Here is a 57,024-nt window from a genome sequence, read left to right as displayed (position 1 = left end):
CGCGCAAGACCTCGGGAGACGACAAGATGCTGGCGACCCCAGAACGACAGAAGCCCTCGGTGGAGCCGGGGGCGCCCACCATCCTGGTGGTGGACGATTCCCGGATCAACCTGAAAGGCGTCAGCCGGATGCTGGAGGGGCACTTCAACGTGCTCACCGCCGAATCCGGCCCGGTGGCGCTCGGCATTGCCGCCGCCGATCCGCGCCCCGACCTGATCCTGCTCGACGTGATGATGCCGGAGATGGACGGCTACGAAGTCATCCAGCGCCTGCGCGCCAGCCCGGTGACCCGCGACATCCCGGTGATCTTCGTGACCGCCCGGGTCAATGACGAGGACGAGCAGCACGGCCTGTCGCTGGGCGCCGCCGACTACATCACCAAGCCCCTGCGCGCTGCGATCCTGCTGGCGCGGGTGAAGAGCCACCTCAAGCTCAAGCAGGCCCAGGACGAGCTGCGCACCCAGAACGAGACCCTCGAATCCCGGGTCATGGAGCGCACCGAAACCCTCGGGGCGATCCTCGACAGCGCCGACCAGCTCATCGCGATGATCACCCCCGACGGCGCGCTGATGGCGATCAACCGCATCGGCGCCGAGTTCTTCGGCTCGACGCCCGCCCGGCTGTCGGGGCAGAACCTCTTCGACCTGCTGCCGCCCGAGTTCGGCATCCGCCTGGCCGACCAGATCGCCGAGGTGCTTGCCTCCGGCCGCAGTTCCGAGATCGACGCCGCCAACCGGGGGCGCATCTTCCACGTCACCGTCTATCCGGTGCCGGGCAACCCGCCGCGGGTGGTGGTCTACGCCAACGACGTGACCGACAAGGTGGCCGCCGAGATCGAGCTGCGCCGTGAGCGCGAGCAGCTTGCCCAGTCCCTGGCCCACCAGCGCGAGCTCAACCGCAAGCTCGAAGACGCCCAGAACCAGCTCCTGCAGTCCGAGAAGATGGCCTCGCTGGGCCAGCTCGCCGCCGGTGTCGCCCACGAGCTGAACAACCCGATCGGCTTCGTGCGCTCCAACGTGACCACCCTCGAAGGCTACCTCACGGGCATCTTCGAGATCCTCCGGGCCTACGACGACAAGGCCGCCGCCGCGCTGCCCGCACCCGACGCCGCCGAGCTGGCAGCCCTCAAGAAGCAGAAGGATTTCGACTTCGTGCACGAGGACATCTTCCAGCTCCTCAGCGAATCCAAGGACGGCCTCACCCGGGTGCAGGACATCGTCCAGAACCTCAAGGATTTCTCCCGCGTGGGTGGCGCCGGCTGGGGCTGGGCCGACCTGCACGCCTGCATCGACTCGACCCTCAACATCATCTGGAACGAGATCAAGTACAAGTGCACCGTGGTCAAGAACTACGACCCGGCGCTGCCCCAGGTGTATTGCATCGCGTCACAGCTCAACCAGGTCTTCATGAACCTGCTGGTGAACGCCGCCCACGCCATCCCCGAGAAGGGCGAGATCGTCATCACCACCGAGCACGACGCCACCGGCACCGTGCGCATCCACGTGAGCGACAACGGGGTGGGCATCCCCGAAGAGAACTTCGCCCACCTCTTCGAGCCCTTCTTCACCACCAAGCCCATCGGCAAGGGCACCGGGCTCGGGCTGTCCATCGCCTACGGCATCATCGGCAAGCACCACGGCACCATCGACGTGGCCAGCACGGTGGGCAAGGGGACGACCTTCACCGTCACCCTGCCGGTCGAGAACACCGACGACGCGGCGGCTGCCGCGGACGCCGCTGCCAGCTGAGCGTTCCTGCGCCAGCAACGACAAAGCCGCCCGCGGGCGGCTTTGTCGTTTTCGGATTCCGTAGGCCGGACTTCAGTCCGACTTCACGGGTTGATCTGCCCGCCAGGTGTCGGACTTCAGTCCGACCTACGGGAGAACCCTGGCAGGCCGGCGCCCAGATCGAGTGCCCGCCGCCCCATACAGGTGCATCCCTCAGCGGAAGCGGTGGTCCTCGCCCGGGTGCTCGAAGCCGTAGCCATCCCGTCGGCAGGCCGCCATGCCCATGGTCGAAAGCCGCGCGGAACGGCTCTCCTGGGTCGTATCGGCCAGCCAGGCCAGGATTGCCCGCAGCGCGGTGCCCAGCTGGAAGTGAAAGTGCAGGGTGTTCATGTCGGTGTCTCCGTCCTGTGTTCTGTTCTTTGACATAGCAAAGGCCATGCCGGTGTTACGGTATTACCGAACAGGACTTGAGCGTGTGATGAATTCAACAGGCATGCGCGTTTGCCGGCCGCGCCTACTGGATGATGAAATTCGTGAACAGCGTGGTCTTCACCGGGCCGGTGGCGGGCTGGCGGTGGCCGCGCTTGTCGGTGTAGGCCGGGTTGCCGACGATGCCATTGATCGTGTCGCGGATCTCCTCGGCCAGGTCGCCTCGGGCCTTGGTCGTCTTCAGCTCGGCGCCACTGTGTCCGGCCAGCAGCATCAGGATGTCGTTGCGCACCTGGGGCATGTACGCGTTGATCGCCGCCGCGCCCTTCGGGTCGTCCAGACGCAGGGTGATCGCCAGCTGCACGAAGCGGCTCGAACCGTCGGCGTCCGCAGCCAGGTTGGTGGTGATCGTCTCGAGGGTGACGAGGTCGGCGCCGCCGCCCCCGCCACCGTGATCGTTGGCGAGCAGCGGCTGGGCAAGGCCCAGCCCGGCGATGAGGAGAAGCGGCGCACAGGCGGCGCGAAGGGGCTTGAACATGGCAGGGGCCATCGGATGATTGATCGGGCAGGCCACCCGTCGTGGCAGGACGTGTGCGGGTGACACACGCTCTTCGGCATTTCCTGCCGGAACTTGACTCCCGCGCAGGGGGCCTCAGCCCGGTGCGCGGTAGACCAGCACCTTCAGCGCCCGCTCCGGGGCCACGTCGGCAAAGGCCGGCGGGTTGGCCAGGCGCTCGACGAACTGCATCGCCGGCGCGTTTTCGGCCATCAGCCCGTGGAGGAAATCCGCCCCCAGCTTGGGCGAATTGAGGCACAGCAGGGCCTGCCCGCCGGGCACCAGCAGGTCCGGCAGGCGGCGCACGAGCCGGGCGTAGTCCTTCTCGGCCACGAAGCTGCCCTTCTGGTAGCTGGGCGGGTCGAGGATCACCAGATCGTAGGGCCCGCTGCGCTTGATCTTGCCCCACGAGGCGAAGATGTCGTGGGGCATGAAGCTCGCCCCGGCCCCCAGCCCGTTGAGCTGGTGGTTCTTCTGGCCGATGGAGAGCGCGCCGCCGGCCATGTCCACATTCACCACCTGCCCGGCGCCGCCCTGCAGGGCCACCACCGAGAACGCGCAGCTGTAGGCGAACAGGTTGAGCATCCGCTGCCCCGGCCGCGCCGCCATCTGCGCCCGCACCCAGCGCCGGCCTTCGGCCATGTCGAGGAAGAAGCCGTGGTTGAGCCCGCGCAGCAGATGCACCCGGAAGCGCGCCCCGTCCTCGCCGATCACATGAGGATCGGGCACGCTGCCGGCCATCAGCCGCGTCTCGGCGCGGGCCTCGAAGCGGTACTGATACACCCAGTTGAGCGGCTCGCCCGGCGCGATCTGCGCCCAGCGGGCCTCCAGCGCCGCGCCGATGACAGCCAGCTCGTCATCGCTGGCCGGCTCGAAGCTGGTGAGCAGCAGCACCGGCGGATAGGCGTCCAGCGTCCATTGCTCGCAGCCCGGGTAAAGCCCGCCGCGGCCGTGGAAGATACGCACGGCGTCGGTGGGCGGCGTGAGGGCGGCGATGGCGTCGAGGAGGGGCTGCATGGGCGGGAGAAGGGCTGGCGGGACGGGCCCGGATTGTCCCGGAAAACTGTTGGGCAGGCGAGGCGCCACCCTGCTCAAACCGAGTCACCCTCGAAATAGTCCGAGTCGACCCGCTTGATCTCGAACCGGCTGACGGGGGACACCCCCACGTTGTGGTCGACCATCAAGGCGGCCAGTTGCTCGCCGCCAACAAGGATGATTTTCGAGGGGATGATCCCCGCGTACTCATGGGCCTCTCGCGAGAACCCGGACGTGGTGATGAAGACCCCCTTGTTCGCACGCTGGCCTTGCAGTGCGCCGGCGAACTTCTGGATTTCCGGACGCCCGACGATTCCCTCCCACCGCTTGGCCTGGACGTAGATCACGTCGAGACCCAGCTTGTCCTCCTTGATGATCCCGTCGATGCCGCCATCGCCGCTTCGGCCTACCGCCTTGCCCGCGTCCTGGCGTGAGCCGCCGTAACCCATGGCGACCAGCAGATCGATCACGAGACGCTCGAAGAAAGCCGGCGTGACGGCTTTCACCTGCTCGAGCACCTCGGCTTCCAGGTTGCTCCGCAGCCGCTGATAGGCCTGCGAGAAAAGCTCCTCGGGCGTGGCTTCCGGTCTCTTCGATGACTCATTCTGGGGCTGCGAGGTCATTGGCAGGTCGGGTTGCGGCGTGCTGTTGCCCTCACTTCTGCGTGACCTGAACGCCCGGAACTCCTGGTACTTCTCGAGCGTGGAAGTGTCGATCTGGGCCACACCGGTTCCGAGCAGCTCGGTGCCCCGCGGCGTGATCCGGAAGTAACCCCGTCGGGTGGCATCGATCAGGCCGGCCTGCTTGAGGTAGGTCTTTGCCCAGCCGGCCCTGTTGTCAAACATGGGTGCCGTGCCACTGGGAAGCATCGTGGCCCGCTCTTCGTCGGACAACGCGAACTTGGCCGCCATTTCCTCGACGGCGTCGCGGAATCGATGCTCGTTGCCGTCAGCGGCCAGCCTCAAGAGCGGAAGCATCAAGGTTTGATAGTCGGGGATGGGCATGGTGAGTGTGGGAGACGAAAGAGTGTCGATGGGTCCAACATCGGCTACGCATCCCGAATGGTATCCGAACGTCCGGTCTCGACCACGGGGCTCGTCCGCCAAGGGGTGATCGATGAATAGCCCGCAAGTGCGCGGCTCTGGAGAACGTATGTCGCTCGTGCCACCAGACAGCAAAAGGCCAACCTCGGGAGGTTGGCCTTTTGCTTGCAGATTGCTGATCTGCCGGAATTCTGTGGAGCGGGCGATGGGAACATCATCGTGTTCCCAACTCGTTGATTGATAACGAGTTTTCCGCACTCGGCGAACCGAGATGGACATAATTATGGACTGAAAACCACGCTTGGTCAACGCGCGCTCCGAGCAAGTCCAGTGCGAGCCATGGACAGCCAGCAGTAGCCAATGTACCCGAGCGCTCAACGTCACGAGGCCGGTTCATCTCCCTTTGGCAGGAACTCCTCGCGGGCGCGCTGCAGAAACCGCTTCATGGGCTCAGAGGGTTCGGCGCTGCGGCGCAGCAGGTAGGTGGACAGCATGGGCGGCGTGCCGGCCAAGGGGCGAACGGTTATGTCGGGGCGGTTCAGGGTCTGCACCTGCGAGGCAATGGCGAAACCTAGGCCATAACCGGCACCGACCAGAGTCAGCATCACGCCTAGGCTCGTCACCTGATCTACCAGCTTGAGCGGCTTGGACGCACCTTGAAGCACCGCCTGGATCTGGTGGTGGCAGCCCGATCCCGCGTCCGGATGGCACAGTACCAACGGAAACTTCAAGGCTTCATCCAATGGCACTTCCGCGTGCGCCAACAAGGGGTGGCGCACGGGCACGATCACCGACAGAGGATCGGTCCACACGGGCTCGGCGACAAGGCCTTCGCTCACCGCGTCCGACAGCGCAAAGCCGATGTCCAGCAGATCGTTGTGCAGGTCCTTGAGCTGCTGCGCGAAAGGCAGCTCGAAGACGCGAATCTCCAGTTCGGGCTCTTCCTCGCGGCTGCGCGCCAGCAAGGTGGCAATGTGGGGCTGCGCCAAGCTGTCGCAGATGGCGATGCGCAGATAACCCTGATAGCCCTGCGCCGCCGCCTTTGCGGCACTCACCGCCTGCTCCACGGTGGCCAGCACACGCCGGCACTCACCGAGGAACACTTGACCGGCCCAGGTCAGTCGCGTCTGGTGCGCGCTGCGGTCGAACAACTGCACGCCGAGCGTGGCTTCGAGATTGCGCATTGCGCGCGACACAGGCGATTGTTCTACGCCAAGGCGCTCGGCCGCTCGCGCGAAATGCAGTTCTTCCGCGACCGCAACGAAATAGCGCAGTAGTCTGAGTTCCAATGCGGCCTCCTGTTTGCCTCGTTCCTGGCCTGCGTCCACCTCATGCGGATTGCGCCTCGCTTTCTCCTTCGATGATTGGCAAGAGGTTCCGGCGTTGCATGCTTGCCTATTCGGATAGGCAGATCGCATCCGAAAATTACGGAGGTTGAGGCGGAACGCTACCTGGCCGAAGACCTGAGAACCTCAATCACCGCGACGCTGCACTACCGCCTGATCCACAGGTTCAGTTCAATCAATTCCCGGGTTGCAGCTCCACACGCACCTCGCGCGATTTGCCGGCCCGTTCCACTGACAAGACCACCACATCGCCGACCTTCCTGTCGTCTAGCCGCGCGAGCAGCTTGGCCACATCGTCCGTCGCCTTGCCATCAACATCGATGATGCGGTCGCCCGGCACGATGCCTTGCGGCGTGACTTCGACACCCGCGAGGCCGGCCTTGTGCGCTGCCGAACCAGGGGTAACACGCAACACGAACACGCCCTTGCTTCCGGTCAGTGCAAGCAGGCGCTGATTGAGCTGTTCGTCCACCTCAATGCCCAGCGCCGGACGGATGTACTTACCGGTCTTGATGAGTTGCGGGACTACGCGCATGACGGTGTCCACCGGCACGGCGAAGCCGATCCCAGCCGATGCACCGGAAGGGCTGTAGATCGCTGTGTTGATGCCGATCAGACGGCCGGCGGAATCGAGCAACGGCCCACCCGAGTTGCCGGGGTTGATAGCGGCATCGGTTTGAATCAGGTGTTCGATGGTCACTCCGCCAGATTCTCCGGGCAGCGATCGATCTAGCGCGGACACGATGCCGTTGGTGAGTGTCCAATCCAGGCCGAAGGGGTTGCCGATGGCGAACACCTTTTGTCCCACCTTGAGGTCTGCGCTGGTGCCGACCGGAACGGCGGGCGGGCGCTGGAAGCCGACGCCGATTTTGAGCACCGCGATATCGTGTGCCGGACTCACTCCGACCAGCGCGGCTTGGTAATCGCGGCCGTCGGCCAGTTTGACCGTGGCCTCCGACGCCCCCTGAATCACATGAAAGTTGGTAACGACATGACCGGCGTCATCCCAGATGAAACCCGAACCCGTCCCGCGCGGCACGGAAAAGACGTTGCGCGTCCAGACATCTCGTACCAGTTGGGACGTCGTGATGTAGACCACCGATCCCCGGGATTTCTCGAACAGTTCGATGGTGGCCTGTTCGTCAGCGGCCAGATCGCCACGCGGCGTGACGGTGCGCTCAGCGGCTTGGCGCGGGCTGAACCAGGCCTCGATGGCGGGCAGGAACTGCCAGAACAGCATGAGTGCGGCAACGCACGCAGTGATGAAGAGCCACCGCCGGACGAAATGATCCGGAGCTGGGCGTTGTGGGTAAGGATCGTGGTAAGCCATGGCGGGGGTTCCTTTCGAGTGATTTAGCGCCAAAGGCCGCTCAGGCCCCGGCGTGGCGGGCGCATCGGGGCGAACGACCTTGGCGCGAGATATTCCGTTTGGAACGGCAGGGCCTGCGATGGCTGAGGCGCCAACGCCATCAGGCGCGCGATACGATCCTCTGTCGCCGGATGCGTGCGCAACCAGGACGGTTCGGGATTCCCCCAGCCGGGCAACAACCAGGCTCGCCACGAGCGGCTCACCCGCTCGATCTTCGCCAGCGCCGAGGCGAGCCCGTGCGGATCTCCCGTCAGCTCTACTGCCATCCGGTCGGCATCGAACTCTCGCACACGTGACAGACCCAACTGTGCGAGCAGTGCAAGTTGCGGCGAAGCGGCCAACAACAGTAAGCCAATCCAGTTAATTTCTGCTGCACCGACCAGCAAGGCTGGCATGCTGATCAGGAGCGCGACCTGACCCAACAACGCCAGCAGGTTCGTGAGCCGGCTGATCGAATCGGCCAAGCCCATGACACGAAGATCTTCTTGAGCGATGTGCGCGACTTCATGCGCCAGCACGGCTTGCAGTTCGCGCATACTCAGGCTGCGGAGCAGGCCATCGGTGAGGGCAATGGAGGCAAGGCGCCTGGAGCCGGTGGCAAAGGCATTGACGATGTCGCTGGGCACATAGTACGGAACCGGCGTGTTCGGCAATCCTGCGCGAGCTGCGAGCGCTCGCAGCAACGACCAGATTGCGGGGGCTTCATCAGGGCGCAAGGGACGGGCGCCATACAGACGCAAGGTCATCGCGGAGGCGGCGACAGGTTCGATCAGCAGGGTCAATGCGCATGTTGCCAGTGCCAGCCAAAGGCCAATCTCGCCGAACAGCAGACTGCCAGCGGCAGCTGCGATCCCCACCAGGGTCAAAACCAGCAGCGCGGTTTGAAAGCGATTGAGCCAGCGGTGCCTCGACCTGGCATCGTGTCGGCCGACTAGACCATAGGGGGTCATACCTCCATTACTCGCTCTTGCGGTCATCGCGTTCACGCATGAGCCAATAGGTCAGACCCAAGGCCAGTACCGTCCCCGCCAGCGCGGCCACTTTGGCAGGATCAACGTCGGGTTCTAGGATGATGAACTTGCGGGCCAGTGCCAGGATCGCGATCAGAATGACGGTCTTGACCTGGATGATGCTTTCCTTGCGCAGAGCCACTTTGACGATCGAATGCTTGAATTCCATGGCGATCAGCAGCGTCATGGTGGCACCGAACACCAGCTGGAAAACCTTATGATCCAGTGGATTCAGCGCATCCATGACGAGCAGTGTGAACACCAGCCGAATCAACTGAATCAGCGAAATCACAATTACCAACGCGATGACGCCCGAAAGCGTGATGGCAACGAACTGCTCGAAGCGCTCGTAAACCGTCATCAACCGCCACTGGGAGCGTATCTCGTCAAGGGCCGTGTGGCCAGATTCTTTATTCATAAGCGTTGCGCTCTCTCTTTCAATGAAACGTTAATGGAACGGAGAGTCCGAGAAGACGACTCGATCACACCTGAATCACCGGGGCAATTGCGAAGCCACCCAGCGCATAATGTCCTGCGCGCCCATGGCGCCCGCCTGACGTGCAACCTCATGTCCCCCTCGGAACAAAATCAGGGTTGGAATGCTGCGAATACCGAACTGGGCGGCCAGGTGAGGCTCGGCCTCGGTATTTACCTTGGCCAACCTCACCTTGGGTTCAAGCAGGGAGGCTGCCTGCTCGAACTGCGGCGCCATCATCTTGCACGGTCCGCACCACGGCGCCCAAAAGTCAACCAGCAGCGGCAGGTCACTGCGCTCCAGATGACGGGCGAAGGTCGCTGTGGTCAGATCAATGGGCTCTCCGGTGAACAGCGGGTGCTGGCACCGCCCGCAATTGGGCTTCTCTGCCAACTTGTTGGCTGGCACGCGATTGATGGATTGGCAGTGTGGGCAGACGATATGAATGCTGTCACTCATGAGGTGGCTCCTTGGGACACAGAGGAAGTAATGGCTCCGGCAGTTGGGCCGCTGTGACATGGGGATTCGAGCTGTAGCCCTTGCGTCAGTTGCCGGATGCTGTATTCATCCAGCGTTTCCCGTGCGAGCAGTTCGCGCGCGCACCGCTCCAGCACTTCTCGGTTAATTTCGAGAATTCGGTATGCACGATCAAACACACCCATCACGATGTCACGGATGGCTTGGTCGATGCGTGTCTGAGTCGATTCGGCTACCCGGCAGCCACCCTGTACCAGTTCAGGCGCATCAAGAAAACGCGGCCTCTGTGCCTCAAAAGCAACGTACCCCAAGCCCTCATCCATGCCGAAGCGCGTAATCATGTCGCGGGCGATGTCGGTGGCCCGCGCCAGATCGTCTGAAGCCCCTGTGGACAGCTCGCCAAACACGAGCTTCTCAGCCGCGCGCCCTCCCAGGAGCACGGCGATCTTGTGCTCCAGGTCGGCACGTGTCATCAGAAATCGGTCTTCGGTGGGCCGCTGCAGGGTGTAGCCGAGTGCACCGATGCCACGCGGAACGATTGAAATCTTGTGTACCGGATCGGTGCCGGGCAGCGCCAGCGCCACCAGAGCGTGTCCCATCTCGTGATAGGCGACAGTTTCCCGCTCCTTCGGATTGAGCACACGGTTCTTCCTTTCCAGGCCGGCCACGATGCGCTCGATGGCGGCGGTGAAGTCCTGCAGTTCCACAGCCTGCGCCTTGCGCCGGGTCGCGTTCAGCGCTGCTTCGTTCACGAGATTGGCCAGATCGGCGCCGGAAAAGCCGGTGGTCAGTGCCGCCACCTGTTCCAGATCGACATCGTGGGCCAGGGTGATCTTCTTGACATGGACCTTCAGGATATCCAGGCGACCTTTCTTGTCGGGGCGGTCTACCAGCATCTGACGGTCGAAGCGGCCGGCGCGCAGCAAGGCCTGATCGAGGATCTCCGGCCGGTTGGTGGCTGCGAGGATGATCAGTCCGACCGAGCTGTCGAAGCCGTCCATTTCAGTAAGTAACTGGTTCAGCGTCTGCTCACGCTCGTCGTGTCCACCGTTCGGTCCTCCGACACCGCGTGCACGGCCCAGCGCGTCGAGTTCATCGATGAAGATGATGGCCGGCGCCTGCCCGCGCGCCTGCTCGAACAGGTCGCGCACCCGCGCCGCGCCCACGCCGACAAACATCTCGACGAACTCCGAGCCGGAGATAGAGAAGAACGGTACCCCGGCCTCGCCCGCCACGGCCTTGGCCAGCAGGGTCTTGCCCGTGCCGGGCGGGCCAACCAGCAACACACCTTTCGGGATGCGCGCCCCGAGCCGTCCATACTCCTGCGGATTCTTGAGGAAATCGACGATCTCAACCAACTCCGCCTTGGCTTCATCGACGCCAGCGACATCGGCAAAGGTCACGCCAGTGTTCTTCTCCATGAATACCTTGGCACGGCTCTTGCCGATGCTCAGGAAGCCGCCCATGCCCTGCTTCTCGGCGAAGCGGCGGAACAGGAAGAACCAGACGCCGAAGAAGGCCACCGCCGGCAGAATCCAGGAGAGCACATCACGTAGCCAGGTGCTTTCCACCACCCGCGCGTAAGGCACGTCGTACTTGGACAGCCGCTCGGCCAGGTCGGGTTCGACGCGAGTGGCCACGATGGTGGTCTTGCCCCGGCTGTCCGGCGATTTCAGGCGCCCGGTGACCGTGCGGTCCGACACCATCACTTCGGCGACGCGCCCCTCGGCCAGCGCCTTCTCGAATTCGCTGTAGGGCACGGGCTCGACGGTCTTGGTCGCCTGCCAGTAGTTCTGCAGCGTCAGCAGCAACAGGCCGGCGACGATCCAGTAGCCAATGTTCCATTGATCTTTCTTTTCCATGGGCAATGTTACTCGCAAGTCGTGTCGCTAGAGAATGGGGGTGAACAGACGGGCCACCCCGTCGCGCAAGCGGATGGCCAGCGGGCGGGCGCGCAACGCCTTCGCCGATATCTCGCCCGACGCATCACGAGCGGCATCAAAAAGGGATTCCAGCCGCGTAGACAGCGCGGTGTCGTACACCTCCACATTGAACTCGAAGTTGAGGCGCAGGCTGCGCGCATCCCAATTGGCCGAACCCAGGCAGCACCACTGGCCGTCTATCAGCATCAGCTTGCTGTGGTCGAACGGGCCAGGCCGTTCGAAGATGCGTACACCGTGCTCCAGCACCTGCCAGTAGTGGGCGCGCGCGGCCCATTGCACCGTGGGATGGTCGCCGTTTGCGGGCGTCAGCACCTCGACGCGCACGCCGCGCAACGCGGCCGTGCTCAGCGCCGCGATCATCGGCTGATCGGGCACGAAGTAAGGTGTCCAGATGCGCACCGAATGCTTCGCCGCGCTCAAAGCGCCCATGAAGGTCCAGCGCATCCTGTCCAGGGCCTCATCGGGACCGGCCTCGATGCCGCGCGCCCAAGAGGTTCCTTGCTCATCAGCCGTTGCGGGCGGTTCGCCCCAGAAACCCTTGCTGAGCCGCTCGCCCGTGGTATCGCACCAATCATCGGTGAAGCACCGCATCAGATGCGCAACCACCGGCCCGCGCAGACGAAAGTGCAAATCGTGACAGGCCTGCTCCGGCGCATCGGGCCACCAATACGGGCTGAAGATGTTCATGCCGCCGGTGAAACCCGTCTCGCCATCGATCACCAGCAGCTTGCGGTGATTGCGCAGATGCGCGGCATGCAGGCGCGCGGGAATCAACGTCGGGTTGAACGTCGCCGCCGGAACGCCGGCGCGTTGCAAGGCGCGGTAGGCGCTGCGGGGCCTCCAGCGGGCATAGACGTCGTCGATCAGCACCCGCACTTGCACGTCGCGCTCATGAGCCCGGCGCAGCGCATCGACGAACTGCGCCCCGATGCCTTGGCTGTCGAAGATGTACGAAGCCAGCGCGACGCTGTGCCGCGCCGACTCGATGGCAGCGAGCATGGCCGGGTAGGCCTGCTCGCCATCGACAAGCGGCTCGATGCGGTTGCCGCCGGTCAGCGACTGGCCGGTGGCGCGTCCCACCAGGTGGGCCAGACCGGCAAGCGGCGGCGATACAGCCTGGGGCATCGTAGGCGCGAGGTCCTGCCGAACAGCAGGATCTGCCCCCGGAAACAGCCGCCGCGCCCGCCGCTGGTAACGGTTGATGCCGAACAGCCCATACAGCAGCGAACCGCCCAGCGGCAACAGCGCGATCAGCAGCACCCACAGCGTGGCCGATCGAGGGTCACGCTTGTAGATGACCGCGTGCCCCGCTGTGGGGATAGCGACCGCCAGCGACACGAGGGTGGCTGCCCATGTCAGCCCGTTGGGGTCGGACACGACAGCCTCCCCATGACTCAAGATTCGCCGCCCGCTGACTTCTTCTTGCGCGCAGGCTTGCTCGCGTCGCTCGGCGGCGTCTCGGCCACGTTCGCGGCATCGGGCTTCTCAGGCTCGGCCGGCTTCGCGGGTGGCTCCTGGCGCTCGAAGACCACCCGTTCGGCCTTGTCGTCCCAGCGGGCGCTGGCGTGATCGGCCTTGCCGATACCGCCACCCAGCATCTCGCGCGCCAGTGCCGTCTCCAGCTCGCTGCGGATCAGCCGCTTGAGCTCACGCGCGCCGAACTCGGGCTTGTAGCCTTCCTCCGCGAAGTGATCGATCAAGGTCTGATCGAAGGTCAGCGTCACGCCCTGGCTGGCGGCGTTGCGGGCCACACGATCGAGCTGCAGGCCGACGATATGGCGGATCTCCTCCTTGCCCAGCGCATGGAAGACGATGATCTCGTCGATGCGGTTGAGGAACTCGGGGCGGAAGTGTCCGCGCAGCACGTCCATCACCTCGGACTTGGTCTTCTCGTATTCCTCGCCGGCGGCGCCACGGGCCTTCAGCCGACGCTGGATGATGTCCGAGCCCAAGTTCGAGGTGGCGATGATGATGGTATTGGTGAAATCCACCACCCGGCCCTTGCCGTCGGTGAGCCGCCCGTCGTCGAACACCTGCAGCAGGATGTTGTAGACGTCGGGGTGAGCCTTCTCGATCTCGTCCAGCAGCAACACGCTGTAGGGTTTGCGCCGCACCTTCTCGGTGAGCTGGCCACCCTCGTCGTAGCCGACGTAACCCGGAGGCGCCCCCACCAGGCGTGCCACGGTATGGCGTTCCCCGTACTCGGACATGTCGATGCGCAGCAGCGCACCTTCATCGCCATAGATGGACTCGGCCAGCGCCTTGGCGAGCTCGGTCTTGCCCACGCCGGTCGGCCCGAGGAACAGAAAAGTCGCCACCGGCTTGCTGCCTTCGCGCAGGCCCGCGCGCGACAACCGCACGGCATCGGCCACCGCGCGCACCGCTTCGTCCTGGCCCACGAGGCGCTCGTGCAGCCGCTGCTCCAGATGCAGCAGCTTCTCGCGTTCTTCCACCGTCAGCTCGTTGACCGGAATGCCGGTCAGGCGCGAGACGATCTGCGCGACATGCTCGGCTTTGACTTCGGCACTGCCCGAGGCGCGCTCGCGTTCCCATTCCTCGACAAGCTTCTTGAGTTCGGCCTCTTTGGCCTCGATGTGCTTGCCCAGCTCGGCGGCCTTGTCGTACTGCTTGCGCGAGGCCACATAGTCCTGCTCACGCCGCAGCTGGTGCAGTTCGGACTCCAGCTCTTGCACCGCCACCGGGCGGGCCGTGGCCGACAGCTTCACGCGTGCGGCCGCCTGGTCGAGCAGGTCGATGGCCTTGTCAGGCAAAAAGCGCGCGGTGATGTAGCGGTCCGACAACTCGGCGGCGGCGATGATCGCATCCTCGGTGATGCTGACCTTGTGGTGCGCCTCGAAGGTGTCGCGCAGGCCGCGCAGGATCATCATGGTCTGCGCTATCGTCGGCTCGGGCACCATCACCGGCTGGAAGCGACGCTCCAGCGCGGCGTCCTTCTCGATGTACTTCTGATACTCGTTGAGCGTGGTAGCGCCGATCAGGTTCAGTTCGCCGCGCGCCATCATCGGCTTGAACACGTTGGCCACGTCCAGCCCGCCTTCGCCGCCACCCTGGCCTGCACCGACGATGGTGTGCACCTCGTCGATGAAGAGAATCAGCTCGCCCTGGTGCTCGGTCACTTCCTTGAGAACCTTCTGCACGCGCTCCTCGAACTCGCCGCGGTACTTGGCGCCTGCCACCATGGCGTTGATGTTGAGTTCGACCAGACGCTTGTCGCGCAGCGTCTCGGGCACTTCGCCGGCGACCATCCGCTGCGCCAGCCCTTCGACAATGGCGGTCTTGCCGACGCCGGGCTCACCGATCAACACCGGGTTGTTTTTCTTGCGCCGGGCCAGCACCTCGATGGTGGTCTCGATCTCCTGCGCACGGCCGATGACCGGATCGAGCTTGCCCTCGCGCGCCATCTTGGTGAGGTCGCGCGAGTATTTATCCAGCTCGGGCGTGTTGGTCGGCGTCTCGGCGCGGCCATCCTCGGCCCCTTTGCCGACCACCTTGCTTACCTGCTGGCGCAGCGCTTGCGGCGTGAGACCGTAACGGCGCAGCAGGTTGGCCGCCAAACCTTCGCCTTCCTCGGCGAGCCCGATCAGGAAATGCTCCGGCCCGACATAAGAGTGGCCGAGTTCGTTGGAGGCCACGAAAGCACGGCTGAGCGCGTCCTTGACCCGGGGCGACACGCCGATCTCGCCCTCGAACGGCTTGTCGCCGCGCTTGGCTTCGGATTCGATCTGCCGCTTGAGGTCATCGACCTTGATCTTGAACTGCCCCAGGATGGTCTTGACCACGTCGCTGTCGATCAGCGCCAGCAGCAGGTGTTCGGTATCGACTTCGGCGCGCCCGAACTCTGCAGCGTGTCGGGCGGCCTCCTGCAATAGGGCCTCGGACTGTTCGCTGATACGGCTGGCGAGCCCACTGCCGCGACGGCGCGCGGTGCCCGTACCGGCCGGGGCGGGTTCGCCGAACGAGGCATCGACCACCTCGTCGGTATCGGCCGCCATGGACGGTGCGTCGTCACCGATACGGAAGAAGTCGCTGCCAAGGAAGTCTTCGAACAGCCCGCTGCGCGAGCCGAACAAGGCTTCCAGCGGTGAGACGGTGCGCTTTTGCTGGCGCACCAGTTGGCGATAGTGATCGTCACACAACAGCATGGTGCTGTGGCGACCATTGAGATTGGCTTCCACCCGCACCGTGGCGGGCTGGCCGCAGACCTGGCATTGTTTTCTGGCCATGCTGATGCTCCTGTAAAGATTGATCTGAAGAGGCACCGCCGATCACGGTGCCTGATCTCTTTGTGGTTTTTGAGAAAAACGCGCTGCCCCGCGTCAGCCGTTGATCGGGATCGAGCGCCCCTGCTTGGGCGTACTGGCCTCGCGCTTTTCCATCGTGATCGTGAGCACGCCGTTCTTGAAAGCGGCCTTGATCGTGTCCTGGTTGGCATCGGCCGGCAGGTTCAGAGCGCGCTGAAAGCTGCCGTAGGAGCGCTCCACCCGGTGGAAACCGCCGTCTTTCGTTTCCTGCTCCTGACGCTTTTCACCGCGCACCATCAGCACGTCGTTGTCGAGCGTGATCTGGATGTCTTTTTCCTCGACGCCGGGTACTTCCAGGGCGATCTTGTACTGCTTGTCGGTCTCCTGGATGTCCAGCGCCGGCTTCAGCATGCCCGGCCAGTCCGACGGCCAGCGTGGCATGGCCAGCGTCGGGAAACCGAAGCCTCGAAACGCGTCGTCGAACAGGCGGTCGATCTCGCGATGCAATTGCAGGATGGGACTGACGGGCCCACCCGCCACAGGCAGGTCATTGCGCTGCACCGGCAGCGAGGCAGTGCTCTGTTGTTCTTCCTGCTCCTTTTTGAACCAGTTCCAGGGAGCCAATTTCTTGAAATCAATGTCCATGTCATACCTCCAGAAATCAATTGAAGACTCACTCAATCCGCTTGCCTGCGGCTATGGATAGCGCGCCCAGGCAACACGGGATGTTTCGCTGACTTCGGCTGCTCATCTGTGCGTATCACCTCCTTCTTTCTGCCTGCTTGGATCTGATCATTGATCCATTGATCGATTTCACTTTGACGAAACCGCCACGTCCCGCCGACCTTGAAGGCCGGAATTTCCCCGTGCGCGGCGAGCCGGTAAAGCGTCCGCTTGCCGACCTTTAAGTAGGTAGCCAACTCGTCGAGTGTGAAGATCGCCTGCTGGCGCGCTGTCATACCACCCCCACAAGTTCCGTCGTCACGCGGCCTCGCTCGAGGAAATTCTTGCAAGACTTTGCAAGATATTGCGCCTAACATGCCGAAAATCAAGAGTCAATATCCAGCGATCTGCTGGCCGATTGATGTGACTCAATCGTAAGCAGCCAGGAAACAAATGTTGGCTGCCACCGCGATGGTGCTCCCCAAGTCATCAATCTGCAGCCATGTGAAAGGGGAAGTCCATGAACGAGATTGCCCGAGTCGGGGTGGATCTGGCCAAGCGGGTTATCTAGGTGCATGCGGTGGATGCGCGCGTGGTGGTTGCCAAGGCGCTGGCCGCTGACAAGTTTGCGGCCTGGTGCGCGGAGCTGCCTCCCGGCTGCCTGGTGGCCCTGGAGGCCTGCGGCGGTGCGCATCACTGGGCACGCAAGCTGCGCGGCTATGGGCTGGATGCGCGGCTGATTGCAGGCCACTTCGTCACGCCCTACCGCATGGCCGGCAAGGGACGCAAGAACGGTGCGGCCGATGCCGCAGCGATCTGCGAGGCGGCAACCCGCCCGCACATGCGCTTCGTGCCGGTGAAGCCGCCGGCGCAGACGCTGCTGGCCAGCCATCAGCTACGCAAACCTCCCGATTCACTCACGCAGCTTATTCCTGCTTGCCTAGGGACGACCGTGTAAGCGGCAGATGGTCGGAGTCCTTTGCGACCAGCACCTACGCGAGCAGCCCGGAGGTGGGGATGCCCTTGGCGATGATCTCCGCCGGGACCGGCGCCTGGGTCAGCGTTCGGCACCTATGCGCAGGTCCACTTGCCGCGGATGTGGCACTCGACCGTGAACACGCCCGGCGTGTAGTCCAGCTTCTCGCTGATGCGCTTGAGCGCACAGCCGCACGCGCAGCGGGTGTTCTCGGGCTCGTGGTGGCAGTCCACGCGCGGCAGGTCCGCCGGCAAGGCGGTGCGCTTAGGCATCGCGCCAGGCGTAGCCGGCGGCTTCTTCTTGCCCAGCAGTTCCTGGAGCTGCGCCTCAGCCGCGGCAAGGTCGGCGTCCAGAGCCTCGTCGAACAGCGCGCGTTGTTCGGCATCGAGCTGCTCGCTCTTCTTGCCGAACTTCAGGCGTCGCAGCTGGGCGATCTCGAACGAGAGCTTCGCCGTAGGCGCTGACATGGGCGAAAAGCATCCGAGCATCACCCCCCAGGATGGCTCTCATCTCGATACAGAGGTGAATCCTCCGCACTATTCGGCTCCCTACGATGATATGGACTGATCACATCGGTAGGGAGAAAGCATGAACTTACGCCATCTTCGCTGCTTCATCGCCGTAGCCGAGGAACTGCACTTCGGCCGGGCTGCTCGACGGCTGCACATCGAACAGTCTCCACTGTCGCGCACGATCCGCCAGATGGAGGCGGATTTAGGGGTGCCGCTGCTCAACCGCTTGCCACGCAGTGTTCGTCTCACACCGGCGGGACAGGTCTTCCTCGAAGAAGCCCGGCGCGTACTGCTGGCCTTCGAGCAAGCGCAGACCAAGGCACGCGCCGCAGCGAACCAGCGGAACACGCTGCGCATCGCACTATCTGGTGACATGGGGCAGGCCCGCTTGTCGGCGTTGCTTGCGCTTTGCCGCGAGGAGGCACCACAGGTCGGCATTCGGATATTTGAAACGCCACTGGCGCAGTTGGTGACTGGACTGCGCAACGACTTGTATGACGCAGGTTTTGCATTGGCTGGTGAAATGGACGCCGGCATCGTCGCCATGCCGGTGTGGCGAGACCCGCTGGTGGTGGCTTTGCCCGCCAGGCATCCGCTGCTGGCTTTCAAGGAAGTGCCGCTGGAGGAAGTGGCGAGCTATCCGCTGGTGCTGTGCGATCCCCAGGTCTGCGAAGGTTGCAGCCGGCAGCGCGAACGGCTGCTCCGCACGGTGGATGCGCAGCCGACGGTAGCCGAGTACGTCAAGACCCATTCCCTGATGCTGGCCCTCGTGGCCGCCGGCTACGGCGTGGGCTTTTCGAGCGCGGCGCATCTGGCGGGTTGCCATCAGGCCGATGTCGTCGTGCGGCCGCTGGCCGACGAGACCGCTTCGCTGACGACCTATCTACTGCGACCCGAAGGCGAAATCATGGAGCCGCTGCGGCAGTTCATCGACCGCGTGGAGCGTGTCGGACGCCCGCAAGGCACCGATCAACGCCCGATGTGACGCGGGGATTTTGGACGGTACGATTCCCTTTCGGTCTGGACCTTGACCCGCATTGCATCGGCGGCCGACCTTTTGCGTCACGGGCATGGATGGCGAATCGGGCCTATCCACCCGGCATCAAGCAAGGCACCTTCAAGCTGTCGAGGTCACAGCAGTGACGCAGAACGCATGAGCCCTTGCTGGATGCAAACCGGCTCAGCCGGAAGTCGCATTGGCGCTTTACCCCGCCCGTATTCCTACGAAAACTTTGCCCTGGTTTTCCGGTAAAGCGCGGCATCCCTTCCTGATCGAACTTGGATGCGCGGCTTTTCAGACCGTTGCGCCGGTAACAAGATTTTTCGCAGGTGCATTATGGTTGAGGTGTAGCGGGCACCGCAAGGAGGTTTGCCCCCTGCGTAACGCTCGGCGACATCGCCGCACCCAACGTCCACCACGATGCCGACCGGCTCGCGCTTCATCGGGTTCTTTGGGCAATCGCTGCGCCCATGTGGGCCGCGCGCGCTTGCCATGTGTCGATCCGACGATGGGAAGAGCGCGATATGCCGAAATCGAGCAGCCACGCCTTTGGCGCAAAGACGTACTACCGACCGATCGAGGCGGCCGTCCGCTGGTGCGGTCTCCTGCGCTTCGAGCAGCGTATTCTGGAAGCGCTGGAGCAGCGTGCCATGCCGGAGCCCGGCGAATTCCCGCGCTGGCCGCTGCTGCGCCTGTATGCCGAGCGCATCTTCGACGCGCTGACGCATGGCGAATTGCCCGGTGGCAAGGCCGGCATCGTGCTGGACTCGCAGCGGCCGGCGCTCGACGACCCCGAGTTGACCGTGCGCCACGTGGACTTGAAAGCGTGGATGTCGCAGTTCTACCCCGGCGATCGGCCGGGGTTTTTGTTTGACGGCATCGAACGCGCGGTGCATCCGGCGGTGAGCGTGGACACGCTCAACATTCTGCTGGCCGATCGCGAAGCAGCGAAGTCGCAACTTGCCGAACTTGCCCTGGTGCATGAAACGCTGCGCACCGCGCACGAAGCACTGGCGAAGGAACATGCCACGCGCGCGGCCAACGACGAACAGGCGCGCGAGCCTGGCCTGCGCAGCGAGACGACTTACCTCAACATCATCGGCGGACTGCTGACGCTGCTGCTGGGCAATTCGCCGTCAGGCGCGGCCTATTCGTCGTTCCGCAGCATGGATGCCGTGGTCAGCGCGCTGATCGCACACCATGAGGGGCGGCCGGGTCTCAGCGAGCGGACGCTGTGGAGCAAGCTCGCGCAGGCGCGGCGCCACCTGGAGGCGTCGTGCTGACGACGCGGCCAGCATGATGCCGATGCGGCGCACTGCAATTGCAGTCGCTGCTTCTGCAATTGCAGTGATTTCGGCGACCGCGGTGTATTGAATACGAGGCACTTTCCGAACAGCGCCAGTGAGCGTCAAGGAGTGTCTCTCATGTCTTCGCAGACCACCGCGCCGGCAGTGCCGGCCGAGCACCGCATCCTGCGTCGCGCCGAAGTCGAGGCCAAAACCGGCTTCAAGCGCGCGCACATCTACAGCCTGATGAAAGAAGGCAAGTTCCCCAAGGCGCTGCGCTTGGGCGTGCGCGCCGTGGGCTGGGACTCGGCGGAGGTCGAGCAATGGATCGCCGATCGCCTCGATGAGCGCGCCTGACGCTTTTCCTCGGTACATGCCATTCAACCGGGAGAGGCCCATGCAGGTGGTGTCCATCATTTCGACCAAGGGCGGCGTCGGCAAGACCACGACGGCGGCCAACCTGGGCGGCTTCGCAGCCGACACCGGGCTGCGCGTGCTGCTGCTGGACCTGGACGTGCAGCCCACGCTGTCGAGCTACTTCACGCTGGCCGAGCGCGCGCCGGCCGGCATCTACGAGATGCTGGCCTACAACGAGCAGCGCGCCGAGCAACTGGTGTCGCGCACCGCGATCGAGCGGCTTGACCTGGTGCTCTCGAACGACGACCGCGGCGAGCTGAACACGCTGCTGCTGCACGCGCCCGATGGCAGATTGCGGCTGCGCCACCTGCTGCCCACGCTGGCGCCGCACTACGACCTGCTGCTGATCGACACCCAGGGCGCGCGCAGCGTGCTGCTGGAGATGGCGGTGCTGGCCTCGAACTTGGCGCTTTCGCCGGTGACGCCGGAAATCCTCGCGGCGCGCGAGCTGCGGCGCGGCACGCTGCAACTCATCGAGGACATCGCGCCGTACCGCCACCTCGGCATCGAGCCGCCGCCGCTGCACCTGCTCATCAACCGCGTGCATCCGGTGTCGTCGAATGCGCGGCTGATCCAGCAGGCGCTGCGTCAGGTATTCCAGGAGCAGCCTGGCGTGCGCGTGCTGGACACCGACGTGCCGGCGATTGAAGCCTATCCGCGCGCCGCGACGCGCGGACTGCCGGTGCATCGGGTGGAATACCGCCAGCCGGCGGGCCGCACGGCACCTGCCGCATTGGAGACCATGCGCGCGCTGGCCGGCGAGCTGTTCCCGGCGTGGCAGGAGCGCTTTGCGCTCGTCACCGGCCGAGGCGACGCGGGAGGGGCCGGCCATGGCCAGCGCACATGACCTGGCCCGCGGCCACAAGCGGCTGCGAGGGCTGATCGAGTTCGCCCTGGGAGAAGGTTGGAAGGTGGTGCGCACCCGCGGCGGGCACCTGCTGTTCACGAAGCAAGGCTGCGCGCCGATCTACACCAGCTCGACGGCGAGCGACCACCGCGCCGAGCGCAACGCCCGTGCGCAGCTTCGCCGCGCCGACCGACAGGCGCAGGAGAATGGCCGTGGCTGAGCTGACGCCGCAGGACATGGCTGCCAAGCTGCTGGCCACCGGCTTCGAGCGCAGCGGCCCTTCGGCCGCGACCTTGAGCGACCCCATCGCCGACACGCCGATGGTGGTGACGCTGGACCAGTTGCGGCCCTACGACCACGACCCACGCGTGACGCGCAACCCGGCCTATGCGGAGATCAAGGCGTCCATCCGCGAACGTGGGCTGGACGCGCCCCCCGCGATCACGCGCAGGCCGGGCGAGGCGCACTACATTATTCGCAACGGCGGCAACACGCGGCTGGCGATCCTGCGCGAGTTGTGGAGCGAGACCAAGGAGGAACGCTTCTTCCGCATTGCGTGCCTGTTCCGCCCGTGGCCGGCGCGCGGCGAAATCGTGGCGCTGACCGGGCATCTGGCCGAGAACGAGCTGCGCGGCGGCCTGACCTTCATCGAGCGGGCCTTGGGCATCGAGAAGGCGCGCGAGTTCTACGAGCAGGAAAGCGGCCAGGCGCTGTCGCAAAGCGAACTCGCGCGGCGACTGACGGCCGACGGCTATCCGGTGCCGCAGTCACACATCAGCCGCATGAACGATGCGGTGCGCTATCTGCTGCCGGCGATCCCGACGCTGTTGTACGGCGGATTGGGCCGGCATCAGGTGGACCGGCTCGCAGTGCTGCGCAAGGCGTGCGAGCGCACCTGGGAGCGGCGTGCGCTGGGCCGGCCGCTGACCGTGGACTTCGCTTCGCTGTTTCAGGATGTGCTGTCGCAGTTCGACACGCAGCCGGAGGGCTTCTCGCCCCAGCGCGTGCAGGACGAACTGGTGGGTCAGATGGCCGAGCTGCTGGAAGCGGACTACGACACGCTGGCATTGGAGGTCGATGACAGCGAAAGCCGTCAGCGAGTATTGACCAGCGAGCCGGCCGCGCCGAACCCGGCAACGCCTGTCGCACCTGCGGCGCCAGCCATCACGCCGCAACTGTCGCCCGCGGCGCCAACGCCACGGGACACCTCGCCCGTCGCGCCACCGGCAGAGACACCCTCGGCACCACCTGCCGCTGCACCAAACGCCCGGGACGGGCAGCGCGACGAGCGCCTGCAAGGGCACATCGTGACGCCGGCGCCGACCACCGAGCGCCTGCAGTCCATCCAACGGATGGTCGCGGACCAGCTCGGCGACAAGCTGCCCGACTTCGAGGCCGATGCGCTGCGTGCGATCCCCGTGCAGGCGGGCGGACTCTATCCCATCTCGGACGTCTGGTACATCGAGCCGAGCTTGGACGTGCCGGATCGCCTGCGCGTGCACATCGCGCAATTCGCGCGCGAGATCGCCGGGGACGCAGCGGTAGCCGACCACATCGAGGCCAGCGACGGCGGCATCGGCTTCGTCTGCGTGGCGCCGGCCGTGGGCCAGGCGAAGGCGCTGCCGGTGTTCGCGCGGGCGGTGCTGACCCTGCTGCATGCGCTGAGTGCAGCGCCGCCCGCCGCGAACGGATTGGACCGCGCGCGGCTGGCCGATGAGCTGGCGGCGCTGCTCCATGGCCATGGCGGCTCGGCCACACGCCTGAGCGATGCTGCGCTGGTGAAGCTGTTCCGTCTGCTGCGCCTGGCGCGCCGGCTGCTGGATCTGGAAGCCGGCGTAGCGAGCCAGGATTCCTGAGCGCAGGAGGCTCCCGTATGTCGGCACCGCACCCGCTCAACCAGGCCGTGATCGCCCAGGCCCTGCATGACCTGCGCAACGGCCAGTTGCGCCGCTGCAAGGCCATGGGCTTCGGCGAGGAGGAGCTGGATGCGCTGAAACACCCCGAGCTCGTGAGCATGCTGGTGAATGCCACGGTGTCGTGGTGTTCGGTATCGGTGAACCGGGAAGTGTTGAAGCGGCTGCTGAGCCAGGTGCACGACGTGGAGCGGGAGATCGCCACGGTGGACCGCATGCTGCGCTTGGGGGCGAGCACGGAGATGGTCAGCAAGTTCTACGGCCTCACGCATCAGGAAGTGGCGCTGCGCCGCGACATCCTCGGGCTGCCCAAGCGCAAGGGCCGGCATCCGGTACTCGACGAGGCGCAGGACGTGGCCTTGTGGGAGCGCTGGAAGGCCGGCGTCGCCGAGCGCCATGTCGCCCTGACCGACGACATGGCGATGCTGGCGCTGACCATGGACCTGGCCGAGGCCATGACCCTGCCCATGTCGGTGATCTGGTCGGCGATACGCAACTGGATCGACCAGGGGCTGGTGTAGCCATGACCACGGGCGGCGCACCACGGCGCGAAGGCCCCGTTGCGCTGTCGGCGTTGTTCGACGAGGCGCTGCGGCACCTTGAGCCGAAGGAACCGGCGCAGGGCACGGCGCCGGCCGCCGACGGTTTCCTCTACAGCGGCAACCGCCATGAGAGCGTGCCGCGCCGACTGTTCCTCGACCGACGCCTGACGCCGCTGGAGCGCAACGCCTGGCAGGTGTTCCGCCTGCAGCTCAACGACGACGGCGTGACCGCCTTTCCCACCTACGACCAATTGCGCCCCTACCTGGCCTCGATGCCCTGCGCGGCGCAGGCATCGCACGAGACCGTGGCGCGCGCCCTGACGCTGCTGCGGCTGACGCGCTGGCTGAGCCTGGTGCGACGACGGCGCGACCCGAAGACCGGCCGTATCCAAGGCAACCTCTACGTGCTGCACGACGAACCGCTGTCGCCCTTCGAGGCGATGCAGCTCGACCCCGACTATCTGGGCCTGGTGAGCCAAGCGCTCACGCACGCGGCGAAGGCGGTGCAGGTCGTGGGCATGAACACGCTGCGGGAGATCGCTGAAGACCCGCTGCTCAGCGGGCGCACGCTGCCGACCCGCTTGCAGGTGCTCGCGCAGCGCATGGCGCTGCATGGCTGGACGACGCCAGGTTATCCACAGGAGGGTGCGGACCACGAATCCGAAGAAGGCCAGGAAGCCCTTCTTCGGAATGCTGCGCGCCCGTCTTCGGAATCCGAAGCAGGGCCGAAACCCGCGCCGGACGGCTCTCTTCGGATTCCGAAGGAGGACCGTACAGTACGTAATGATCGTATAAATGAAGTACGTACAGTACCGCGCGCGAGGGCCTTGCAGAACCTGCGGCTGCCGGACCGTTTCCTGCGCTTGAAGGACGAGCAGCAGGCCGGCGCGCTGGTGGCGCTGCAGCAGGTGGACGAGGCGCTGAGGCAGGCCGTTCTCGACGAGTGGGCGGCACGCTGCCACAACAGCGCGGTACGCAACCCGGCCGGCTACCTGTTTGGCATCATCCAGAAGGCGATCCGCGGGGAGTTCAAGGCCTGGGCCGGAGAAAGTGCATCGGCACCGCCAGCGCCCCCGTCACCTGCGCCCTCGTCACCGCCGGCATCCCGTGCGGCTGACCCCGAGGTCGCACGTGCCTACCTGGCTCAGCTCCGAGAAGCCTTGCGTGATCGCTGATGTTGACTATCCCCAGGGGATAGCTGGAACAGACATCTTTCCGCCGCGCTCGATTGTCGCCCGCCGAATGACAGGCGAAACTGTCGCCTGTGAATCAGACGAGGACAGCCACGCACGAGCCCGGCCGACGATGGACACGACGACTTCCCCCGCCACAAACGCACTGCAACCACTACAGCAAGACGTTCAGCGCTTGCTGGGCAGATGCCTGTTGCGCCTTCAACAATACGAGCGCCTCATGAAAGCCATCGTGGCCCACCACGAGATTTCAGGCCCGGCGCATTCGCTGGAGGCCATTCGCGCAGCGCGGATTGAAGATGCCGCGACCAAGACCCTGGGCACGTTGGTCGGACAACTGTTTGGTTCGTATGTCGTCACCGATGGAAATGGCGGCGAGGAACGCGACGACGATCTTCCCGGCGACGTGATTTCCTTTCGCACGCGCGTGCAACTGAGCCTGTCTGCGCAGGACTACGCCAACACCCAGGCCGACCTCAAAGACCTGGTATCGCTGCGCAACACCCTGGTGCACCACTTCATCGATCAGCACGATCTATGGACCGTGGACGGGTGCCGCGTTGCACAGGACGAACTCGGTTCCGCCTACACGCGCATCGATCAACACTTCGAGCAGCTGCGCGGCTGGGCCGAGCACATGGATCAGGCGCGGCGCCTGGCAGCGGAGTTCGTCCAGTCGGATGTGTTCCACGACCTGGTGGTCAATGGCATCGCGCCGGACGGCACGGTGGACTGGCCGGCCGCCGGCATCGTCCGCGCGCTGCGCGAGGCCGCCGCGCAGTTGGCCGTCGAGGGCTGGACACCCATCGCCGCCGCTGGCCGCTGGATCGCGGACCGGCATCCCGAGCAACTTCCAGCCAAGTACGGCTGCAGCAGTTGGCGGCAGGTGGTGCACGAGTGCCGCCTGTTCGAGCTTCGCTACCGTGAGGTGGAGGGGCAACGGGCCGCTTGGTACAGACCTCGCGAGGCGTAGCCCCGCAACGCGGTCTCACCTCCGCGCGAGCCGCGAACAAGTCCGCCGAGCTATCCCCAGGGGATAGCCGGCACACACAGCCTTCCGTGCAGAACAAACCGGGCGCGCATGGGCTGCGGTTTGTTGACTGACAGCCTTCCGGCCGATGCCGATGCTGGCGACTCGCCCCTTCACCGCGAGTCGCTCCCATGGCCAACGAACGCACAGAACCCCTGCAACTGAATCTCGGATCGCTGCGCAGCGCGATGTCGCTGACGCTGCACACGCACCACGCTTCGCGCATCTGGCACGGCCGCGCGCCGACCGAGGGGCGCCCCGGCATCATCGGACTCAACGGCTATATCGGCGCCATGAACAAGATGAAGCGCGGCGCCGAGCAGGACGACCCGTACTCGGACTGGTGGATGTTGCGGATCGAGGACAAGCTCGCCGACACCAGGACCCGTCTGCAGACCCTGCGCGAACAGGTGGATCAGGCCTTGGCCGACGTGCCAGCGGCGCTGTCGCTGGGCGAGAACATGAACGTGCAGCCGGTGAAGCTGCCGCTGTTCGTCAATGCTCAGCTCGGTTTCATGGCGGTGTACCTGCTGGCCGACTACGACGACCTGGCACGCAAACTCATCCTGGCGCACCACACGGCGCTGATCGACCGCAGCACCTTGGAGCGCTGGCTCAATGATGGCGCGCACGCGCTGCGCAGCCTGTTCTCGCTGGCCCAGCAGTACCGCTACTCGGGCACGACGCGCGACGACTTCGCGGCGAAGAACGCCGCGGCGCGAGCGGCGCTGGAGAAGTTCGGCGAGCTGCCGCAGGACGTGCTGGAAGGCACGCGCCGCTCGCGCTTCGCGCCACCGATCGCGCGGCGGACGACCAAGCCCGGCACGCCGCCTGCTGCGCCCGCCATCGAGCCCGATGCGCCGGCTCACACGGATGGCGCAGCCGATGGTGCGGCGGGCGATGAGGGTACTGACGCATGACGGCATCGCCCCCCATCAGCCACTCCACGCGCTTCGTGGCGCTGGAACAGGCGGACTTCCAGCGGCTGGAACACGCAGGCTACCTGAAAGGCCTTTTACAGCCTTTTAAGGGTAAGGGGAGTCTGGAGACCTGGGCCAGCCAGTGCGCGGCGCTGCGCGACGACGTGATTGGCCTGGCGCAGCGGCGCGTGCTGCCCCAGGCGCGCGCCTACCCCTTCAGCCTGCTCCACGTGCAACTGGCCCAGCAGGCCACTGGCGCAGGGACGACCTTCCTGCGCTGGCGCAACCTCGACCGTTCCTCCATGGGCGTGGCGTTGTGGGAGGCCCTGCTGGCCAACCCCGCGACGCCGGCCTCGCTGATCGACGAGCTGTACGCGATGGAACTGCAGCGCATCGTGCTGAACATGCAGATCAGCCTGACCCACAGCATCGCTCGCCAAGCCCTGGAATGCGCCAGCAAGGCCGCCCAGGCCGAAGCGGCTTACCTGCGACGTGTCCACGGGCATACCGCGGCCGTTCCACCCACCACCAAGGAGTCACCATGAGCACGCACTTCGTCGGCGAGGGCAACATCGGTTCTGCGCCGGACTACCGCGAATTCCCGAACGGCAACGACGAGCCGCGCCGGCTGCTTCGCCTGAACGTCTATTTCGACAACCCGATCCCGAAGAAGGACGGCGAGTACGAAGATCGCGGCGGCTTCTGGGCGCCGGTGGAGCTGTGGCACCGCGACGCCGATCACTGGAAGACGCTGTATCAGAAGGGTATGCGGGTGCTGGTCGAGGGCCGCACCGTGCGCGACGAATGGGAGGACGCCGACGAGAACGAGCGCGTCACGTTCAAGGTCGAGGCCCGGCGCGTGGGCATCCTGCCGTACCGCATCGAGTCGGTGGCGCTCAGCGCCAAGCCGGCCGGCGGACAGTAGTTCGCCCATCGCCGCTCCCCCGAGGGCGGCTGTAGCAACCGTCATACGCCCGCGATGCACCAGCGAGCTATCCCCAGGGGATAGCTCCAAGGTCGTCCACAGAGTTCCAGCCGCCCTCCCGTAACGACGCTTTTGCTGTGCCAGCTCCTGCGGTCTATGCGCACCGCTGCGGCAACGGACCGCCTGCCGATCACAAAGCGGTGTCTGCGCCAATCGGCTTCCTTGCTGCCGGCATCTCCTGGCCCCGCCAAGCTGACGCCCATCCGATGAACCGCACATTTCCAAGGAGGCTTCATGCGCGTGTTCCTGTGCGAGAAGCCGTCCCAGGGCAAGGACATCGCCCGTGTGCTGGGTGCCGGTCAACGCGGCAACGGCTGCTACAGCGGCGCGGGTGTCGTCGTGACCTGGTGCATCGGTCATCTGGTGGAGGCGGTTCCGCCCGAAGGCTACGGCGAACAATACAAGCGCTGGGCCATCGAGCAACTGCCCATTCTTCCTGAGCGTTGGCGTGTCGAGCCCAAGGCGGCGACCGCGGCGCAATTCAAGGTCGTGCAGCAGCTCGTCGCCAAGGCGGGCGAGCTGGTGATAGCGACCGACGCCGACCGCGAGGGCGAGATGATCGCCCGCGAGATCATCGACCTGTGCGGCTACCACGGGCCGATTCAGCGCCTGTGGCTGTCGGCGCTCAACGATGCGTCGATCCGCAAGGCGCTGGGTGCGCTCAAGCCGTCCGCCGAGACGCTGCCGCTGTACTACTCGGCCCTGGCCCGCTCGCGTGCCGACTGGCTGATCGGCATGAACCTGAGCCGGCTGTTTACGCTTCTAGGTCGGCAGGCCGGCTACACCGGCGTGCTGTCGGTGGGGCGCGTGCAGACGCCGACGCTGAAGTTGGTGGTGGATCGTGATCGCGAGATCGCGCGCTTCGTCTCTGTGCCGTATTGGGCCGTGGACGTGCTGCTATCCCATGCCGGCCGGTCCTTCACCGCGAGCTGGATACCGCCCGAAGGCAGCACCGATGCAGCGGGTCGCTGCCTTCAGCAGCCGGTGGCGCAGCAGGCTGCGGATTGCATTCGCGCCGCACGCGATGCGCAGGTCGTGTCGGTGGACACCGAGCGCGTGCGCGAGGCACCGCCGCTGCCGTTCGACCTGGGCACGCTGCAGGAGGTGTGCTCCAAGCAGTTGGGCCTCGACGTGCAGGAGACGCTGGACATCGCGCAGGCGCTGTACGAGACGCACAAGGCGACGACCTATCCGCGCAGCGACTCGGGATACCTGCCCGAAAGCATGCTCGCGGAAGTGCCGGCGGTGCTCGATGCACTGCTCGCCACCGATCCCAGCCTGCGGCCCTTGATCGGCCAGCTCGACCGCAACCAGCGTTCGCGCGCCTGGAACGACGGCAAGGTGACGGCTCACCACGGCATCATCCCGACGCTGGAGCCCGCCAACCTGTCGGCCATGAACGAGAAGGAACTGGCCGTCTACCGGCTGATCCGCGCTCATTACCTCGCGCAGTTCCTCCCGCACCATGAGTTCGACCGGACGGTAGCGCAGTTCTCGTGCGGCAGTCAGTCGCTGGCGGCCGTGGGCAAGCAGATCGCCGTCACCGGCTGGCGCGAGGTGCTGGCGACGCCGGGGCCGGACGATGCCGACGGCGAGGATGCGCAGCGCAGCCAGGTGCTGCCGGCGCTGCATGCGGGCCTGTCCTGCCCGGTCGGCAAGGTGGATCTCAAGGCGCTGAAGACGCTGCCGCCCAAGCCCTACACGCAGGGCGAGCTGATCAAGGCCATGAAGACTGTCGCCAAGTTCGTGACCGACCCGCGGCTGAAACAGAAGCTGCGAGATACCACAGGCATCGGCACCGAGGCGACACGCGCCAACACCATCAACGGTCTGATCGGTCGCGGCTACCTGGTCAAGAAAGGCCGCGCCGTCCGCGCTTCCGATGCGGCATTCACGCTCATCGACGCGGTGCCCTCGGCCATCGCCGACCCCGGCACCACGGCGGTGTGGGAGCAGGCGCTGGACATGATCGAGGCCGGCCAGATGGCGCTGGACACCTTCATCGAGAAGCAGTCCGTGTGGGTCGGCCAGCTCGTGCAGCAGTACCGCGGCGCAACGCTCTCGCTCAAGCTGCCGCCGGCGCCGGCCTGCCCGCAGTGCTGCGCACCGATGCAGCAGCGCACGGGCAAGAGCGGCGCGTTCTGGTCCTGTTCGCGCTACCCGGACTGCAAGGGCACGTTGCCGATCGAGTCCCCGACGGGCCGGCGCAGCGCACCGCGCAAGCGGCGCGCTGCCTCCAAGGCGTCCTGATCCTCGCTTCCCCCTGCCGCGCCGGCCACTTCACTGGCGGCGAGGCAAACGTCCCGCACCGCGCGGGACTCCAAAGCGCGCGTCTCCTTCTGCAACGGTGTGCGCGCCCCGTCTGCCCGCCGTCGGGCGACGGGGCGAGAAGGTCATTGCTCCACGAATCGCGCCCGCCGCCATTCCCTTGATCGGTGTGCCTTGCCTCGGTCACGAGGGGCTTCCTGACGCCTTGCCGCCGCGCGAGCCGTGAGGAGGCCCCTTGGGCCGAGGGTATTCCGTGCCGGTGCCCGCCGGCGAAACATCGGGCTCCCTTTGTGTGTGGATGCACGCCAGAGGTTTCCGGCCCCAGCCACGAAACGGGCCGGGTGCGATTGCTGACGCAGCGAACGGCTTTGACGACGGCCTGCGCTGACGCAGCCCACAGGTGGTTTTCCTTTCTCTTCAGCCGAAGGCCCGTGTGGCCTTCGGCGCCCTGGTCTTTGCCTTGTCCCGTGACGCGGGCCATTGCCCTAAAGCGGGCCGTCCGCGATTCGGTTTTCCCTGCGACGGCAGCCATGCTTCGCGCCCATCCTCACGCCATGCGTTGCTGACAGTCGTCAGCGGCATGCCCTGGCAGTCTCGGTCTTCAAGACTGCAACGCGGTTCGCCGCGTCGACCGATCCAGTCCGCTTCGCATCGCCCACCGCGGACGCTCGCCGGCCTGGCGACGATGCACTTTTCTCAACCACCCGAGGGGAACCCCATCCCCTGCGGGATGCGTGCTCCCCGACCCACCAAGGAGCACGGCATGTCTGAACCTTCCGCATCTTCCTCTGCAACCGCAGTGCGCAGTGGTGCGCTGGCGCTGACCTGGACCGGCAAGCGTTTGCCGCTACAGGTGCTGCGCAGCGCGGCCGGCCACTACATCGGCACACAAGACGACGAAGGACCGGTATCGCGGGAGTCCGTCGAGTATTTCCCGACCCACCTCGCAGCACAGCGCGCCCTGGATACCCATGCCTGGACACAGCGCGCTCACCCCTGATTCCCACCCTTCAAGGAGTTCTCTCATGAATCTGTCTTTACCCGAAGACGTGCTCGATCAGATGGCGCTGGAACAGGCGCACTTCGACGCTGCACCGCAGGCCTTCTTCGAGGCCTGGAAGCGCGGCGCGCAGATCGCCGGCCACGAGTGGTTCGGCGACGGCACACGCGAAGGTCTGCAGCGTGCCACCACCAAGTGGGACCTGCGGCCCAACATGCTGATGCTCAACGACGCCCTGGGCGTGCTGAGCAGCGGTCAACGCATGTTCCTGTCCGCGATGGTGAGCTTCTACAACTCCCGCGAGGGCGGCGCGATGCTCAAGCGTTGCGGCTTCGAGGGGCTGTCCGACTTCGGCGGCCTCGATCTGGAACGGCGCCAGGTCATCGCTGACCTCACGCTGCACTACAACGGCTGGTGAGCCGCGCCTGGCAACCCACCGTCTTTTCATCCCACCCCACGAGGGACATGCGTCCTCGTTCGGGGCCATGTCCCTCCTTCTTTTCGCAGGAGCGGCCATGTCCCGAATCACCATCTTCCACTGACCTGCACCGCCCGCCACCAGGGCGGCCCGACGCCGCGGCCGGCTGACCGGTTGCCACTTCATCCACTCGCTGGGGTTCAATCCCCGGCAGGGGATTGCCTCGGCCATCCTCTGCTGGAGGAATCCCATGTCCCATTCCAACAATCCCTTCGCCCGCGGCTACGATGGCCTGTCCGTGCAGCGGCTGCTGGCGATTTCCTACGACGACGACTGCCCGCTGAGCTACCTGCCGCTGCACGTCTCGCAGTCGCACCTGCCGGACAGCCAGGTCGAGCGCCATGCCTGCGTCTTCTGCGACGACTTCGCGCTGATCACCGAGGGCCAGAACGTGCCGCCCGAGCTGGACGCGCAGTGCCCCAGCCACGGTATCGCCCGAAACCTCGTCTACGCCGTCATGGCCGAAGAAGCCGGCCAGCCGCTGCACGTCGGCGATACCTACTCCGAGGAAGCCGCGCGCGAGGTGGTACGCCGCCTGCGCTTCGAGACCGGGTTCTACAGCCGTGCCTGGGAAATCAGTTCGGCGCACATCACCGAGGAGGCCGGTCGCTTCCTCGCCGAACTGGCGGACATCGCCACGCCGAGCGGTTTTCTGTTCGTGGCCTTCCGCATTCCCTACAGCCCGGCGGTCGGCGTGAAGCTGGTCGCCACGCCCTGGACGGATGCGAACCTGCAGCATGTCGAGGGCATCACCGCCGAAGAGCTGCGGCAGGAGCACCGGGCCAAGGGCGTGCCGGAGTCCCTCGTGGAAGTGTTGCACCTGGCTGCGCTCGCCGACGTTCGCATGTTGGTGTTCGATGCCGACGCGCCAGTGCTGGACGGGCTGACGCTCTACGACGACGAGTAACCCGCAACCCATTCGAGCCCCCACGTCGGGGCTCTTCTTTTTCGCGGAACGCGGTGCCGGCGCATTGCCGATTCCCAACGGACGGTCGCCGCCATGTGCCGCACGCTGGCCGCATGTTCGCTGGCGTTGCCGGCAGCATGCCCAGGCAGTCGAGACCTTCAAGACTGCGGCGCGGTTCGCCGTGCTGGTTGCTTCGTTCTCCGGGCGCACCCGCGTCCATCCACCTCACCCTCAAGGGACAGACCTCCCTTGCGGGCGGGAGTCCCTTGGTTGCCACAAGGAGTCTCCCCATGGATACCCAAGCCATCCGCGCACAGATGCCGACGCTCGTTGTCGGTCATGTGCCTTCCAACGTCCGTTCGTTCAAATTCAACATCTTCGACGGCCAGCCCAAGGTTTCGACGCTGGGCTTTCACATCGACCCGAAGCCTTTCGAGGGCAAGGTCATCGCCACCACCGACGAGGCCATCGTCGTCAAGACGGGACGAGCCGAGTTCGCGGTGCTCGATCGCACGCTCGTGACCGAAGTGCCCGACGAGGGCGCCAAGGTGCAGGTCGAACCCTATGTCAGACGCCGCTTCGACGGTCAGCGGGCGGACACGCCCGAGGAGCAGACCGAGTTCACCGCCGACGGCCAGCCCTACACGGTGAAGCGGTTCGTGCTCGGGTCCGCACCGGCGAAGCTGCCGATCCCCGAGCCGCGCTGCCCCGAGCTGCAGGAACTGGTCGACCAACTGGAGCAGTTGCCCGCTCCCGACGGTTTCCGGCGCGTCACCCACATGCTGGTGGATGCCGGCGCGCGGGACATCACCTGGGTCGATCCGCTGCCCGCCGACATCATCCGCACGCCGCCGGCCATCGGCTTCACCGTCGCCACGACGAAGTTCCAGGGTCGCGTCACCGTGCTGTATGAGCGTGGCCTCGACCTCTACGCGGTGGAGCTGCACCGCGACGGCGAGCTGGTCGAACGGGTCGATGAGGTGTTCTTCGACACCCTCGGCGAGACGCTGGAACGGCTGATCGACGACGGGAGTTGGCGGCGCATCCGCGTGCAGTGCCTGTCGTGTCGTAAGGCTATCCGGCACTGATCTCACAGCAGCTTCCCGCCCTCGCGGCGGGAAGCCTCTTTTCCTGCCCCCTGGAGATCACACCCATGACTGTTCGATTCAAAGGCACGGAGCTGCGGCCCGTGCTCGCCGAAGCGGTGGCGAATCAATGCCGCGTCATCCTGGTCAAGGATCAGGGCGTGTACTTCCTGGCCGAGTGCGGCGAGCGCCGACCCGATGGTCGCCAGAAGACCATCGCCTATGCCGCTGGCTGCAACCCGGATGTCGATGCCTTCGATGACTGGTGGGAGCTGGCGCGCGCCGAGTTCGGTGGCGACGACTTCGGCGAGTTCTTCGATCCGCAGGAGGGCGTGTTTGCGCGCATCCTGCGCAGCGAGGACGACCTCGACGTGTCCGCCTCCGCGACACACCTATCGCTGCAGGCGGTTCCTCCCACGCCCAGCGGTAACTGACCGCCCATCCCTGGCCCCCGCTCCGGGGGCCTCTTTCTTCCCGGCAATGCGGACAGCCGCGAGTGCCGATTGCCGCTCGCCTGCGCGCCGTCCTGGCGCCACGCTTCCGGCCATGTTCCGCTGACGTCCGTCAGCGACATGCCCAGGCAGCCACGATCTTCAAGGCTGCGACGCGGTTCCGACCGCGTTGATCACTCCAGTTCGCACCGGCATCCATGCGCGAACGGCCATCGGTTCTCGATGGCGATGCCTCCAAGCTGTTCCATCAACCCACGCGGGGGTTCCACACCTTCCCCGCCTTGGGTCGGGTGTGTCTCCGCCTCATTGTTCCCAGGAGATTCACCATGACCACTTCCACCGAAAAGTCCTACTTCGATCTGCACATCACCGGCCTCGGGTATCTCAATCGCATCCGCGAAGTGAAGCCCAAGAAGGGCGATGCGTTCCTGGCCTGCGACATCGCGGCTCTGAACGGTCCCAGCGACGACGTCTCGTATGTGCGTTTCGACTCGCGCGTATCGGGTTCGGAAGCGCAGCACCTGGTGCGCCGCTGCATTCAGGCGGTCGACGCCGAGAAGAAGGTGATGATCGGCTTCCGCTTGGGCGACCTGTGGACCGACACCTTCACCTACTCCAAGGGGAAGCGTGCCGGCGAGCAGGGTGTGAGCCTCAAGGCCCGCCTGCTGTTCGTCAGTTGGATCAAGGTCGACGGCAAGCTCGTCTACAAGGCCGAACCCAAGCCGACCGAGACCGACGAGCGCGACCCGGAAGTCCCTGTGACGTCCGACGCGCCCGCCGCGCAGCAAGCCTCGGCACCGGAGCCTTCCAGGCCCGTCGCCGATGCTGCCGACGACGCTGCCGATGCCCCCGCATTGGCCGTTGCCGAGTCGTTCTGATCCGCAAGGCCCCATCCCCGGGGCCTTGTCTTCTCTTCGTCCGCAGGAGACCTTCATGATCACCATTCCCGGCCAACTGGCCATCAAGACCATCCACGGCAGGAACGGCGACTTCAACGTCGGCCGCCTGGCGACCTCGATCGGCGAGTTCGTCGTGAAGAACGCCGAACTCGATCAGTACCGCGAGGGCAAGTACGACGGTGATTTCGTCATCGTCGAGATTCGCCCCTCCACGTACAACGCCAACGGCCGCATGGTCATCGAGATCCGCGCCCATCTGGGCGGGATGACCCTGTCCAACATCGACGCCCTGAGCCGCGACGAAGCCCGCCGGCTGAGTCCGCAGGAAGTCGATCCAATCGACGAGGAAGCGCAGGCGCCCGCGCCGGCAACGCCCCCGGCCAAGCCGAAGGCGAAGCCGCGCAGTCCGCGCGATCCCCTGGTCGATACCACGCCGTTCGGCAGCGAACCGGCTCCCGTGTCCGCTGCGGCCTCGGCTGAGGCAGACGACGCGGCGCTGTTCGGTGCCTTGTGGCCCCTGGGCGAGACCGTAAAGCTCGATGCGACCGTGGATCGTCGTGTGCTGCGTCAGCAGCGCGACCGTCTCGACAAGCTGGGCTACGAGTTCGCTCCGCTGTCCCAGGACTGGCACCTCCAAGCTGCCTGATCCATCCGCCGCCTTGCGCGGCATTCCGCCACCCGCCGGGGTTCTCCCCCGACGGGGAGGGCTCCGGCCTTTTCTTCAAGGAGACCCTCATGGGCTGGACCTTCGTTCGTCAGACGCGCGATCAGTTGATCCGCGAGCTGCTCGCTCCGCAGGCGTCCGAACGCGCTTGCTGCGAAGTCATCGACCACACGCTGGACGGCGACGTTCTGTGGACCGTGGTTCGCGTCACCGCCAGGCAGGCGGGCGTCATGGGCCTCGCGGCCGGTGAGTCCGTCTGCTACATCGGCTGCCATCTGCTGGAAAGCTCGGGCGGCGATTGGGGCTACAAGTCCCTCGATGAGTCCGTGCATCCGTACTACTACTCGTGCCCGCTGCGCTATCTCGACATGGCGCCGGTGCAAAGCTCCGAGTGGCGCGAGCGGGTTCACCGCTTCCACGCGGGACGCGCTGTCTAGCGGCACGCATCTTCCTTCACCCAACCGGGGCGAGCACGGCCCCGCGGGCTGTGGTTGCTCCTTCTTTTCCAAGAGGACATCACCATGCCTGCACCTTCTTCCGCGAAACCGCTGTACCGCATCGACGAATGCCCCGACCTCATGGCCGACGGTTGCGTCGGTGACGAGCAGGGCAATCTCGTCTTTCTCTCGATCTGGGCGCGCGACACCGCCGTTCAGGAGTTCCTCGCCCGCCTGACCCTCGGCCGGGATGAACAGGGACTGGATCAGTTCCACGTCATCACCGAGCAGGGCGCATCCATCCCGGTCTTCGTCGGCAACGTCGAGAACCTGGAAAAGCGCATCACCCGCGCCTATCGGCGAACGCTGTTCGGTTCGCTGACGAATGTGTGGCTGTTCGATCGTCGCTGCGTGAAGCCAGACAAGGCCAACGCCAGCGCGCTGGCGCTTCTGCCCAGGGATTCCGCTCACCGGCTCGGCCGGCTGTGGACGCTGGTGCAGGACACCTGCCCGCTGCCACTGCTCGACCACTGGCGCGACACCGTGCTGGAGCTGTTGCAGACACGGCGGATGCTGACCGGTCTTCCCTTGGCCCTCGGGCCGCTGGAAGGCCATCGGCTGGCCCTCGATGTCCCGGCACTGACGAAGGCGCTGGGCGAGCTGATCCGCAACGGCACCCTCGGTGCCACGCAGTACGAACTGGCCGCGAACGCACCGCTTCGGCGTGTGGCGTGAGCCATCCCCACGGGCATGCGCGCCGCGCGTGCCCGCCTTCCCTCATCCATCATCAGGAGAAATCCATGGCACTCATGTTTCCGCGCCTGGCGCGCAATTTCATCCGTAACGGCTACTTCCCCACCGACGAGCCGACGCTGGAGCGGGCCTTGTCCGCACTGGCGCCGTCTCCCGGCTCCATGTCCATCCTCGATCCCTGCGCCGGCGAAGGCGTGGCGATTGCCGAAGCCGCCCACGCCCTCGGGCGCGAGCAGGTCCAGGCCTTCGTCGTCGAGTACGACGCCGAGCGTGCCCGCCACGCACGGCAACTGGTCGATCGCTGCATCCACGGTGACCTGATGGACACGCTGATCTCGCGCCAGTCATTCGGGCTGCTGTGGCTGAACCCGCCGTATGGCGACCTGAGCAAGGACGTGAACGGCAACATCGGCTATCAAGGCCAGGGCCGTGCGCGGCTGGAAAAGCTGTTCTATCAGCGCGCGCTGCCGCTGCTGCAGTACGGTGGCGTGCTGATCTTCATCGTGCCGTCCTACGTGCTCGACGCCGAGCTGGTCGGATGGCTGACGCGCCACTTCGCCGACCTGCGCATCTACCGTGCGGTGGAAACGCAGTTCAAGCAGGTGGTGATCTTCGGTCGCAGGATTCGTCAGCGCGACCAGGCATCGGATTCGGTCAAGGCCACCCGCGGTCTGCTGCTGCAGATTGGACAGGGTGACGCCGAAGCCGAGGAACTGCCGCTCGAATGGCCGTTCCTGCCGTACACCGTCCCTGCCAGCCCGGCCGAGCCGGAGCACTTCTATCGCGTGACGATGGAGCCCGAGCAGTTCGCCGATGAAGTCGGCCGGCTGCAAGGACTCTGGCCGGCGCTCGATACGCACCTGGGGGCCGCGCAGCAGTCGCTGCGTCCGCCCGCGCGGGCCTTGTCGCACTGGCATCTCGCCCTGGCCCTGGCCGCGGGCGCGATTTCCGGCGTAGTGACGTCCAAGACCGGGCGCGTGCTGGTAGTCAAAGGTGACACCCACAAGGAGAAGACGCTCCAGACGGAATACACCGAACGCGACGACGGCTCCGTGGCCGAGACGCGCATCCTCACCGACAAGTTCGTGCCGGTCATTCGTGCATGGGACTTGACGCTGGGCTCGCCCACGTGGGGCGAAGTGCTGACCATCCGCTGATCGCTGTTCCCTGACGGTTCGCCGTCGCTTTCATCCACCCACCGGGGTCACGTTGCCCCGATGGGGTGCCGTGGCCCCTTCTTCCAGAAGGAGATACCACCATGGCACTCGCAGTCCTCAACCTCGCGTCACAAGCACGCTTTTCGCCCGGGCAGGTGGTCATGACCGCCGGCGTCGACGAGCTGGTCCGACAGGGCCGGCTCAACCCCACGCCGTACCTGCGCCGCCATCTTCATGGCGAATGGGGCGACCTGAGCGACAGCGATCGGCGGCAGAACGACGCCGCGCTGAAGTCCGGCGAGGATCGTCTGTTCTCGTCCTACCAGGTCACGCGCGACCTGAAGCTCTGGATCATCACCGAATGGGATCGCAGCGTCACCACGCTGCTGTTGCCCAGCGAATACTGATCCACATCCAGCGGCCTCGCGCCGCTTCTTTCTTCCCACCCAGGGGCATGTCACCGCCCCGTGGGGGAGGTGCATGCCCCATTGCTTTGGAGCATCACCATGTCCCTCGATCTCGAAACCGTTCCCGAAACCGCTGTGCAGGGCGACCTGCTCGAAACGGCTGCTTCACCCCTCACGCTCAGCCTGCAGGACTTCGTATCGGAGTTCGGCGACGAGTTGCTCGATTCGCTGAACCGCGCCAATCCTCCGGTCTACACCGGCCAGGTGCGGGTGCATCGGCAACTGATCCTCGCCGCGCTCAAGCGCAAGCTGTTCCCGGCGCAAGCCGATGTGGTCCACGCTGTCACCGAGCTGTTGGTCGATCGCGGCGAACGCGCCGCGATCGTCAATGGCGAGATGGGCTGCGGCAAGACGACGGTGGGTATTGCCACCGCCGCCGTGCTCAACGCCGAAGGCTACCGCCGCACCCTGGTGCTCTCGCCACCCCACTTGGTCTACAAGTGGCGGCGCGAAATCCAGGAGACGGTGGCCGGGGCCAAGGTCTGGGTGCTCAACGGCCCGGACACGCTGGTCAAGCTGCTGAAACTGCGTGAGCAGTTGGGCGTGCCGGCGCAGGGCCAGGAGTTCTTCGTCCTGGGCCGCGTGCGGATGCGGATGGGGTTCCACTGGAAGCCGGTCTTCGTTCGGCGGCGCACGCCTCACGGCGACGTGGGGGCCTGCCCGGATTGCGGGCATGTCATCACCGACCTCGACGGCGAGCCGATCAACCCGGTCGAACTCGAAGCCGAGGAGTCCCGCCGTAAATGCAGCCACTGCACCTCACCGCTGTGGACGCTGATCCGTCCCAGAGGTCTGTCCGCCAGCGACCAGTCCTCGACCGTGCTCAAGGCACTGAAGCGTATTCCAACCATTGGCGAAGTGACCGCGCAGAAGCTGATGCAGAAGTTCGGTGACGCCTTCCTCGCATCGATGCTCGGGGACAACATCCACGAGTTCATCAACCTGATGGATGGCAACGGCGAGCTGGTCTTCTCGGACCGGCAAGCCCATCGCATGGAACGTGCGATGGCCAACATGGAGTTCGGCTTCGGCGAGGGCGGCTACCAGCCGTCCGAGTTCATCAAGAGGCAGCTTCCCCAAGGCACGTTCGACCTGCTCATCGCCGACGAGGCACACGAGTACAAGAACGGCGGCTCCGCACAGGGCCAGGCCATGGGGGTGTTGGCGGCCAAGGCACGCAAGACGCTATTGCTCACCGGCACGCTGATGGGCGGTTACGGCGACGACCTGTTCCACCTGCTGTTCCGAGCCCTGCCGGGGCGGATGATCGAAGACGGCTACCGCCCGACGAAGAGCGGCAGCATGACCTCGGCCGCGATGGCGTTCATGCGCGATCACGGTGTCTTGAAGGACATCTACTCCGAGAGCACCGGCACGGCGCACAAGACGGCCAAGGGCACCAAGGTATCGGTGCGCACGGTCAAGGCGCCGGGCTTCGGTCCCAAGGGCGTACTGCGTTGCGTCCTGCCGTTCACCGTCTTCCTCAAGTTGAAGGACATCTGTGGCAATGTGCTGCCGCCCTACGACGAGGAGTTCCGCGAGGTCGCGATGGACACGGCGCAGGCCGCGGCCTACCGCGATCTGGCCGGTCGGCTGACCCAGGAGCTGAAGCAGGCCCTGGCGAAGCGCGACACGACGCTGCTCGGTGTGGTCCTCAACGTGCTGCTGGCCTGGCCGGACTGCTGCTTCCGGTCGGAAACCGTGGTGCATCCGCGCACGCGCAATACTTTGGCGTTCGTCCCCGCTCAGTTCAACGAGCTGGAGGTGATGCCCAAGGAACGCGAGCTGATCGAGATCTGCAAGCAGGAGAAGGCAGAAGGGCGCAAGACCCTGGTCTATTCGGTCTACACCGGCACGCGCGACACCACGTCGCGTTTGAAGGTGCTGCTGGAGCAGGAAGGCCTCAAGGTGGCGGTACTGCGCGCGAGCGTGGATGCCTCCCGCCGGGAAGATTGGATCGCCGAGCAGTTGGACCGCGGCATCGACGTGCTCATCACCAATCCCGAGCTGGTGAAAACCGGCCTGGACCTGTTGGAGTTCCCGACCATCGTGTTCCTCCAGTCGGGCTACAACGTGTATTCGTTGCAGCAGGCCGCCCGGCGCTCATGGCGCATCGGCCAGAAGCAGCCGGTGCGCGTGATCTACCTGGGCTACGCCAACTCCTCGCAGATGACCTGCCTGGGGTTGATGGCCAAGAAGATCATGGTGTCGCAGAGCACGTCGGGAGACGTACCCGAGTCGGGCCTGGATGTTCTGAACCAGGATGGTGATTCCGTCGAGGTCGCCCTGGCCCGACAGCTTGTCACGGTCTGATCCATGTGCCCATGCCGGTGGCCCCTCGGGGTCGCCGGCTTCTTTCCACGGCCCTTCGGGGCCGTTTTTCTTGGGCGTATGGCAGTCCATGGCGCCGCCCCGCCATGTATTCGGGCGGGCGCCAGTGCGTTTTGTTTGCTGCCCGCAGGCCAAGCGGCGGCGATGGTGAGCGCTCCGTGTTCCAGGGAAGCGCCCTCCATGCAACCATCCATCCGCGCTGTTCACCGCCTGGCCCTCGTCACTGGCTTGCTGGCCGGCAGCCTGTTGGCCGCCGGCTGCGCCACGACCGCTGCGCCGTCTGCGCCAGCGGTGCCGGCCGCATCGCCAACCGCCGTCGCGCCGGAGCCGGGTTTCGTTCCGGTGGCCCGCTACGGCCGCTACACCCTGGTCGAGCTGGTGCCGGAACCTGCGCAGCGTGATCTCTTGCAGCAGGCGGTGGAGGTCTCGATTCCGCCCATGCTCGATGCCAGCGTGGGCGATGCCATGCGCCATGTGTTGCTGCGCTCGGGCTACCGGCTCTGCGATGCGGCCGAGGCCGCTACGCTCTACGCGCTGCCGCTGCCTGCCGCGCACCTGCGCCTGGGCCCGCTGATGCTGCGCGATGCCTTGCTGACCCTTGCCGGCCCCGCCTGGGAGCTGTCGGTCGATGACTTGACCCGCCAGGTCTGCTTCAGCCGGCACGGTGCTCCCACCTTCCTTTCCGCCAACCCGCCCGGCACCGCCACGCCCGTGCCGGACGCCGACCGGCCCGAGGAGATGCAGCCATGACCTTTCCCCAGGCGCCATCCGAGCGCCATTCCCGCACGCGCTGGCTCAAGATCGCCGCGGCCTTCTGGCTGCTGCTCATCAGTGCCGTGGCACTCATCAACAGCGTCGGCCTGTCTCGGCTCGCCGAACAGACCCAGAGCAGCGCACAGGATGCGCAGGTCAAGGCGCTGGGCCTGCGCGTGGCCGATCTCGAACACCAGGCCAATGCGGACAAGCGCCGGCCGGTGCCGATCAGCCAGGCCGAATTCGCCAACGCGCGGCAGGCGCTGGACGAACGGATGACGCGCCTCGAAGAGGCCGATGAGGCGAGGGCCTTGGCCGTCGACCTGCAGACGCTGCTGGCGCGCGTGAACGCAATCGAAACCCGCCTGGAGAAAACCCGGCAGGTGGCATCCGCCGCTCGCCCGCGCGCTCCGGTTGCGACGAAGCCCAAGGTGCTGGAGCCGCCGTTCCGGGTGCTCGGCGTGGAGCTGCGTGGAGGCGAGCGCTTTCTGTCGATCACCTCCACCGCCGCGGCCTCGCTCGCGGGCGCCCGGCTGCTGCGCCAGGGCGATGCCGAGGGCGGCTGGCAACTGCAGTCCATCGAGGCGCAGGCGGGCGTGTTCCAGGTGAACGGCCAGACGCAGCGCATCGCGGTGCCGTAGGAGGTCGCCATGAACCTGCGGTCGTTGCTCGCTGCCGTCGTCCTTTTCGCCGCTTTCGCCGCCTTCGGCGCATCCGCCCAGCCGGCCCCGGTGACGAACTCGCGCATGGTGCCCGCCCAGGTGCAGCCGGGCGCTGATGCCGCGCTCGACGAGAGGCAGGCGCGGGAGTGGGGGCTTCGCTCCGAGGAGTGGGCGCGTTACCGGCAACTGATGCAGGGGCCGCTCGGGGTCTATTCGCCCCAGCTCGATCCGCTCACGGCGCTGGGCATCGAGGCACGTAGCGAGGAGGAGCGCAGGCGCTACGCGGAGTTGCAGGTGCAGGCCGAGGCCCGGCGCGTCGGCAAGACGCTGGCCTACCAGCGCGCCTACGACGCGGCGTGGCAGCGCCTGTTTCCCGGCCAGCCGCGCGTGAGCCTGCCCGGCGCCAAGGCGCAGGGTGCCGGCAACACCGGCTCCGGCCGCCTGGCAGTTTTCGTCAAGGCCGACTGCGCACCGTGCGCGCAGCGCGTGCAGCAGTTGCAGGCGGCCGGCACGGCCTTCGACCTCTATATGGTCGGCAGCCGTCAGGACGACGCGCGCATCCGGCAGTGGGCCACCCAGGCGGGCATCGACCCGGCCAGGGTGCGCGCTCGCACCATCACGCTCAACCACGATGCGGGGCGCTGGCTGTCGCTCGGCCTCCCCGGCGATCTGCCGGCCGTGGTGCGCGAGGTGAACGGCCAATGGCAGCGGCAATAGGTACTCCGGGCCGGGAGCGTCGGCCATCCCGCGTCGCCATCCGCTGTACCGGCGCCGTGCTGCTGCTCGCCACCGGCGGCTGGGCGTTGGCCGCCCTGGCGCGGGAAGTGCCGCCGCCGGCCTATCAACTGGCGGCGCATCGTGCAGACGTGCCGGCGGCGGTGCTGTACGCGGTGGCCTTGCAGGAGAGCGGCGCCATGCTGCGCGGGCGCCTGATCCCCTGGCCGTGGTCGCTCAACGTCGCCGGCACGCCGCAGCGCTATGCCACCCGCGCCGAGGCCTGCGCGGGGCTGCACCGTGCGCTCGCCCACACGCCGGCCAATCGCATCGACGCCGGCCTCGGCCAGGTCAATCTCGGCTACCACGCGCATCGCTACACGCAGCCCTGCGAGCTGCTGGACCCGTACCGCAATCTCGCCGTCGCCGCGGAAATCCTGCGCGAACAGCACACGCCGGGCGAGGACTGGCTGCTTGCCATCGGCCGCTACCACCGGCCCGCCGGCGGGGCACCCGCAGCGCGCTACCGGCGCAGTGTGCATCGGCACCTGACCCGCGTGATCGACCCCGGCGTTCCCGTTCCAACCCTCCAGGCCACCACGCCATGAACCACACCGTCCTCATCGCCGCCATCGGGCTGCTGTCCACGACCACCGTCTTCGCCCAGACCGTCTCCGCGCCGCTGATCGTCGTCGAAGACCGCGGCGGCGACTCCGCGCTGCCGTACTACCAGTCGCTGAATCCTCAGCCGGATCAGGCCACGCCGCCGGCCCCGATGCCAGCCCTTCGCGCGGGCAACGCGGCCGACGCCGAAGCCGCCATGCTGCCGGTGCGCTCGAAGCAACTGTCGCCGGGCGAGGTGCAGCGCCGCGTCATCCGGGCGCCGGGCCTGACGGCGCTGTTCCTGATCGGCGACGACGAGCGTTCGCGCGCCTGGCTGCGGCAGCGGCAGGCGGCGCTGCGAGAGCTGCAGGCCGTGGGCCTGGTGGTCAACGTGGAGTCGATGGCCGCGCTGACGGCGCTGCGTAGGCTGGCGCCCGGCCTGATCCTGTCGCCGGCCTCCGGCGACGACCTGGCCCAGCGCCTGGGCCTGCGCCACTACCCGGTGCTCATCACGTCCACCGGCGTCGACCAGTAGGTGCGCAAATGGCCCAACCGCATGCGGTCGAGGTTCTGCTGCGGCCAGCGGTGGAGCTTTATACCGTGGCGGTCTGCACCGGCGCCGCGATTCTGTGCCTGGTGGCACCGTGGTCGCTCGCGCTGAACCCGCTGCTCGGCCTGGGCTCGGCGCTGGCCTTCCTGACCTTCGGCGCGATTCGCCTGCGCGATGCCTGGGCGATCCTGCGCTATCGCCGCAACATCCGCTGCTTGCCGCGCTACGTGATGACCAGCCGCGACGTGCCGGTGAGTCAGCAACGGCTGTTCGTCGGCCGGGGCTTTCGCTGGGAGCAGCGACACACGCATCGGCTGATGCAGACCTACCGGCCGGAGTTCCGCCGCTATGTCGAGCCGACGGCGATCTACCGGGCCGCCCGGCGGCTGGAGGAGCGGCTTGAGTTCGCACCGTTTCCCATCTCGACGCTGGCGCGCGCGCTGGCCTGGGACAGCCCGCTCAACCCCGCGCGGCCGCTGCCGCCGGTCGGCGGACTGCCGCGCCTGCATGGCATCGAGCCGCACGAGGTCGACGTCACCCTGCCGCTGGGCGAGCGCGTCGGCCACAGCCTGGTGCTGGGCACCACGCGCGTGGGCAAGACGCGGCTGGCCGAGCTGTTCATCACCCAGGACATCCGCCGCAAGGTCCGCGGCGAGCACGAGGTAGTGATCGTCTTCGACCCCAAGGGCGATGCGGACCTGTTGAAGCGCATGTACGTCGAGGCCAAGCGCGCCGGGCGCGAAGGCGAGTTCTACGTGTTCCATCTGGGCTGGCCGGACATCTCGGCGCGCTACAACGCCGTGGGCCGGTTCGGACGGATCTCCGAGGTGGCCACGCGCATCGCCGGGCAGCTCTCGGGCGAAGGTAACAGCGCCGCGTTCCGCGAATTCGCCTGGCGCTTCGTCAACATCATCGCGCGCGCCCTGGTGGAACTGGGACAGCGGCCGGACTACCTGCTGATCCAGCGCCACGTCATCAACATCGACGCGCTGTTCATCGAGTACGCCCAGCACTACTTCGCCAGGAACGAGCCGAAGGCCTGGGAGGTCATCGTCCAGCTCGAAGCCAAGCTGAACGACAAGAACATCCCGCGCAACATGATCGGGCGCGAGAAGCGCGTGGTGGCCCTCGAACAGTACCTGTCCCAAGTGCGCGTCTATGACCCCGTGCTCGACGGTCTGCGCAGCGCCGTGCGCTACGACCGGACGTACTTCGACAAGATCGTCGCTTCGCTGCTGCCGCTGCTGGAGAAGCTCACCACCGGCAAGATCGCGCAACTGCTCGCACCGAACTATTCCGACCTGTCCGACCCGCGACCGATCTTCGACTGGATGCAGGTCATCCGCAAACGCGCGGTGGTCTACGTGGGGCTGGATGCGCTGTCCGACGCCGAGGTCGCGGCGGCGGTGGGCAACTCGATGTTCAGCGATCTGGTCTCGGTCGCCGGTCACATCTACAAGTTCGGCATCGACGACGGGCTACCCGGCGCAGCGGCGGGCACCAAGATTCCGATCAACGTCCACGCCGACGAATTCAATGAACTCATGGGCGACGAGTTCATTCCGATGGTCAACAAGGGCGGCGGTGCCGGCGTGCAGGTGACGGCCTACACGCAGACCTTGAGCGACATCGAGGCGCGCATCGGCAACCGTGCCAAGGCCGGCCAGGTGGTCGGCAACTTCAACAACCTGTTCATGCTGCGCGTGCGCGAGACCGCCACTGCCGAGCTGCTGACGCGACAACTGCCCAAGGTCGAGGTGTATGCCACGGCACTTATGAGCGGCGCCACCGACAGCTCCGACCCGCACGGCAATACCGCGTTCACCTCCAACACCCAGGACCGCATCAGCAGCAACAGCGTGCCGTTGATCGAGCCGGCGCATGTGGTGGCCCTACCCAAGGGACAATGCTTCGCGCTGATCGAGGGCGGCAACCTTTGGAAAGTCCGCATGCCGCTGCCGGCACCCGACCCCGACGAAGCCATGCCGAGGGATCTCCAGGAGCTGGCCGGCTACATGCGGCAACACTACGTCGAGGCAGGAGACTGGTGGGAGAACCAGGGCGTCCCCGGCTTGCAGGACAAGGCGCTGCCCGACGACCTGCTGGACGACTTCAAGCAGATGGCCGCGGCTGAAGAGGCCGAAGCATGAGCGATCCGGCCGTCGCGGCACAGCGCCAGCAGCAACGACAGCAAGGCCTGATCGCCAGCCTGGTCACGCTGCCGTTCCGCTTCTTCGGCGTGCTGTGCGGCGCGCTGCTGCTGTGCATCCTGATCGAATGCGTCGGCATGCACTTCTTCTGGCCCGAGCAGGGCTGGCGCCACGCGCAGGGCATGCTGCACTACGAGCTGGATCAGCTTTCCACGCATTTCACCCGCAGCGCGCTGGTGCAGGAGCCGGGGCGCACCGCGCACCGGCTGGTCGAGCAGGGCTACGACTGGCTGTTCGTGAAAAGCGGTCTGCTGGACTGGATACGCGACGCCTCGGCGCAGGCCAGCGCCGGCAGCCATCGTCCGACCAAGGATTTCCGCTACTACATCGGCTTGGTCTATGTGAACGTGGAGAGCTACCTGATCGCGGCGGCCTATACGACGCTGGTCTTCCTCGTGCGGCTGCTGGTGCTGTGCCTGACCCTGCCGCTGTTCCTGATGGCCGCCTTCGTCGGGCTGGTCGACGGCCTGGTGCGCCGGGACATCCGCCGCTTCGGCGCGGGACGCGAGTCGGGGTTCATCTATCACCGCGCCAGGGCCAGCCTGATCCCGCTGGCCGTGCTGCCGTGGGTAGCTTACCTGGCACTGCCGGTCAGCGTGAACCCGCTGCTGATCCTTCTGCCCAGCGCCGCACTGCTCGGCGTGGCGGTATGCATTGCGGCGGCAACGTTCAAGAAGTACCTGTAGCTGCAGCCCTGCGCCAGATAAACGATGCCATAGTTTCGGTTCTCTGCTTCGTCAAGAACGTCAGCATTGGCGCGAACAAACACGTTTCAAGCAATCTTCTTCTGCCTGTCTCGCAGAGACGCGGCCCAGTCCTTCAAAGCCTGGATGTCCTGAAAGAGATCAGTAGGTGGTGGCGGCGCGGCATTCCTGCCGCTGGATGGATCGTGTGCGTCGACAATGTCGCAGCACCTCTTGAATCCGGCGGCGAAAGCATCGCAGTCAGCCTCGGTGAGCGCACTGACCTTCTTCAGGTCCTTGGCGTTGATGTAGTCCCTGTGGCGTTGAACAACGCGGACGAAAGCGATGTCCTCCAGGCCGCGCTCCCATGTGGCGCGCAACGCGTTGTAGAGCTTTGCCACCTCGACCGCGTACTCGTCTTCTTGGTTGTTGTCATGCAGCAGCTTTGCCGCACGTGCCGCCTTCTCCAGCTTGTCGATGCGATCTTCGACGCTCTGGGCCTTCCAGGGCAGGCCGTCGGCCACCATACCGGCTCCCGCGGCGGCACGACTGAGCGTCGTGAGCCGCACTGGCCGTCCGGTCTTCGTCGCGTGGTCGTTCAGATCGTTCACGAACACCAGATCATGCGTGAAGACGATGACCTGACGGTTCTCCGCTTCTTCCACGAGACGCTTGGCCACCTGCCCACGCCAGCGATGGTCCAACGAGGACACCGGGTCATCGAAGACCAGAGCCGAGCGGTGCATCGCGGTGGCAAGCTCGGTCATGAAGGCGGCCAGCGCCACGCAGGTCTTTTCTCCTTCGCTCAGGATTTCGTGGACCTTGGCATCCGGCTTGGCGAAGAGGCGCACCTGATACTGCGGTGAACCGTACTTGCCGCCGGAGCGCACGATTTCGACGCGAACCTTCGAGGCCGCAAGCCTGACGATCTCTTCCTGAAATCTGTCGCGCAGCCGGGGCGTAATCACGGTGTCGGCAATGTCGTTGCCCATCTTGGTGATGGTGTTCGTCGCCGTGTCGCCCGCACACTCGGTCAGAAACCGGATGGTCTTCAGCCGCTGGATTTCGTCAGTGACGACCGGCAGCATGCCGGCGAGCAGCGCCCGGTCGCTCAGCTCGGCGAAATCGGCTTCGAGCTTCTTGCGTTCATCCGCGTCAGCCGACTTGCGCAGCTCGGCGGCGTAGTTGCGGATCGTGGTCTGAAGCTGGCCGAGATCAGGCAGCGGCGACAGTGGAACGGGCGGAAGCTGTACCTCGCCGTTTCCGCCCAGGGCTTTGAGCAGAACGTGGCGCCGCAGCCGGGCTGCGGCGATGAAGCGGCGCGTCTGCTGCTGCAGCACCTCATTCTGGAGGCCCAGCTCGTCAAGACTGGCCTTCACCGCCCGCGTGCCGATTGCCCCGGCAGCTATGGTCTGCCGTGCGGTCTGAGCTGCCTTCTCTGCCTCGCGTGCCAGCTGTTCCGTGTCCTTCTGGATGAAATCCTCGAAGCGTGCCATCCGTGCACGTGCCTCAGCTTCCAATGGCTGCTGGCAAAGCATGCAATGCGCGTCTTCGGCCGACGGCGGGAACGGCTGTCCGGGGTATGCGATCTCCGTCGAGTAGCGTCGGGCGGAATCCCAAAGCGCCCGCCACGTCTCGCCGCCGACGCCGGCAAGGGGTTCGCCCGTGAAGGCCTTCTCCGCGGCAAGACGTGCAGCGTCCCGTTTCGACCGTGCGTCCCTCGCGAGGGCAGCGGCTGCCAGCAGGTCCTCATCGGTGGTTCTGGCTGCAACGCTGTTCACCACGGTAATCAGCCGCATGACGTTGTCGGCTTTGACGGTCTGTTCCGCCGCCGCCTTGGTCGGATTCTTCGACAGGTCTTCCCGCAGACGCTCAAGACGGGCGCTTTCGTCTGCCGAGAGCGCCGCCAGGGCTTCGATCTTCTTTGCGTCTGTGTTGGCGTTCAGCGCGGCAAGCGCCTTCCCCACGGCCGTGGTGGCCTTCCAGGTCGGCGCCGCAAAGATCGGATTGCGGGCCTTCTCAAGCTGCTTCTGCTCAGCTGCGAGGGCATCCTTCACCGCCTGGCAGGCTGCAGCAAGCTCATCCGGTACGTCCAGGCCAAAGGGGCGGAATGCGACTTCGTTCTTCTCGCGGATATGCACTGAGGCGCAGTCGCTATCGAACACGCTCACCGCTGACAGCGTTGCATGCGGATTCACGCCGTTCTGCCACTGTTCGACCGGCTGCGGCACACCGCCGACCCCGTACGTGATGTTCGCGCCGACGCGCTTCGGGGGCTGATCGGCATACACATTGGGTTCGATCTTTCCGGCATGCCTTGCACGACATGCGCGCTTCAGGATTCGTGCGTAGCCGGACTTGCCCGCACCGTTGTCGCCGTAGATGATCGTGATTCCATTCGGCTCGAAGCCGAGGGTTTGGCCGGCGGCAAGGTTGTTCACGCCGGTCACGTCGGCGATCGACAGAAGCGATACCGCGGCGGTCTGACCGGGGTTGGCCGGAAGGTGGGCCTTCTCCAGCGGTACCGCTTTCAGCGCGCCTACGGGGGCACCTTTGCCCTGTTTGCAAAGGTCCACGAGTTCGCCGATATCGGCGTCCGTCAGACGGCCGTTTGCGATGATGCGGCGCAGGGCATCACGCTGCCAGAGTGGACGATCCTTTGACCAGTCCAGAATCGTATCCAGGACGGTCTTCTGCTGTGCGGCGGGCTTCTGCATTTCTTGTTCCTCTTCCCTGCCGGTTCATCATGCCCGTGAAGCGGCGATTTCCCGCCGCCTGGGTGCCTTGCCGGAATCGCTCTTGCTCATCGAAGTCGATCGAGGGCAACTCAATTACGCCTTGACCTCAAAGCGCAGGTAATCCGCGAGCCGTTTCGACTCGCTGACTTCGTCATGGGGCACCAGCAGGTACTTCCAGGGCTTGGTGCCTACGCTCGCCGCGTGATCAGATGCGTGCTTGCACCAGCGCATGGCGGCAGCGGCCTTGGCCTGAACCTCCTGCGTGTTGATGTCGGCGCGCGCCTTGGTCTCCACTATGAAGATGATCGCGTCCGTCTCGGCGACGAAGTCGGGGATGTATTCCGGCTGCTCGGTGCCGAGCTTGTAGTAGATCTGGAACTGCCCCTTCGCGGGCTTGAACCACTTCAAGGCGTCGCGCTCCAGGATGATGGCGAAGCGCCGCTCGGTATCCGAGTCGAACTTCTGCAGCGGATACAGACAACGCGCGAAGCCACCGAAGAGCATCTGCTTGATGCGACTGGTCTCGGTCACGGTCTCCCGGAAGTGGTGGGCCGTCTGGCCTGCCGTAGCGGTGCAGTTGCAAGGCCTGAGTTCGGTGAAACCGCGACTGACCTGCACCTCGTACTCCGTCGCCTCTTCCCAGAAGTGGGCCGTCATCTGCGCGTGGATTTCCCGTGCGATCAAGCGGCGGTCACGATCGAGGACGCTGATGGCTTCGTCCTCGGACAGATAACTGCGCAGGTGCTGCACCATCTGGCCTGCGAGGTCGTAGAGGAGGTCGGCGTGGGTGAAGTAGTCGATGTCATCGAAGTCCACCAGCGCGTGGACGATGTAGTCCTCCGGGCGCTGCTCCTTGAGTCCGACCTCGGCGGCCAGGGTGAACTGCTCGTTGGTGCGCAGCATCTGCCCGACGATCTCGCGTTGGCCTGGCTGGAGATGAAGCTGGCTCACATCCAGCTTGAAGGCGTGGAAGCCCGTCGTGACCTCGCCAGTCGGTACCACCGCGATGCGCGGGATGTCGATGGTCTGCTGCACCACGATCTCGGTGGTCTTCGCCACCACGGCGGACAAGTCAAGTGCGGGGACTGATTCATCCACGCCCGCCAGCAATTCGCCTTGCAGCGGCTTCAACCGTTCTGCCACTTCCGCGAGGATTTCCTTCTGCACTTCTGGTTTCAGCAGCGCGCTGCTGGTGGGCACCAGATCGCGCTTGACCTCGTACTTGCCGATGACGTCCATGACCACGCGCGCGGCCTGCTTCTCCGCCTCCGTGGTGAACACCGGTTTGGGCGCGGGGACTTCCGCTCCACTGTCAGTGGCTGAAACCCCTGTGATCACGACCGGTGCTTCCGTCAAACCGAGACGCGCCGCTGCCCCGGACTCGACCTGCACGCTGACCTTCTTGTCGTCGGCGCTCGGCGCATCGAGGATGACCTGCTTCAGGCGAATCGGCGAGTCGCCGCGGTTGGCCTCGTCGATGATCTCCTGGAACTTGTCGTGCGCGACGATGTTCAAGCGATCCACCGACGCGACGCCCGTGCGTTTGCCGTAGGGCAGTCGCAGGCCACGCCCGATGGACTGTTCGATCAACGTGCGGGCATTGGCGGCGCGCAGCGGCACGATGGTATAGAGGTTGGTTACGTCCCAGCCCTCCTTGAGCATGTTGACGTGAATCACGATCTCGGTCGGCTCGTCCACGCTCTCCACGGCTAGCAGGCGCGTGATCATCTCTTCTTCCTCCGCGCCGGTACGGCTGGAATCGACCTGGATCACCTTGCCCTGGTAACGCCCCTCGTAGAAGGCTTCCGACTCCAGAAGCGCCAAGAGTTGCCCCGCGTGCGTGGTATCGCGGGCGATGACGAGCATGAAGGGCTTGACCGGCTTGACGCCGTTCTCGCGGGCGTAGGTGAGCAGCTCGACTTTGGTCGTCTCGTGCAGGCGCACGCCGTCTTCCAGCTTGGTCTTCTCGATCTCCTCGGGCGTGTGAGCCTTGGCGTCGAAGTTGCGCTGGGTGACCACGGCCGGCTCCTTGACGAAGCCATCCTCCATCGCCCGCGCCAGCGGGTAGTCGATCACCACGTTCTTGAACGGCACCGGCCCACGGCTGGACTCGACGAACGGTGTCGCCGTCACTTCCAGACCGAACAGCGGCTTGAGTTCGTTGATGGCGCGCACGCCGGCGCTGGCCCGGTAGCGGTGCGACTCGTCCATCAGCAGCACCAGGTCAGACAGGTTGGCCAGATGGTTGAAGTAGCTGTCGCCCAGCACTTCCTTCATCCGCTTGATGCGCGGCTCCTTGCCGCCGCGTACCTCGGAGTTGATCTTGGAAATGTTGAAGATGTTGATGCGCACGTCGTGGGCGAAGCCCATCGATTGATCGTCTACCGCTGCACCGGTCTGGTCGTAGTTGTCGCCGGTGATGATCAGCGGCGGTTGCTGCGCGAATTCGGCGATCCCCTTGAACACGTACTTCGGCGTGTTGCGCGTAAAGTCCGTGATGAGCTTGTTGTAGATCGTCAGGTTGGGTGCGAGCACGAAGAAGTTGTTGATGCCGTGCGCTAGATGCAAGTAGGCGATAAAGGCTCCCATTAGGCGCGTCTTGCCCACGCCCGTGGCCAGCGCGAAACACAGCGACGGGAACTCGCGCTCGAAGTCCTCCAGCGTGCTGAACTCGGCCTTCAACGTGGACAGAATGGCCGAGACATCACGCTCGTGACCCAATAGCTCGGGCGCAGCATCAAGCGCGCGAGCGAGCTTGATAAGGGACTCGGCTTGCGGCGGACGAAGAGACAGACGACCGGTAACGGCGTGCAGGACGCGGGTGCTCATTATTCGTTCCCCCCAAACAGGCCGCCCTGTCCCGCGTTGGCGAGGGCCGCATTCTTGTTCTTGATCTTCTTGCTGTTATCGACCGTGGCCGCAGGCTCGGCCTTCGCAAGCTGCGCCATCGGCAGATTGGCCACGTTCAGGCTGTAGTCGTCCTGGCCCCACTCACAGCGGGCCAGCACCATCCTGGGAATCTTCTTCAGTGTCAGGTTCGGCCAACGCTCGGATGCCCTGGCGGCCGTTACGCCGCGGAAGGCCGAACAGCACACCAGCAGGCTCTGCTCGGGGCCAACTTCATCGGACAAAGCCTGCAACTGCTCGGCGGACAGGTTTTGAGTGGTGACACAGATGAAATCGCGCTCGCTGGAGTGGCCGTGCTGCCACCAGCGCGTCTCCGAGGGTGCGTAGGTGAAGCCTTCCAGCTTCGCCAGGGCCTCGGCCAGCATCGCGGCGTTGTACTCCGGGTTAACAACAGGGTTGCCCCAGCGGTCGTTGACGATCAGGCTGGGGGCAAGGCGGTAATAGCGGAACCCGCCGCCACCCTGCCAACCAACGCTCTCGGTGACCCCTCCCTCATCTGTACCGTCAATCACCTTGCGGAGTCGCGGGATGACACATGTGTGGCAGTGCTCGCCTAGTTCGACCATGATCCAGCGGCGCCCCATTTTGTGCGCCACCGCTCCTGTGGTGCCGGAGCCGGCGAAGGAGTCCAATACGATGTCGCCGGGATTGGTGGCAATCGTTATCACCTGCCTGAGCAGACGTTCCGGCTTCGGTGTATCGAAAGGCACATCTTCTGGGAAGAGCGCCTGAATCTCTCGCTTCGCTTCCTGCGAGTGACCGACTTCTGAATGAGACCACCAAGTCCGAGGTACCAAGCCTTCCTGAACTTCACGCAAAAACAGTTTGACGGCTGGATTGTTGTCTCCCTTTTCACCAAACACGATCCTGCCTTCCTTGACCATCTTCCAGAAGTCATCTTCCAGCATGCGCCAGTGACTTCCCTTGGGGGGGCTTACCGACCGCCCAGAAGGCGTTGTTATCGTGTACATGAGCCCCTCGTGCCTCTCGCCGGCTGCAAAGATCGGACCCAGTCGCCACGCACCACGTGGGTCGTTGTCAGGGTTCTTGTACTTGCTCGCAGCTTCTTCGCCTCGCGGGAGGAGGTTTCGAACCTTCTTCCAGTCCTGCCCCATTGGCGAGTACAGCAGGACGTAGTTGTGTGCTGGCGAGACAGCCGCTGCATTGCTGCGCCCGTAAAAGTTCTCCCACACCATCGACGAGACAAACGCCTGACGCCCAAAAACCTCGTCGCAGAGCACCTTCAAGTAGTGCCCTTCATTGTCGTCAATTGCTATCCATAAGGAGCCATCAGCGGAAAGTAGGCGTTTGATGATCTCAAGACGGTCTCGCATCAATCCCAGCCAAATTGAGTGTTCAAGTCCATCGTCGTAGTGCTCAAACGCACTTCCAGTGTTGTACGGAGGATCAATGAACACGCACTTCACCTTGCCCGCAAACTCGGCCTCCAGCGCCTTGAGCGCTAATAGGTTGTCGCCAAAAATCAGCCGATTGTCGAAGATGTCGTTGTCGGAGACGCGATGCTTGGCGTGATAGGACTTCTCGGGGTCTTCGAGCAGGATGCGCGGCTCCAGCTTGGGCCGCTTCTCCTTCCCGATCCAGGTAAGTTCTAGTTTTTGTTTGCTCATGGCATCGCTCTCATAGTTGTGGCGCGCGGCTCGACAAGTAGTCGATCAGGCGCTTGCGCGGATACGCGTCCGCTGCATTCTGAATATTGCGTAGTGGCGCTATGGCCGGATCGGCACCCAGCGCAAAATGTGCTTCCATCAGGTCGGCCAGGAAGGCGGCGACGTTGCCCTGGTTGCGGAAGTAAGCCAGCGGCCCCTCAAGAACGAGTCGTTGCTGGCCGAGGTCGAAAGCCTGCTGCCGGAGCTGATCGAGCGGCTGGCTGATCAGCGCGGGAATCGCTGCCGGGTCGATGACGGCCGCCGTGCCAATGCGGCTGCGCAGGCGCTTCATCATGACGGCTGTGATGACGTGTACGCCGTGACGGTAGATCAGACGTTCCTGGCTGCGCGCTGGAGCCTTCTGCTCGTAATCCACCACCAGGGCGCGGATGGCGCGGTGGCACAGGACCGCATTGATCAGCGTCACGCCCGGTAGCGCGGCAGTGAACAGCGCCTGGTACTCGGTGGAGTCGGGGTTGGCGAGCCGCACCGGTTCGCTCTTGAGCCATACGGCGTAGCGTGGGTCGTTCTGTTGCGAGGCCATTGCCCGCAGAGCCTCATCGAGCGTGATGGCCTTGGGGCCGGTCGCGAGGGCCTCGGGGCGATAGTGGTAATCGAAGCTGAGGTGGGCGATCTCCTGCCGTAGCCGCTCCTGGTTCTCGTCCAGCGAGGCGAAGTTCGCGGTCTGCACCGGGTTCTGGTGGTTGCGAGCCTTGGTCACGCTCTTCCCAAACTGGCCGTCCGCCGATGCCTTAATCAAAGTGAGCATCACCTTGGCGTCATCGATGCTCTTGCCCGGATGCTGGCGCACGAACTCGGCAGCCGACGCCACCGTCTGCGCGCCGTTGATGATGGACAAGCCGCGCACCTTGAACTTCTTGGCGCCATTCTTGTTAGCCTTCGGCTCGATCAGGTCGCAGACGGCCGTGACGCCATTGTTCAGGTAGAAGAAGTCCGCCGGGGCGTCATGCAAGGTCGTCTTGATGGCCTTGTTAACATCAGACTTGCTGCTGCCGAGGAAGTAGCGGATGTTGCGTTCGTACAGGGCCTTGCCGTGCGTCTGATGCAGGGCCACCAAGTCCGCCAGCCGCGCGACACCGTAGTACGTGGCTCGCGGGCTTTCGACTTTCGCGTGCTTCTGCAACGCGATATCCGTGTGCACGGGTTGGTAGGCCTGCTCCGCCAACAGATCGCGGGCGATCTCGGTTGCCGTGTAGTATTCCACCTGTTTGACCAGCCGCTCTTCGTCGAGGTCTTCGTCGTCGAGCAGCGCCTGCAAGGCGTCGCGGGCCGTTTGCGATACACCATCGCCGGTGCAGGGCACGACCAGCTTGATGTGGCTGCACGCATCGAGTGCGCCCTCGATATCAGCCTTCCGATTTAGGACGTTCCCGTTGAACGCGGTGAAGTCCTGTTTGAGCAACAGGCGAATGCCCTCGCAGAACGGCAGCGCATCCTCCTGCTTGAACTGCTCGGACTCCTTCAACTTGGTTTGCAGCAGGTACAGAGTCTCCGACGGCGCGTGGTAGTGGATCGCGTCGATGCCCTTGTCGTTGAAATCATCCACGACCGAGGCGGCCGCCACCTGCGGCGTAATGTCGAGCAGTTTGTGGAGGACGAAGGCGCTGAAGGCCCGCGAAAGCTGTTTCGCCGCGTGATCGGCGGGATTGACGTTGCCGAGCAATGGCGGCAGGAACGGCACGAAGCGGGCGGCGAGCACCTGCTTCAAGATGGCCAAGTACTGAGGTTCGAGCGCCGGCATCAGGCCCTCCCGCCAATCCGAGCGCGCGCACGTGCCTGGGCACGCGCTTGCAGCGCTGCTTGCACCTGGGCGTAGAGCTGAGCGTTGGCCTGCTCCCGATCCGCCAGCACCACGGCGACGGCATAGGGCTCGTCCCCATCGCGCCCATCGGACCAAAGGCTGTCTTGCCGGGTCACCACGACGAACACCTTGTGACCGTTGGCCAGCGCCTGTTTGAAGCGCCATCGAGAGACCTGCAACGTGCCGTTCTTGCGGGTGTCGTTGGGTAGCCAGCGGCCGTTGGCGCGTTCGCCCATGCCTTCTTCCCGATTGCGCCGGTAGGCTTGGGTGACCTCATCCAGGCTGCCAGCCGTCACCAGGTGGAACCACAGTTTGGCTCTTCGGTAGTCCAGCCGCGTGGTGCGCACGGCAGGGCTGTAGGCGAGCGCGACGGTCACCTCACGCGTGCGGCGGCCACCGTCCCAGAAGCTGTCTGGTAGAGGTAATTCGAAGAAGTGGTGCTGGTCGTTTCCGACGCGCTCTTCGGCCAGCAGGGTGACGGTGTGATCAAGCGAGCGGAACAGCGCCGCATCGTCCACGCGCCCATACCCGACGAGGCGCAGGAGTTTGTCGCGGCCTTCAGCATTGTTGCCGGGGTTCAACAGCGCTTCGCAGGCTTGCGGCCAGCGGGCATGGGCGCCGATCAGTGCGCGCAGCAGGCTGGGCGAAGCGTCGGGCACTTCGGCCAGTAGCCGCGCGGCTTGGTGGGCGACTTGGGGGGCGGCGTAGCTAGTGCCGATGTCTTCCTTGAACGCCGGCCCCAAGGCAAAGCCGCCGTTGAGCGACACCACTCCCAGACCGGCATGGTCTGTGCCACCTCCAGTGCGCCGCAAGGCGATGTTGCCGGCATGCGCGACCACGTCGGGCTTGATGGCGCCGCTG

The 57,024-nt window shown here is 65.4% G+C and carries 52 protein-coding genes and 2 pseudogenes (1 of these 54 only partly in view); 34 read left to right on the top strand and 20 right to left on the bottom strand.

The window, feature by feature from the left end; all coding sequences use genetic code 11:
- The first annotated feature begins 26 nt into the window (after positions 1–26).
- A complete protein-coding gene (locus QQK25_RS03100) occupies positions 27–1,748 on the top strand; it encodes an ATP-binding protein (RefSeq protein ID WP_284186621.1) in 1,722 nt (573 codons plus the stop codon).
- 192 nt (positions 1,749–1,940) lie between these two features.
- Here QQK25_RS03100 and QQK25_RS03095 read toward each other — a convergent pair whose 3' ends face one another.
- From QQK25_RS03095 to mads1, 14 genes are all read right to left on the bottom strand, one after another.
- Positions 1,941–2,117: a hypothetical protein gene (locus QQK25_RS03095; RefSeq protein ID WP_153161849.1), complete on the bottom strand. Its 177-nt coding sequence runs from the start codon at positions 2,115–2,117 to the stop codon at positions 1,941–1,943.
- 124 nt (positions 2,118–2,241) lie between these two features.
- Positions 2,242–2,694, bottom strand: coding sequence for a flagellar basal body-associated FliL family protein (locus QQK25_RS03090; protein ID WP_284186620.1), 453 nt, complete (start codon positions 2,692–2,694; stop codon positions 2,242–2,244).
- 114 nt (positions 2,695–2,808) lie between these two features.
- Entirely contained in the window at positions 2,809–3,729 is a 921-nt protein-coding gene (locus QQK25_RS03085) for a class I SAM-dependent methyltransferase (RefSeq protein WP_284186619.1), read from the bottom strand.
- Positions 3,730–3,803: 74 nt separating this feature from the next.
- Positions 3,804–4,751 (bottom strand): restriction endonuclease, encoded by a 948-nt coding sequence (locus tag QQK25_RS03080; protein ID WP_284186618.1) that lies wholly within the window; start codon positions 4,749–4,751, stop codon positions 3,804–3,806.
- Positions 4,752–5,170: 419 nt separating this feature from the next.
- On the bottom strand, positions 5,171–6,079 hold the full coding sequence (locus QQK25_RS03075) for a LysR family transcriptional regulator (RefSeq protein ID WP_043104909.1): 909 nt from the start codon (positions 6,077–6,079) through the stop codon (positions 5,171–5,173).
- 232 nt (positions 6,080–6,311) lie between these two features.
- Positions 6,312–7,466, bottom strand: a complete 1,155-nt coding sequence (locus tag QQK25_RS03070) for a S1C family serine protease (protein WP_043104908.1) — start codon at positions 7,464–7,466, stop codon at positions 6,312–6,314.
- A 23-nt stretch (positions 7,467–7,489) separates the two neighbouring features.
- On the bottom strand, positions 7,490–8,455 hold the full coding sequence (locus QQK25_RS03065; protein ID WP_043104906.1) for a zinc metalloprotease HtpX: 966 nt from the start codon (positions 8,453–8,455) through the stop codon (positions 7,490–7,492).
- A gap of 7 nt (positions 8,456–8,462) precedes the next feature.
- A complete protein-coding gene (locus tag QQK25_RS03060; RefSeq protein ID WP_009238720.1) occupies positions 8,463–8,933 on the bottom strand; it encodes a phosphate-starvation-inducible PsiE family protein in 471 nt (156 codons plus the stop codon).
- Positions 8,934–9,008: 75 nt separating this feature from the next.
- The gene (trxC, locus tag QQK25_RS03055; RefSeq protein ID WP_009238721.1) at positions 9,009–9,449 is read right to left on the bottom strand and encodes a thioredoxin TrxC; all 441 of its coding nucleotides are present in this window, start codon (positions 9,447–9,449) and stop codon (positions 9,009–9,011) included.
- Entirely contained in the window at positions 9,446–11,329 is a 1,884-nt protein-coding gene (ftsH, locus tag QQK25_RS03050; protein ID WP_058137964.1) for an ATP-dependent zinc metalloprotease FtsH, read from the bottom strand. The genes trxC and ftsH overlap by 4 nt, the downstream gene beginning before the upstream one ends.
- A 27-nt stretch (positions 11,330–11,356) precedes the next feature.
- Entirely contained in the window at positions 11,357–12,787 is a 1,431-nt protein-coding gene (gene cls / locus QQK25_RS03045) for a cardiolipin synthase (protein ID WP_058137963.1), read from the bottom strand.
- Positions 12,788–12,804: 17 nt separating this feature from the next.
- A complete protein-coding gene (gene clpK, locus QQK25_RS03040; protein WP_058137962.1) occupies positions 12,805–15,654 on the bottom strand; it encodes a heat shock survival AAA family ATPase ClpK in 2,850 nt (949 codons plus the stop codon).
- Positions 15,655–15,747: 93 nt separating this feature from the next.
- Positions 15,748–16,317: an Hsp20/alpha crystallin family protein gene (locus QQK25_RS03035; RefSeq protein ID WP_058137961.1), complete on the bottom strand. Its 570-nt coding sequence runs from the start codon at positions 16,315–16,317 to the stop codon at positions 15,748–15,750.
- Positions 16,318–16,349: 32 nt separating this feature from the next.
- The gene (mads1, locus tag QQK25_RS03030) at positions 16,350–16,631 is read right to left on the bottom strand and encodes a methylation-associated defense system helix-turn-helix domain-containing protein MAD1 (RefSeq protein ID WP_003454941.1); all 282 of its coding nucleotides are present in this window, start codon (positions 16,629–16,631) and stop codon (positions 16,350–16,352) included.
- Between the two features lie 344 nt (positions 16,632–16,975).
- On the opposite strand from mads1, the pseudogene QQK25_RS24290 reads away from it, so the two are divergent.
- Positions 16,976–17,209, top strand: a pseudogene (locus QQK25_RS24290) (IS110 family transposase); the annotation flags it as partial.
- Between the two features lie 121 nt (positions 17,210–17,330).
- On the opposite strand, the pseudogene QQK25_RS03020 reads toward QQK25_RS24290, so the two are convergent.
- Positions 17,331–17,760, bottom strand: a pseudogene (locus QQK25_RS03020) (transposase domain-containing protein); the annotation flags it as partial.
- A 139-nt stretch (positions 17,761–17,899) separates the two neighbouring features.
- On the opposite strand from QQK25_RS03020, the gene QQK25_RS03015 reads away from it, so the two are divergent.
- The 32 genes from QQK25_RS03015 (at position 17,900) to QQK25_RS02860 (ending at position 47,032) form a co-directional block, all read left to right on the top strand.
- Positions 17,900–18,808, top strand: a complete 909-nt coding sequence (locus tag QQK25_RS03015) for a LysR family transcriptional regulator (RefSeq protein ID WP_012761385.1) — start codon at positions 17,900–17,902, stop codon at positions 18,806–18,808.
- Positions 18,809–19,347: 539 nt separating this feature from the next.
- Entirely contained in the window at positions 19,348–20,106 is a 759-nt protein-coding gene (locus QQK25_RS03010; protein WP_023657735.1) for a hypothetical protein, read from the top strand.
- Between the two features lie 141 nt (positions 20,107–20,247).
- The gene (locus QQK25_RS03005; protein ID WP_003454927.1) at positions 20,248–20,466 is read left to right on the top strand and encodes an AlpA family transcriptional regulator; all 219 of its coding nucleotides are present in this window, start codon (positions 20,248–20,250) and stop codon (positions 20,464–20,466) included.
- Positions 20,467–20,506: 40 nt separating this feature from the next.
- Complete coding sequence (locus QQK25_RS03000) at positions 20,507–21,373, top strand: ParA family protein (protein ID WP_004265510.1); 867 nt, start codon at positions 20,507–20,509, stop codon at positions 21,371–21,373.
- Positions 21,357–21,593, top strand: coding sequence for a hypothetical protein (locus QQK25_RS02995; RefSeq protein ID WP_023109327.1), 237 nt, complete (start codon positions 21,357–21,359; stop codon positions 21,591–21,593). The genes QQK25_RS03000 and QQK25_RS02995 overlap by 17 nt, the downstream gene beginning before the upstream one ends.
- Entirely contained in the window at positions 21,586–23,229 is a 1,644-nt protein-coding gene (locus QQK25_RS02990; RefSeq protein ID WP_043104923.1) for a ParB family protein, read from the top strand. Before QQK25_RS02995 ends, QQK25_RS02990 begins: the two co-directional genes overlap by 8 nt.
- A gap of 17 nt (positions 23,230–23,246) precedes the next feature.
- Positions 23,247–23,807 carry a DUF2857 domain-containing protein gene (locus QQK25_RS02985; protein ID WP_016446180.1) on the top strand — a complete coding sequence of 187 codons (561 nt, stop codon included), beginning with the start codon at positions 23,247–23,249 and terminating at the stop codon, positions 23,805–23,807.
- A gap of 2 nt (positions 23,808–23,809) precedes the next feature.
- On the top strand, positions 23,810–25,003 hold the full coding sequence (locus QQK25_RS02980; RefSeq protein ID WP_043104891.1) for an STY4528 family pathogenicity island replication protein: 1,194 nt from the start codon (positions 23,810–23,812) through the stop codon (positions 25,001–25,003).
- 238 nt (positions 25,004–25,241) lie between these two features.
- Positions 25,242–25,994 carry an OST-HTH/LOTUS domain-containing protein gene (locus QQK25_RS02975; protein ID WP_023101518.1) on the top strand — a complete coding sequence of 251 codons (753 nt, stop codon included), beginning with the start codon at positions 25,242–25,244 and terminating at the stop codon, positions 25,992–25,994.
- Between the two features lie 188 nt (positions 25,995–26,182).
- Positions 26,183–26,971 (top strand): PFL_4669 family integrating conjugative element protein, encoded by a 789-nt coding sequence (locus tag QQK25_RS02970; protein WP_015038897.1) that lies wholly within the window; start codon positions 26,183–26,185, stop codon positions 26,969–26,971.
- The gene (locus QQK25_RS02965) at positions 26,968–27,516 is read left to right on the top strand and encodes a DUF3158 family protein (RefSeq protein WP_034021438.1); all 549 of its coding nucleotides are present in this window, start codon (positions 26,968–26,970) and stop codon (positions 27,514–27,516) included. The genes QQK25_RS02970 and QQK25_RS02965 overlap by 4 nt, the downstream gene beginning before the upstream one ends.
- Positions 27,513–27,896, top strand: a complete 384-nt coding sequence (locus QQK25_RS02960) for a single-stranded DNA-binding protein (protein WP_013721963.1) — start codon at positions 27,513–27,515, stop codon at positions 27,894–27,896. Before QQK25_RS02965 ends, QQK25_RS02960 begins: the two co-directional genes overlap by 4 nt.
- Positions 27,897–28,190: 294 nt before the next feature.
- The gene (locus QQK25_RS02955) at positions 28,191–30,206 is read left to right on the top strand and encodes a DNA topoisomerase III (protein ID WP_043104890.1); all 2,016 of its coding nucleotides are present in this window, start codon (positions 28,191–28,193) and stop codon (positions 30,204–30,206) included.
- 781 nt (positions 30,207–30,987) lie between these two features.
- Complete coding sequence (locus QQK25_RS02950; RefSeq protein ID WP_016446173.1) at positions 30,988–31,224, top strand: hypothetical protein; 237 nt, start codon at positions 30,988–30,990, stop codon at positions 31,222–31,224.
- Positions 31,225–31,249: 25 nt separating this feature from the next.
- On the top strand, positions 31,250–31,642 hold the full coding sequence (locus tag QQK25_RS02945) for a hypothetical protein (RefSeq protein ID WP_003141051.1): 393 nt from the start codon (positions 31,250–31,252) through the stop codon (positions 31,640–31,642).
- Between the two features lie 250 nt (positions 31,643–31,892).
- Positions 31,893–32,609, top strand: a complete 717-nt coding sequence (locus QQK25_RS02940; RefSeq protein WP_016851998.1) for a DUF5983 family protein — start codon at positions 31,893–31,895, stop codon at positions 32,607–32,609.
- A gap of 290 nt (positions 32,610–32,899) precedes the next feature.
- The gene (locus QQK25_RS02935) at positions 32,900–33,697 is read left to right on the top strand and encodes a hypothetical protein (protein WP_003141039.1); all 798 of its coding nucleotides are present in this window, start codon (positions 32,900–32,902) and stop codon (positions 33,695–33,697) included.
- A 65-nt stretch (positions 33,698–33,762) separates the two neighbouring features.
- Entirely contained in the window at positions 33,763–34,128 is a 366-nt protein-coding gene (locus QQK25_RS02930; protein WP_010792167.1) for a DUF3085 domain-containing protein, read from the top strand.
- A 344-nt stretch (positions 34,129–34,472) separates the two neighbouring features.
- Entirely contained in the window at positions 34,473–35,024 is a 552-nt protein-coding gene (locus QQK25_RS02925) for an STY4534 family ICE replication protein (RefSeq protein ID WP_284186617.1), read from the top strand.
- A 55-nt stretch (positions 35,025–35,079) separates the two neighbouring features.
- A complete protein-coding gene (locus tag QQK25_RS02920) occupies positions 35,080–35,691 on the top strand; it encodes a DUF3275 family protein (RefSeq protein ID WP_010792165.1) in 612 nt (203 codons plus the stop codon).
- An 89-nt stretch (positions 35,692–35,780) separates the two neighbouring features.
- Positions 35,781–36,146, top strand: coding sequence for a hypothetical protein (locus tag QQK25_RS02915; protein WP_013982123.1), 366 nt, complete (start codon positions 35,781–35,783; stop codon positions 36,144–36,146).
- 84 nt (positions 36,147–36,230) lie between these two features.
- Positions 36,231–36,881, top strand: a complete 651-nt coding sequence (locus QQK25_RS02910) for a hypothetical protein (RefSeq protein WP_016851996.1) — start codon at positions 36,231–36,233, stop codon at positions 36,879–36,881.
- A gap of 65 nt (positions 36,882–36,946) precedes the next feature.
- Complete coding sequence (locus QQK25_RS02905) at positions 36,947–38,056, top strand: DUF6094 domain-containing protein (protein WP_016851995.1); 1,110 nt, start codon at positions 36,947–36,949, stop codon at positions 38,054–38,056.
- Between the two features lie 101 nt (positions 38,057–38,157).
- Positions 38,158–38,463: a hypothetical protein gene (locus QQK25_RS02900; protein ID WP_016851994.1), complete on the top strand. Its 306-nt coding sequence runs from the start codon at positions 38,158–38,160 to the stop codon at positions 38,461–38,463.
- A gap of 99 nt (positions 38,464–38,562) precedes the next feature.
- Positions 38,563–40,836 carry a helicase-related protein gene (locus QQK25_RS02895; RefSeq protein WP_043104885.1) on the top strand — a complete coding sequence of 758 codons (2,274 nt, stop codon included), beginning with the start codon at positions 38,563–38,565 and terminating at the stop codon, positions 40,834–40,836.
- Between the two features lie 198 nt (positions 40,837–41,034).
- Positions 41,035–41,604, top strand: coding sequence for a PFGI-1 class ICE element type IV pilus protein PilL2 (pilL2, locus tag QQK25_RS02890; protein WP_043104882.1), 570 nt, complete (start codon positions 41,035–41,037; stop codon positions 41,602–41,604).
- Positions 41,601–42,248, top strand: a complete 648-nt coding sequence (locus QQK25_RS02885; RefSeq protein ID WP_043104880.1) for a hypothetical protein — start codon at positions 41,601–41,603, stop codon at positions 42,246–42,248. The genes pilL2 and QQK25_RS02885 overlap by 4 nt, the downstream gene beginning before the upstream one ends.
- A 9-nt stretch (positions 42,249–42,257) precedes the next feature.
- A complete protein-coding gene (locus QQK25_RS02880) occupies positions 42,258–42,986 on the top strand; it encodes a TIGR03759 family integrating conjugative element protein (protein WP_015038883.1) in 729 nt (242 codons plus the stop codon).
- On the top strand, positions 42,971–43,591 hold the full coding sequence (locus QQK25_RS02875) for a lysozyme family protein (RefSeq protein ID WP_043104875.1): 621 nt from the start codon (positions 42,971–42,973) through the stop codon (positions 43,589–43,591). The genes QQK25_RS02880 and QQK25_RS02875 overlap by 16 nt, the downstream gene beginning before the upstream one ends.
- The gene (locus tag QQK25_RS02870; protein WP_043104872.1) at positions 43,588–44,121 is read left to right on the top strand and encodes an integrating conjugative element protein; all 534 of its coding nucleotides are present in this window, start codon (positions 43,588–43,590) and stop codon (positions 44,119–44,121) included. The genes QQK25_RS02875 and QQK25_RS02870 overlap by 4 nt, the downstream gene beginning before the upstream one ends.
- An 8-nt stretch (positions 44,122–44,129) precedes the next feature.
- Positions 44,130–46,286 carry a type IV conjugative transfer system coupling protein TraD gene (traD, locus tag QQK25_RS02865; RefSeq protein ID WP_043104870.1) on the top strand — a complete coding sequence of 719 codons (2,157 nt, stop codon included), beginning with the start codon at positions 44,130–44,132 and terminating at the stop codon, positions 46,284–46,286.
- A complete protein-coding gene (locus QQK25_RS02860) occupies positions 46,283–47,032 on the top strand; it encodes a TIGR03747 family integrating conjugative element membrane protein (RefSeq protein ID WP_086224256.1) in 750 nt (249 codons plus the stop codon). Before traD ends, QQK25_RS02860 begins: the two co-directional genes overlap by 4 nt.
- 86 nt (positions 47,033–47,118) lie before the next feature.
- On the opposite strand, the gene QQK25_RS02855 is transcribed toward QQK25_RS02860, so the two are convergent.
- From QQK25_RS02855 to QQK25_RS02835, 5 genes are all read right to left on the bottom strand, one after another.
- The gene (locus QQK25_RS02855) at positions 47,119–49,746 is read right to left on the bottom strand and encodes an AAA family ATPase (protein ID WP_043104866.1); all 2,628 of its coding nucleotides are present in this window, start codon (positions 49,744–49,746) and stop codon (positions 47,119–47,121) included.
- Positions 49,747–49,860: 114 nt separating this feature from the next.
- The gene (locus tag QQK25_RS02850; RefSeq protein WP_043104863.1) at positions 49,861–52,596 is read right to left on the bottom strand and encodes a DEAD/DEAH box helicase family protein; all 2,736 of its coding nucleotides are present in this window, start codon (positions 52,594–52,596) and stop codon (positions 49,861–49,863) included.
- Positions 52,596–54,302 (bottom strand): site-specific DNA-methyltransferase, encoded by a 1,707-nt coding sequence (locus tag QQK25_RS02845; RefSeq protein ID WP_043104862.1) that lies wholly within the window; start codon positions 54,300–54,302, stop codon positions 52,596–52,598. Before QQK25_RS02845 ends, QQK25_RS02850 begins: the two co-directional genes overlap by 1 nt.
- Positions 54,303–54,312: 10 nt before the next feature.
- Positions 54,313–56,103, bottom strand: a complete 1,791-nt coding sequence (locus tag QQK25_RS02840) for an AIPR family protein (protein ID WP_043104860.1) — start codon at positions 56,101–56,103, stop codon at positions 54,313–54,315.
- Positions 56,103–57,024, bottom strand: partial view of a S8 family peptidase gene (locus QQK25_RS02835; RefSeq protein ID WP_237717435.1) — the final stretch only. The gene runs 1,424 nt beyond the window's last position; only the last 922 of its 2,346 coding nucleotides appear in the window; its start codon lies off the right edge, out of view — the gene reads right to left on this strand; its stop codon occupies positions 56,103–56,105. The genes QQK25_RS02840 and QQK25_RS02835 overlap by 1 nt, the downstream gene beginning before the upstream one ends.

This window comes from Zoogloea oryzae, from assembly GCF_030161255.1.
Taxonomy (GTDB): Bacteria; Pseudomonadota; Gammaproteobacteria; order Burkholderiales; family Rhodocyclaceae; genus Zoogloea; species Zoogloea oryzae.
Note: the sequence above shows the minus strand (reverse complement) of the source record. Positions and strands in the feature narration are given on the sequence as shown.

Excerpts from the sequence above, each read along its gene's own strand:
- QQK25_RS02900 (WP_016851994.1), top strand. The coding sequence starts at position 38,158 with ATGGCACTCGCAGTCCTCAACCTCGCGTCACAAGCACGCTTTTCGCCC.
- QQK25_RS03060 (WP_009238720.1), bottom strand. The coding sequence starts at position 8,933 with ATGAATAAAGAATCTGGCCACACGGCCCTTGACGAGATACGCTCCCAG.
- QQK25_RS02950 (WP_016446173.1), top strand. The coding sequence starts at position 30,988 with ATGTCTGAACCTTCCGCATCTTCCTCTGCAACCGCAGTGCGCAGTGGT.
- QQK25_RS03090 (WP_284186620.1), bottom strand. The coding sequence starts at position 2,694 with ATGTTCAAGCCCCTTCGCGCCGCCTGTGCGCCGCTTCTCCTCATCGCC.
- QQK25_RS03085 (WP_284186619.1), bottom strand. The coding sequence starts at position 3,729 with ATGCAGCCCCTCCTCGACGCCATCGCCGCCCTCACGCCGCCCACCGAC.
- QQK25_RS03080 (WP_284186618.1), bottom strand. The coding sequence starts at position 4,751 with ATGCCCATCCCCGACTATCAAACCTTGATGCTTCCGCTCTTGAGGCTG.
- QQK25_RS02980 (WP_043104891.1), top strand. The coding sequence starts at position 23,810 with ATGACCACGGGCGGCGCACCACGGCGCGAAGGCCCCGTTGCGCTGTCG.
- QQK25_RS02855 (WP_043104866.1), bottom strand. The coding sequence starts at position 49,746 with ATGCAGAAGCCCGCCGCACAGCAGAAGACCGTCCTGGATACGATTCTG.
- QQK25_RS02880 (WP_015038883.1), top strand. The coding sequence starts at position 42,258 with ATGAACCTGCGGTCGTTGCTCGCTGCCGTCGTCCTTTTCGCCGCTTTC.
- QQK25_RS02975 (WP_023101518.1), top strand. The coding sequence starts at position 25,242 with ATGAAAGCCATCGTGGCCCACCACGAGATTTCAGGCCCGGCGCATTCG.
- QQK25_RS02955 (WP_043104890.1), top strand. The coding sequence starts at position 28,191 with ATGCGCGTGTTCCTGTGCGAGAAGCCGTCCCAGGGCAAGGACATCGCC.
- QQK25_RS02885 (WP_043104880.1), top strand. The coding sequence starts at position 41,601 with ATGACCTTTCCCCAGGCGCCATCCGAGCGCCATTCCCGCACGCGCTGG.
- QQK25_RS02930 (WP_010792167.1), top strand. The coding sequence starts at position 33,763 with ATGACTGTTCGATTCAAAGGCACGGAGCTGCGGCCCGTGCTCGCCGAA.
- QQK25_RS02985 (WP_016446180.1), top strand. The coding sequence starts at position 23,247 with ATGTCGGCACCGCACCCGCTCAACCAGGCCGTGATCGCCCAGGCCCTG.
- QQK25_RS02915 (WP_013982123.1), top strand. The coding sequence starts at position 35,781 with ATGGGCTGGACCTTCGTTCGTCAGACGCGCGATCAGTTGATCCGCGAG.
- mads1 (WP_003454941.1), bottom strand. The coding sequence starts at position 16,631 with ATGACAGCGCGCCAGCAGGCGATCTTCACACTCGACGAGTTGGCTACC.
- QQK25_RS03035 (WP_058137961.1), bottom strand. The coding sequence starts at position 16,317 with ATGGACATTGATTTCAAGAAATTGGCTCCCTGGAACTGGTTCAAAAAG.
- QQK25_RS02845 (WP_043104862.1), bottom strand. The coding sequence starts at position 54,302 with ATGAGCAAACAAAAACTAGAACTTACCTGGATCGGGAAGGAGAAGCGG.
- QQK25_RS02925 (WP_284186617.1), top strand. The coding sequence starts at position 34,473 with ATGACCACTTCCACCGAAAAGTCCTACTTCGATCTGCACATCACCGGC.
- QQK25_RS03065 (WP_043104906.1), bottom strand. The coding sequence starts at position 8,455 with ATGACCCCCTATGGTCTAGTCGGCCGACACGATGCCAGGTCGAGGCAC.
- QQK25_RS03100 (WP_284186621.1), top strand. The coding sequence starts at position 27 with ATGCTGGCGACCCCAGAACGACAGAAGCCCTCGGTGGAGCCGGGGGCG.
- QQK25_RS02965 (WP_034021438.1), top strand. The coding sequence starts at position 26,968 with ATGACGGCATCGCCCCCCATCAGCCACTCCACGCGCTTCGTGGCGCTG.
- QQK25_RS02875 (WP_043104875.1), top strand. The coding sequence starts at position 42,971 with ATGGCAGCGGCAATAGGTACTCCGGGCCGGGAGCGTCGGCCATCCCGC.
- clpK (WP_058137962.1), bottom strand. The coding sequence starts at position 15,654 with ATGGCCAGAAAACAATGCCAGGTCTGCGGCCAGCCCGCCACGGTGCGG.
- QQK25_RS02905 (WP_016851995.1), top strand. The coding sequence starts at position 36,947 with ATGGCACTCATGTTTCCGCGCCTGGCGCGCAATTTCATCCGTAACGGC.
- QQK25_RS03005 (WP_003454927.1), top strand. The coding sequence starts at position 20,248 with ATGTCTTCGCAGACCACCGCGCCGGCAGTGCCGGCCGAGCACCGCATC.
- trxC (WP_009238721.1), bottom strand. The coding sequence starts at position 9,449 with ATGAGTGACAGCATTCATATCGTCTGCCCACACTGCCAATCCATCAAT.
- QQK25_RS02920 (WP_010792165.1), top strand. The coding sequence starts at position 35,080 with ATGATCACCATTCCCGGCCAACTGGCCATCAAGACCATCCACGGCAGG.
- QQK25_RS03015 (WP_012761385.1), top strand. The coding sequence starts at position 17,900 with ATGAACTTACGCCATCTTCGCTGCTTCATCGCCGTAGCCGAGGAACTG.
- traD (WP_043104870.1), top strand. The coding sequence starts at position 44,130 with ATGGCCCAACCGCATGCGGTCGAGGTTCTGCTGCGGCCAGCGGTGGAG.
- QQK25_RS02840 (WP_043104860.1), bottom strand. The coding sequence starts at position 56,103 with ATGCCGGCGCTCGAACCTCAGTACTTGGCCATCTTGAAGCAGGTGCTC.
- ftsH (WP_058137964.1), bottom strand. The coding sequence starts at position 11,329 with ATGGAAAAGAAAGATCAATGGAACATTGGCTACTGGATCGTCGCCGGC.
- QQK25_RS02870 (WP_043104872.1), top strand. The coding sequence starts at position 43,588 with ATGAACCACACCGTCCTCATCGCCGCCATCGGGCTGCTGTCCACGACC.
- QQK25_RS02970 (WP_015038897.1), top strand. The coding sequence starts at position 26,183 with ATGGCCAACGAACGCACAGAACCCCTGCAACTGAATCTCGGATCGCTG.
- QQK25_RS03070 (WP_043104908.1), bottom strand. The coding sequence starts at position 7,466 with ATGGCTTACCACGATCCTTACCCACAACGCCCAGCTCCGGATCATTTC.
- QQK25_RS02995 (WP_023109327.1), top strand. The coding sequence starts at position 21,357 with ATGGCCAGCGCACATGACCTGGCCCGCGGCCACAAGCGGCTGCGAGGG.
- QQK25_RS03010 (WP_023657735.1), top strand. The coding sequence starts at position 19,348 with ATGCCGAAATCGAGCAGCCACGCCTTTGGCGCAAAGACGTACTACCGA.
- pilL2 (WP_043104882.1), top strand. The coding sequence starts at position 41,035 with ATGCAACCATCCATCCGCGCTGTTCACCGCCTGGCCCTCGTCACTGGC.
- QQK25_RS03095 (WP_153161849.1), bottom strand. The coding sequence starts at position 2,117 with ATGAACACCCTGCACTTTCACTTCCAGCTGGGCACCGCGCTGCGGGCA.
- QQK25_RS02935 (WP_003141039.1), top strand. The coding sequence starts at position 32,900 with ATGGATACCCAAGCCATCCGCGCACAGATGCCGACGCTCGTTGTCGGT.
- QQK25_RS02910 (WP_016851996.1), top strand. The coding sequence starts at position 36,231 with ATGCCTGCACCTTCTTCCGCGAAACCGCTGTACCGCATCGACGAATGC.
- QQK25_RS02945 (WP_003141051.1), top strand. The coding sequence starts at position 31,250 with ATGAATCTGTCTTTACCCGAAGACGTGCTCGATCAGATGGCGCTGGAA.
- QQK25_RS03000 (WP_004265510.1), top strand. The coding sequence starts at position 20,507 with ATGCAGGTGGTGTCCATCATTTCGACCAAGGGCGGCGTCGGCAAGACC.
- QQK25_RS02895 (WP_043104885.1), top strand. The coding sequence starts at position 38,563 with ATGTCCCTCGATCTCGAAACCGTTCCCGAAACCGCTGTGCAGGGCGAC.
- QQK25_RS02960 (WP_013721963.1), top strand. The coding sequence starts at position 27,513 with ATGAGCACGCACTTCGTCGGCGAGGGCAACATCGGTTCTGCGCCGGAC.
- QQK25_RS02850 (WP_043104863.1), bottom strand. The coding sequence starts at position 52,596 with ATGAGCACCCGCGTCCTGCACGCCGTTACCGGTCGTCTGTCTCTTCGT.
- QQK25_RS02860 (WP_086224256.1), top strand. The coding sequence starts at position 46,283 with ATGAGCGATCCGGCCGTCGCGGCACAGCGCCAGCAGCAACGACAGCAA.
- QQK25_RS02940 (WP_016851998.1), top strand. The coding sequence starts at position 31,893 with ATGTCCCATTCCAACAATCCCTTCGCCCGCGGCTACGATGGCCTGTCC.